A 45,046-nucleotide genomic window follows, 5' to 3' on the forward strand; every position below is an offset into this window, starting at 1 on the left:
GGGCGCCCCGTTAACCACGCTGGCCGAACGCAGGCTTGAAGCCGTGGGTAACCCGGCAGGACGCCGGGTTAGCCGCCCCGCGCCATGGATGGCGCGTGGCGGCGGCCCACGGATTCAAGCCGGAGTGAGGGCACACCGAGCCCAGGCGAGGTGCCGAGTGGTGGGGAAAGAGCGTTTTGCTTACTTTTGCGCTGTTCAAAAGTGAGCCGCCGTCAGGCGGAACCATAAGCCGCCCCGACCCCACCAACGGATATGCCCACAGGTTTACCGCTTCCAGAGCTGCTCAATCACACCAGACGAGCAAGCATCTCCTTGGCTTCACCCTTCTGCCCGTCGTTGCCCTCGCTGAGGACCTCACCGAGAATATCCCGCGCGCCGTCCTTGTCGCCCATGTCGATGTAGGCCTGGGCCAGGTCCAGCTTGGTAGCGACTTCATCGGTGCCCGACAGGAAGTCAAACTCCGGTTCGTCGTTGTCCATCGCCAGCGCCGCGTCTTCGGCGGTGAAGCTCGGCTCGCCGATAGGCGGATGTTCGAGATCCTCGGCAAAACGGTCCAGCTCAGCGTGAACATCATCCAGGTCGGTGATGAAATCATCCGATGTGGCGGGTGCATCCATCTCATCAGCCAGGGACAGGTCGAAATCCGCCGGCAACTCCAGGTCGTCAGGCGTCACTTCGGCTACCGCCGGCTCCTCGCTTACGGCCAGGTCCTGGGGCTCATCGTCCAGGCCCAGGACCGCGGCGTCCTCAGCCAGGACCGACTCCGGTACATCGCCAGCCAGGTCCAGGTCGAAATCCGCCAGGTCGGCCGGGCTTTGCGGCGCCTCAGCCGGCGACTCGAAACTCAGATCGTCGTCCAGCGGGAAGTCTTCCAGCTCGGCAACCGGTTCGGTCGCGACCACGGCCGGCGACACCGCCTCCAGTTCATCCAGACTGAGATCGAAGGCAGCATCGAGGTCGTCATCCAGCGCAACTTCTGCTGGCGCAACCGGTGCCGCAACCGGCTCCTCGGGCTGATCCAGGTCGAGATCAAAGGCGCTGTCGAAGTCATCTTCCAGCGCCGTCACTGCTGCAGCCGGCTCTACTTGCGGGGCGGCCTGTGGTGCGTCCAGATCGAGGTCGAAGGCACTGTCGAAATCATCGTCCAGCGCCGGTTCTTCAGCGCTCGGCGCAGGTTCTTGCGGCTCGTCCAGCAGCAGGTCCTTGACGTACTGCGCATCCAGCTCGGCCGCTACCGCCGCGGCAGCGATACCACCGACTGCAGCGACCGCCGCCATGGCCGGGAAGCGGCTCTTGAGCTCTTCGACTTGTGCAAAGTTCTTGCCATTGGCAACCAGCTGGCGCTCCTGCACCACGAACGCATCGCGATCGCCCTGCATGCCGTGGACTTCCATCAGCTTGAGGCGCAGCTCGCTGCGTTGTGGCTCTTGCTTGATGCCTTCCTCGAGCAGGCTGGCGGCCTGGTTCAGGCGCCCCTCATCGATATGGGCCTGGGCATGGCCCAGCACGTCGTCCGCCCGCTCGCCGGCCGGCGCCACCAATGGCGCGGCAATCGGCGTGGTCATTACCACCGGGGTAACAACTGCCGCAACGACCGGCGCTGGCGTCGGCGCGGTGGCCAACTTGGCAGTCGGGGCTGGTTCTTCGAGGCCTTCGAAACTGCTCTCCGGCAGATCCAGGTCTTCGTTGAAATCCGATTCCTCGGCCAACGCACGCGCCATGCGCACATGCTTCTCGGCTTCCTGCTGCGCCTTGCGCCGGCGGGCCAGCAGCAACAGCAGCAACGCCAGGACAATCGCGCCACCCCCGATCAGCCCCATCAACAGCGGGCTGGTCAGCAGCTCGTTGTAGGTTTGCTCAGGTGTCGTCTTGACAGGTGTTTCGCCAGGGGCGGCAGTCGGTACAGCGTCAGTCGCTGCAGGCGCAGTGGCCGGTACGGACTCAGCAGGCAGCGCCTCGGACGCAGCCGCTTCAGGCGTCGCGCCGCCTTCAGCCTGCAACTTGGCCAGTTGATTGTTCTTCAGTTCGATCAAGCGTTGCAGCTTGTCCATCTGGCTTTGCAGGTCGGCCACGCGGCTTTTCAGCTCGGCATTGTCGCGCCGGGTGGTGTCCAGGCTTTCCTGGGTCACCGCCAGTTTGTTACTGATGCCCTTGCTGTCGCCGACCGCGCCTTTACCGGTGTTTTTGCCCGACTCGGCCGAGACCAGGCTCAAGCTGTCGCGGGCCGCACCCTGCGCCGCGGCAGCGTCAGGTGCACGACCGGTGGCATCCAGTTGCTGGGCCTGGGTCCGTGGCACATACCGACGGCCCTGGCGCCAGGCCTTGTTCTGCGCAGCCACTTCGGCAATGGCCTGGGTCTGCGGCAGTTGGGTGATTTGCGTGGCATCCGGCAGGCGCAGGACCTGGCCGGCCTTCAAGCGGTTGATGTTGCCATCGATGAACGCATCGGGGTTCAACGCCTGGATTGCCAGCATGGTCTGCTGGATCGAACCGCCGTTGCGTGCCTTGGCGGCGATTTCCCAGAGGGTGTCGCGGGCCACGGTGGTGTGTTGTGCTGTCGCCCCGGTGACTGGCGCATTGATCGCCGGCGCGGCTTGCCCGGCAGCCTCGGCCGTTTGCGGCGAGAACTTGGACGGGTCGAGCAGCACGCTGTAGTCGCGCAGCAGGCGGCCGTTGGGCCACATCACCTGGACCAGGAACTTGACCATGGGTTCGGACAATGGCTGGCTGGAGGTCACCCGCAGAATGCTCTTGCCATTGGCATTGAGCACCGGGGTAAAGGTCAGGTCATTGAGGAACGCCTGGCGATCCACGCCGGCCTTGGCGAAGTCGTCGGCTGAGGCCAGGCTCGGCACCACTTCGGCCACCGTCAGGTCCTTGACATCGAGCAACTCGATCTCGGCCACCAACGGTTGGTTCAGGGTCGACTTCAGGGTCAGTTCCCCGAGCCCAAGGGCATGCGCCATACCGGAGGACAGCGCCGAGGCGGCCGCTATTGCTAACACCAGTTTGCGAACTTGAACCATAGCCTCATCCTTTGTTTGAACATTCCTCGGCCAGCGAGAAGGTGTTGTTTGTCGCTGCCACAAGGCATTGCGCACAGGCCTCGGATGAGGCTGTACGCGATTATTTCACTGACACGCCAGGGAGCCCCCGCAGGCGCTCCGCTTGCAAGCATAGCGCTCAGCTAGAATCATTCTGAAAATTGTTGCCAAGTATCTTTTACACAAGGGCTTTTATCAACAACTCGGCCACTTGCACCGCGTTGAGCGCTGCGCCTTTGCGCACGTTATCTGACGTCAGCCACAAATTAAGTTCCGTCGGGTCGTCGACCCCGCTGCGAACCCGACCGACGTAGACCACGTCCTGGCCAACCGCATCGCCGACTGGAGTCGGGTAATCGCCCGCCTCCACCAGCTCGACACCCTCGGCAACCTCCAGCGCAGCGTTCACCGCCGCCAGGTCAACCGGCTTGGCCGACGCCAGGGTCACGCTAAAGCTATCGCCAAAAAACACCGGGGCTTGAACGCAGGTTACGGAAATTTTCAATGCAGGCTGTCCGAGGACTGCACGCAGTTCGTGGACCAGGCGTTTTTCCAGCAGGGTGTGGCCTTGAGCATCCGGCGTGCCGACCTGTGCCAGCAGGTTGAATGCCATCTGCCGATCAAAAAAGCGCGGCTCCAATGGACGCACATTCAACAGCTCGGCGGTCTGCCGGGCCAACTCGGTCACCGCCTCGCGGCCCTGGGTGGACACAGCCAGACTGGCGGTCAGGGTCACGTGCTGCACATCCAGCAGTTCGCGCAACGGCGCGAGCACCACTGCCAGGGTGGTGGCCGAGGCGCTCGGGCTGCTGACCTGGAACGGTTTTTTCAGGCTGGCCAGCACCTGGGCATTGGCCTCCGGCACCACCTGGGGCGCCTGCTCGGCCGGCAAGGCTCCTGACAGATCGATCAGCGAGCAGCCGGCGGCCGTCGCACGCGGGGCAAAGCTCAAGGTGACCGCTGGGCCTGCGGCGAAGAACACCAGCTGGACTTTGCTGAAATCAAACTCATCGACCTCCCGCACCCGCACGTTCTTGCCACGAAACGGTACCGAATGCCCGGCCGATTCGCTGCTGGCGAGCAGGTGCAGGTTAGCGATCGGGAAGTCGCGTTCTTCGAGAATCTGGACGAGGGTTTCGCCGACAGTACCGGTGGCGCCGACAACGGCGATATCAAAGGACTGGCTCATGGTTCTACCTCAGGCGAAACGGGGGGAGCGGCACTTTACCGGGTGGGTGGCGCACAGGCAATTATGCAGTGTCTGTATCGACTCCATCGCGGGCAAGCCCGCTCCCACAGGGTTCAACGCATGCCCGCGATGACGGACTTTCGATCGGCAAAAAAAAACCCGCGCCTCTCGCAAGGCACGGGTTCTTTCACAACTTCAACCGATCAACGTTCCAGCAGGATCCGCAGCATGCGCCGCAGTGGTTCGGCCGCGCCCCACAGCAACTGGTCACCGACGGTGAACGCGCCCAGGTACTGGGTGCCCATGTTGAGCTTGCGCAGACGGCCAACCGGTACATTCAGGGTGCCGGTGACCTTGGTCGGGCTCAGCTCCTGCATGCTGCTGTCGCGGTTGTTCGGTACCAGCTTGACCCATGGGTTGTGCTGGCTGATCAAGCCTTCGATATCGGCGATCGGCACGTCTTTGTTCAGCTTGATGGTCAGCGCCTGGCTGTGGCAGCGCATGGCGCCGATCCGCACGCAGATACCGTCCACCGGGATCGGGCTCTTGAAGCGACCGAGGATCTTGTTGGTCTCGGCCTGGGCCTTCCACTCTTCACGGCTCTGGCCGTTCGGCAGTTCCTTGTCGATCCACGGGATCAGGCTGCCGGCCAGTGGTACACCGAAGTTCTCGGTCGGATAGGCGTCGCTGCGCATGGCTTCGGCCACACGGCGGTCGATGTCGAGGATGGCGCTGGCCGGGTTGGCCAGTTCATCGGCAACCGCGGCGTGGGTCGCGCCCATCTGCTTGATCAGCTCACGCATGTTCTGCGCGCCGGCACCGGAGGCCGCCTGGTAGGTCATGGCGCTCATCCACTCCACCAGACCGGCTTCGAACAGGCCACCCAGGCCCATCAGCATCAGGCTGACGGTGCAGTTGCCGCCGATGTAGTTCTTGGTGCCCGCATCCAGCTGCTGGTCGATGACCTTGCGGTTGACCGGGTCCAGCACGATGACCGCGTCATCCTGCATGCGCAGGCTGGAAGCGGCATCGATCCAGTAGCCCTGCCAACCGGCTTCACGCAGCTTGGGGAAGACTTCGCTGGTGTAGTCGCCACCCTGGCAGGTCAGAATCACGTCGAGGGTCTTGAGCTCTTCAATGCTGTAAGCGTCTTTGAGCGGAGCAATATCCTTGCCCACGGACGGGCCTTGGCCACCGACATTGGAAGTGGTGAAAAACACCGGCTCAATGAGATCGAAATCCTGCTCTTCCAGCATCCGCTGCATGAGCACGGAACCGACCATACCGCGCCAACCGATCAGACCTACACGTTTCATCGCAACTACACCTTTTACAAAAAGTGGGCTCGCTTGCCGGCATCAGCAACAAGCGGGGCCCGAGAGATTACAGATTCCGCAGCGCCGCGACTACTGCGTCGCCCATTTCCTGCGTTCCGACTTTGGTGCAACCGGTCGACCAGATGTCGCCAGTGCGCAAGCCCTGGTCCAGGACCAGGCTGACCGCCTGCTCGATGGCAGCGGCCGCCGCTTGCTGGTTGAAGCTGTAGCGCAGCATCATCGACACCGACAAAATGGTCGCCAGCGGGTTGGCAATGCCAAGGCCTGCGATGTCCGGCGCCGAGCCGTGGCAAGGCTCGTACATGCCCTTGTTGTGGGTGTCCAGGGACGCCGACGGCAGCATGCCGATGGAGCCGGTGAGCATCGAGGCCTGGTCGGACAGGATGTCGCCGAACATGTTGTCGGTAACGATCACGTCGAACTGCTTGGGTGCACGCACCAGTTGCATGGCGGCGTTGTCGACGTACATGTGGCTCAGTTCGACCTCAGGGTAATCCTTGGCCACCTGTTCGACCACTTCACGCCACAGTTGGCTGGACGCCAGCACGTTGGCCTTGTCCACCGAGCACAGCTTCTTGCCACGGACCATGGCCATGTCAAAACCGACACGGGCAATCCGGCGGATTTCGCTTTCGCTGTACGGCAGGGTGTCGTAGGACTGGCGCTCGCCGTTTTCCAGGGTGCGGGTGCCGCGTGGCGCGCCGAAGTAGATGCCGCCGGTCAGTTCGCGAACGATCAGGATGTCCAGGCCGGCAACGATTTCCGGCTTCAGGCTGGAAGCCTCGGCCAGTTGCGGGTAAAGGATCGCCGGACGCAGGTTACCGAACAGGCCCAGTTGCGCACGAATTTTCAGCAGGCCGCGCTCAGGGCGGATGTCACGCTCGATGGTGTCCCATTTCGGGCCGCCCACGGCGCCCAGCAGTACCGCGTCGGCCGCGCGCGCGCGCTCCAGGGTTTCGTCCGCCAGCGGTACGCCGTGCTTGTCGATGGCCGCGCCGCCGATCACGTCGTGGCTCAGTTCCAGGCCCAGGGCGAACTTGTCGCTGGCCAGCTCCAGCACCTTGACCGCTTCGGCCATGATTTCCGGACCAATACCGTCGCCTGGGAGAATCAGAATCTGCTTGCTCATGGGTTCCTCATGTCATCAGTCGGCGCGCCATACGAGGCACGCCCGGAAAAATTCTAGCGTTCGGCCATCAACACCAGCACGTCGGTGCTGAACGAACCGTCGGCTTCGATCTGGAAATACTCGCGCACTTCGCTACCCATTGCCTGCTGCAGCTCGCGGATCGCCCCGCGCATCACTTCAGGGGTGCGCATGCGCTCGACCCAGGAGCTGTATTCCAGGCGCAGCCGTTGACGGCTGGTGCTTCGGGCAAACAACCCCGCCTCACTGACCTGGCGCAACCACTCGCCGGCGGAATAATCGCGCACATGGCTGGTGTCGCGCAGCACTTCGACGCTCTGCAGGTAAGTGTCGAACAACGGGCTACCCGGCGACAAGACATCAATGAACGCCGCCACCCCGCCCGGCTTCAAAACCCGCCGCACTTCGCGCAGGGCCAGGCCGAGGTCGCTCCAATGGTGCGCCGAATACCGGCTGAAGACGAAGTCGAATTCAGCATCGGCGAACGGCAACCGCTCGGCGGCGCCCAGGACTGTCGATACGTTGCTCAAGCCACGCTCAACCGCGGCGCCGGCGACTACATCGAGCATCTGCTGCGACAGGTCGTAGGCCACCACTTCCTTGACCAGCGCGGCCACATGAAAGCTCACATGCCCGGCGCCGCAGCCCAGGTCCAGTACCCGCGCATCACCGCGCCCTGCCACTTCGCCCTGGAGCAGCGCGAACTCAGTGCCCTGGGCGTGCACGGCACTGCTCAGGTAGGCCGCAGCCTGTTCACCGAATTGCTTTTGTACGACTTGGGTGTGCTGGGCGGTGCTGGTCATGGGGACTTCCTTTTAGGGGTGAGTCTTGGGGTGTTCATTCGGGCCTCTTCGCGAGCAGGCTCGCTCCTACAGGGGAACGCATTTCAAATGTAGGAGTGAGCCTGCTCGCGATGGCGTCTTTACGCCTTACGCAAAATCAAGCGTCGCGAAACAACCAAGGCTGGCTCGCCCGGTGCTTGGCCTCAAACGTGGCAATCGCCTCGTGGTCCTGCAAGGTCAGGCCGATGTCATCCAGGCCATTGAGCAGGCAGTGCTTGCGAAAGGCGTCGATCTCGAAGTTCAGCACCTTGCCGTCGGGACGGGTCACGGTCTGGGCCTGCAGGTCGACCTGTAACTGATAGCCCGGCGTGCTTTCCACCTGCTGGAACAGTTCGTCGACTTCAGCGTCGCTCAAGATGATCGGCAACAAGCCGTTCTTGAAGCTGTTGTTGAAGAAGATATCGGCGTAGCTCGGCGCGATGATGCTGCGAAAGCCGTACTCTTCCAGGGCCCACGGCGCATGCTCGCGGCTCGAGCCGCAACCGAAGTTCTCACGGGCCAGCAACACGCTGGCGCCCTGGTAACGTTCGGCGTTGAGCACGAAGTCCTTGTTCAGCGGACGCTTGGAGTTGTCCTGGTACGGCTGCCCTACATCGAGGTAGCGCCACTCGTCGAACAGGTTCGGACCAAAACCGGTGCGCTTGATCGACTTCAAGAATTGCTTGGGAATGATCTGGTCGGTGTCCACGTTGGCACGATCCAGAGGCGCGACAAGACCAGTGTGCTGGGTAAAAGCTTTCATGCTGCGCTCCTTCAGATCAATTCGCGGACGTCAATGAAACGGCCGTTGACAGCGGCCGCGGCGGCCATCGCCGGGCTTACCAGGTGAGTACGACCACCGGCGCCCTGACGGCCTTCGAAGTTGCGGTTGGAAGTGGACGCGCAATGCTCGCCACTTTCCAAACGGTCCGGGTTCATCGCCAGGCACATCGAGCAGCCTGGCTCACGCCATTCGAAACCGGCCTCGAGGAAAATCTTGTCCAGGCCTTCCGATTCCGCCTGGGCCTTCACCAGCCCCGAACCCGGGACCACGATGGCTTGCTTGATGGTCGAGGCCACCTTGCGGCCCTTGGCGATCACGGCTGCCGCGCGCAAGTCTTCGATCCGCGAATTGGTGCAGGAGCCAATGAACACGCGGTCCAGCTGAATGTCGGTGATCGCCTGGTTGGCGGTCAAACCCATGTACTTCAAGGCACGGACGATGGAATCGCGCTTGACCAGGTCCATTTCCTTGGCCGGATCCGGCACGTTCTGATCAACCGCCAGTACCATCTCAGGCGAGGTGCCCCAGCTGACTTGTGGCTTGATCTGGGTCGCGTCGAGTTCAACGACGGTGTCGAACTTGGCATCGGCGTCCGACACCAGGTCTTTCCACGCTTCGACCGCCAAGTCCCATTCCGCGCCTTTCGGGGCGAAAGGACGGCCCTTGACGTACGCCACGGTTTTTTCGTCCGCTGCCACCAGACCTACGCGAGCGCCAGCTTCGATGGACATGTTGCAGATGGTCATGCGGCCCTCAACGGACAGGTCACGAATCGCGCTACCGGCGAATTCGATCGCATGGCCATTACCGCCGGCGGTGCCGATCTTGCCGATCACGGCGAGCACGATGTCCTTGGCAGTCACGCCAAACGGCAAGGTGCCTTCGACGGACACCAGCATGTTCTTCATTTTCTTGGCGACCAGGCACTGGGTGGCGAGCACGTGCTCGACCTCGGAGGTGCCGATGCCGTGGGCCAGGGCCCCAAAGGCGCCGTGGGTCGAGGTATGGGAGTCGCCGCAGACCACGGTCATGCCCGGCAAGGTGGCGCCCTGCTCCGGGCCGATGACGTGGACGATGCCCTGGCGCACGTCGTTCATCTTGAATTCGACGATGCCGTATTCGTCACAGTTGTCGTCGAGGGTCTGAACCTGCAAACGCGAGACCTGGTCGACAATCGCCTCGATGCCGCCCTTGCGCTCCGGGGTGGTCGGTACGTTGTGGTCCGGGGTCGCGATGTTGGCATCGATGCGCCACGGCTTGCGCCCGGCCAGACGCAGGCCTTCAAAGGCTTGCGGCGAGGTCACTTCGTGAATGATGTGACGATCGATATAGATCAGCGCCGAACCATCGTCGCGCTGCTTGACCAAATGCGAATCCCAGAGCTTGTCGTAGAGCGTTTTGCCGGCCATCAGACGTTTCCTCATCAGCTTGTTTCTATGCCCTGGGCCTTGATCGACTCAATAACCCCTTGGCTTGTGAGGTCGATCCTATGGGGTTACATTAAATAACTCAAATTCATATTTTTTATGCTTTGGATAACCAACTGGAATACGAACATGGACCTGGCCAACCTCAATGCTTTTATTGCCATTGCCGAGACCGGCAGCTTCTCCGGGGCCGGTGAACGCCTGCACCTGACCCAGCCGGCCATCAGCAAACGCATCGCCGGCCTGGAGCAACAGCTCAAGGTGCGCCTGTTTGATCGCCTGGGTCGCGAAGTGGGCCTGACCGAAGCCGGGCGCGCCCTGCTGCCGCGGGCCTACCAGATCCTCAACGTGCTGGATGACACCCGCCGCGCCCTGACCAACCTGACCGGCGAGGTCACCGGTCGCCTGACCCTGGCCACCAGTCACCACATCGGCCTGCATCGCTTGCCACCCTTATTAAGGGCGTTCACCCGCCAATACCCCGAGGTGGCGCTGGACATCCAGTTCCTCGACTCGGAAGTGGCCTATGAGGAAATTCTTCACGGCCGCGCTGAACTGGCAGTGATTACCCTGGCCCCGGAACCCCACACCCTGGTCAAGGCCACCCCGGTCTGGGACGACCCGCTGGATTTCGTGGTGGCCCCCGAGCATTCGCTGATCAGCAATGGCGCGGTCAGCCTGGCCGACATCGCCCTGCACCCGGCGGTCTTCCCCGGCGGCAACACCTTCACCCATCACATCGTCCAGCGCCTGTTCGAGGCCCAGGGACTGACGCCGAACATCGCCATGAGCACCAATTACCTGGAAACCATCAAGATGATGGTGTCCATCGGCCTGGCCTGGAGCGTCCTGCCGCGCACCATGCTCGACGACCAGGTGGCGCGCATCCCATTGCCGGGCATACAACTCACTCGCCAGCTAGGCTATATCGTGCACACCGAAAGGACGTTGTCGAATGCCGCGCGGGCCTTCATGGCTTTGCTGGACGCACAGATCGATTTGCCAGGGACTGATGGCTAACTTGTGCTACTCCTATAGAGCCGCAAAACCCGTGCCTAACGCCCCATTCAGCCCAAGGCCTGCTGCCAATGCCGAAATCTGTTGACCGCCCTCGTCCCCATACGCCATTGATGCCGCGTATCCAGGCGCTTGACCCCCAAACTTCGGAGCAAAGCTGGGAAAGCGCTCCGCAGTTGCTGGCGGCGCTCAACGGCGCGCGCCTGGGTGCCTGGTATTGGGACATCGAGCGCGGGCTGATCAGTTGGTCGCGGGGCACCCAGGCATTGTTCGGCTTCGACCCCCGCAAACCCTTGCCGGCCGACCTTGAATACCTCGACCTGCTGCCCGCCGAGGACCGGCCCAAGACCTTGCGTGCGTTCAATGCGGTGATCGCCGGCGCGCCCCTGGAACAAGTGATGCACCACCGCATCCGCTGGCCGGATGGCAGCCTGCACTGGCTGGAAATCAGCGGTAGCCTGCTGCCGGACAAACAGGGCCGGCCACGGATGATCGGGGTGATCCGCGAGATCACCCATCAGCGCCAGCGCGAACAGGCCCTGAGCAGTTCGGAAAAACGCTTCGCCACGCTGTTTCACCTGTGCCCCAACATGGTCTTGCTGACCCGCCAGGAAGACGGCCTGATCACCGAGGCCAACCAGTATTTCGAGAGCCTGTTCGGCTGGCCGGTACAGGACGCCATTGGTCGTACCACTCTGGAACTGGGGTTGTGGGTGCACCCCGAGCAGCGGGCCAAGCTGGTCAAGGCGACCAAGGCCAAGGGCGAACTGGTAAGCATGGAAGTGCAGTTCCGCGCCAGCAATGGGCAGATCCATGACGGTATCCTCAGCGCGCAGAAGGTCGAACTCGAAGGCCAGCCCTACCTGCTGAGCACCTTTCTCGACACCACCGAACGCAAAATCGCCGAAGACGCGCTCAAGGACAGCCAGGAGCGCCTGGACCTGGCCCTGGATTCCGCCCAACTGGGCACCTGGGACTGGCACATCCCCAGCGGCATGCTCTATGGCTCGGCGCGGGCCGCCCAACTGCACGGGCTGGAACCCATCCCATTTCATGAATCCTTCGAGGAGTTTTTCGAAGGGGTTCCCGGCGAAGAGCGCGACAGCATGCGCGACGCCTACCGCAGCCTGCGTGAAGGTCCGGCCGGCAACTATCAACTGACTTACCGGGTGCAGTTGGCCGATGGCACCTCACGCTACCTGGAAAGCCGCGCGCGCCTGTACCGCGACGAAGACGGCCAGCCCTTGCGCATGGCCGGGACCTTGCTGGACATCACCGACCAGGTGGAGCGCGAGCAGCGCCTGGTGGCTTCCGAAGAGAAGTTCGCCACTCTGTTCCAGGTCAGCCCGGACCCGATCTGCGTGACCCGCCAGGACAGCGGCCAGTTCATCGAAATCAACAACAGCTTCACCCAGACCTTCGGTTGGACCGCCGCCGACGTGATCGGCCGCAGCGCCGACGACATCGGCCTGTGGGACGCCTCGGCGCAAAGCCTGCGGCGGATCGAACAGGTGATCCGCGAACAGGGCCTGAACAATGTGGCGATCATGGTCCAGCACAAGGACGGCCAGTCCCTGACCTGCGTGATTTCCAGCCGGCAGATCAGCGTCGGCGAACAACCGTGCATCGTCACCACCCTGCGCGACATAACCCAGCAACAGCGCTCGGAGGCCGCGCTCAAGGCCAGTGAGGAGAAATTCGCCAAGGCGTTTCACTCCAGCCCCGACGCCATCACCATCACTGAACGCGACACTGGGCGTTACCTGGAGGTCAACGACGGCTTCTGCCGTCTGACCGGCTACCGTGCCGAGGAAGTGGTCGGCAAAACCGTGTACCAGGTCGGAATCTGGGCCGAAGAAAAACAGCGCTCGATGCTGCTGGCGGAGCTGCAACTCAAGGGCCGGGTGCACCACCTGGAAATGCTCGGGCGCAACAAGAGCGGGCAGTTGCTCACCGTCGAGGTTTCGGTGGAACCGATCACCCTCAATGAAACCGATTGCCTGCTACTGACCGCGCGGGACGTCAGCCTGCTGAAGAATGCCGAAGCGCAGATCCGTCACCTGGCCTACCACGACTCCCTGACCAACCTACCCAACCGCGCCCTGCTGATGGACCGCCTGAGCCAGCAGATCGCCCTGCTCAAGCGCCACAACCTGCGCGGCGCGCTGCTGTTCCTCGACCTCGACCACTTCAAGCACATCAATGACTCCCTGGGCCACCCGGTGGGCGATACGGTGCTGAAGATCATCACCGCGCGCCTGGAAGCCAGCGTACGCATGGAAGACACCGTGGCCCGCCTGGGCGGTGACGAGTTCGTGGTCCTGCTCAGTGGCCTGGAAGGCTCGCGCAATGAAGTCAGCGATCAGGTGCGGGACCTGGCCGACACCCTGCGCGAACTGCTGTCGGAGCCGATGTTCCTCGACGGTCACCGCCTGCAGGTCACCCCCAGCATCGGCGTGGCCTTGATTCCCGACCACGGCTCCACCCCGACCGACCTGCTCAAGCGCGCGGATATTGCCCTGTATCGAGCCAAGGACTCGGGGCGCAACACCACGCAGATGTACCACAACACTATGCAGAAGGCCGCCAGCGAGCGCTTGCGCATGGAAACCGACCTGCGCCTGGCCCTGTCACGGGGAGAGTTCCGGGTGCACTACCAACCCCAGGTCGATGCCCGCGGCGAGCGCATCGTCGGCGCCGAAGCGCTGGTGCGCTGGAACCACCCGCAATTGGGCGCCCAGTCGCCCAACGAGTTCATCAAGGTGCTGGAAGACAGCGGTCTGATCCTCGAAGTCGGCACCTGGATCCTCGATGAAGCCTGCCAGGCCTTCAAGCAACTGATCGCCAGGGGCAAGGTCGATCCGCTGAACTTCAGCCTGTGCGTGAATATCAGCCCGCGACAGTTCCGCCAGGCCGATTTCGTCGAGCGCATCGAGCGCAGCCTCAGCAGCCACGGCCTGCCCTGCTCGCTGCTGAAACTGGAAATCACCGAAGGCATTGTGATCCAGAACCTGGAGGACACCATCAGCAAAATGCGCCGCCTGAAAAAACTCGGCGTCAGCTTTGCCATGGACGACTTCGGCACCGGCTACTCATCGCTGACCTACCTCAAGCGCCTGCCGGTGGACACCTTGAAAATCGACCAGTCGTTCATCCGCGACGCTACCAGCGACCCCAACGACGCCGAAATCATCCGCGCCATCGTCGCCATGGCCCGCAGCCTGGGACTGGAAGTCATCGCCGAGGGCGTGGAAACCCCGGAACAGCTTGAGTTTTTGCAGGGCCTGGGCTGTCACTTGTACCAGGGCTACCTGCATAGCCGGCCGTTGCCGGTGGAGGAGTTTCAGTTGCTGTTGCAATAACCGGTGGCGAGGTCGCACTCACCGGTTAGCTTGTCCCGCGCGGCCAGAAGCCAGAAGCCATCTACACTCACACCTCATATTTCCCGGCATTGCCTTGCCGCACGCTCCCTCGCCGAGACTCCTTGCCGTGCCCAGCATCTATCAGCTCAAACCTGCGTTTCAGAACTGCTTGCGACCGCTGGTCCGGCGCTTGTTCGCCAACGGCACCACGGCCAATCAGATCACCCTGCTGGCAGGCCTCGGTTCGGTGTTGGTGGGGGTCGCGATCAGCGCGTTTGCCCAGCACGCCTGGATGTTCGCCCTGATTCCCCTGTGGATGCTGCTGCGCATGGCCCTCAACGCCATCGACGGCATGCTCGCCCGCGAGTTCAACCAGCAATCACCGCTGGGGGCCTATCTCAATGAGCTGTGCGACGTGGTCGCCGACTGCGCACTGATCCTGCCCTTCGCCCTGATCGCCGACGTCAGCCTGCTGCTGGTAATGCTGGTCACCCTGCTTGCGGTGTTCAGCGAATACAGCGGCGTATTGGGCCCGATGATCGGTGCTTCGCGGCGTTATGACGGGCCGATGGGCAAGAGCGACCGGGCGTTGGTGCTGGGGATACTGGCCATGGCTATCGCCCTGGGTTGGGCCAGCGCCCCGTGGATCAACGGGGTGTTCGCGCTGATCGCAGTCCTGCTGGCCTACACCCTGTTCAACCGGGTCCGCCAGGGTATCAAGGAAGTCCAGGAAAACGCCCCCTCAGTCTAAGGAAGCTGTCATGCGCCAAGCCCAGCACCAGACATTCACCACCCACGACGGTGTGCAACTGTTCTATCGCTACTGGCCAGGCACCCCGGCACCCGGCGAACCGCGCAAAGCCGTGCTGCTGTTCCACCGCGGCCATGAACATTCCGCGCGCATCGCCCATCTGGCAGACGAACTGGACCTGCCTGAAGTGGATTTTTTTGCCTGGGACTCACGCGGCCATGGGCTGTCCCCGGGCGAACGCGGCGACAGCCCGAGCTTCGCCACCAGCGTGCGTGACGTGCAGACGTTCTGCGATCACCTGCAGGCGACCTACCAGATCGCCGAGTCGGACATGGCCGTGATTGCCCAGAGCGTTGGCGCGGTGATAGTCGCCACCTGGGTCCACGACTACGCCCCACGCATCCGCGCACTGGTGCTGGCGTCGCCGGCGTTCAAAGTAAAGCTCTACGTACCCTTCGCCCGCCAGGGGCTGGCCCTGATGCGGCGGTTTCGCGGTAACTTCTTCGTCAACAGCTACGTCAAGGCACGCTTTCTCAGCCATGACCCAGAACGGGTGGCCTCCTACGACAGCGACCCGCTGATCACCAAAGCCATTTCAGTGAATGTACTGCTCGGCCTGTATGACGCCGCCGAGCGCGTGGTGGCCGATGCCCAGGCGATTCAGGTGCCCACCCAGCTCCTGATCTCTGGTGCCGACTTCGTGGTGCATCGCCAACCACAGGAGCAGTTCTTCGAGCGCCTGGGCAGCCTGCACAAGGAAAAACACATCCTGCCGGGCTTCTTCCACGACACCCTCGGCGAAAAGCGTCGCGCTATCGCCGTCGCCAGTGCCCGGCGCTTCATAGTGCAGAACTTCCAGCAACCGCTCGCACGCCCTTCGCTGCTGGCCGCCGACCGCCTGGGCCTGACGTGCGCCGAATCGGAAGCCCTGGCCGCGCCCTTGCCGCACAACTCCCTGCGCGACCGCTACTGGCGCATGACCCGCGCCAGCATGCGTTTGGGCAGTCGACTGTCGAGCGGGGTCAAGCTGGGTTTCGACACCGGTTTCGACTCCGGCAGCACCCTGGACTACGTCTACCGCAACACCCCCACTGGCACCTCTGCGATCGGGCGGATGATCGACCGCAATTACCTGGAGTCGATCGGCTGGCGCGGCATTCGCCAGCGCAAACTGCATGTCGAGGAACTGCTGCGCCAGGCGATCGCCCAACTGCGCGAGCAAGGCAGCGCGGTGCGGATCGTCGACATCGCCGCCGGTCACGGACGCTACATTCTCGAAGCCTTGCAGGGGGTTACCCCGCTGCCCGAATCAATACTGTTGCGTGACTACAGCGACATCAACGTGCGCGACGGCAGTGCGTTGATCCGCGAGAAGGGCCTGGAAAACATCGCCCGTTTCATCAAGGCCGATGCCTTCGACCGCGCCGACCTGGCGGCCCTCGACCCGCAACCGACCCTCGCCGTGGTGTCCGGCCTGTATGAACTGTTCGCCGACAACCAGAGGGTCGGCAGCTCTCTCGCGGGTCTGGCGGACGCGGTGCCCGTCGGCGGTTACCTGGTCTACACCGGCCAACCCTGGCACCCGCAACTGGAACTGATTGCCCGCGCCCTGACCAGCCACCGCGAAGGCCAGGCCTGGGTCATGCGCCGCCGCAGCCAGGCAGAAATGGACCAGTTGGTGGAAGCCGCAGGTTTTCGCAAAATCACCCAGCGGGTCGATGAGTGGGGCATCTTCAGCGTCGCCCTGGCCCAGCGCGTGCAGGCATGAGCAACGCCATCACCGGGCAGCGTGAACCCGGCTTGTTGAAGCCCGCGGTGCTCTGGCTGCTGGTGTTGGCACCGTTGTTTTTTGCCACCTACGGCTTTGCCACCTGGGCCACTACCCAGCGCGCCGAAGTCGGCAGCCTGGTATTTGGTTGGGAAAACCACATGCCGTTCTGGGCGTGGACCATCGTGCCCTATTGGTCGATCGACCTACTGTATGGCCTGTCGTTGCTGCTACCCGACACTCGCCAGGAGCTCAAGCGCCATGCCTTTCGCCTGCTGACCGCGCAACTGATCGCGGTCAGTTGTTTTCTGCTGTGGCCATTACGCTTCACCTTCGAACGGCCCGAACTCGATGGGGTTTTCGGCTGGCTGTTCGAGGTCCTGGCCGGCTTCGACAAACCGTTCAATCAGGCTCCCTCCCTGCACATTGCCCTGCTGGTGGTGTTATGGACCTGCTACCAGCGACATCTATCGGGCCTCTGGCGCGGGTTGATGCATGTCTGGTTTGGCCTGATCGGGGTGTCGGTGCTGACCACCTACCAGCATCACTTCATCGATTTGCCCACGGGCGCCTTGCTCGGCTGGCTGTGTGTCTGGCTGTGGCCGCTGGATCGCCCGAGTCCGCTGTGCAGTGCCCGGCTGGCCCGCGACAGCCAACGCTGGAAACTCAGCCTGTGCTACCTGGCAGGTGCCGGGATCTTGGGTCTCTTGGCCTGGCGCATCGGTGGCGGCGGGTTGTGGTTGCTCTGGCCGGCGCTGGCCTTGCTGTTGGTCGCGCTGAATTACGCGGTGCTGGACGTCAATGGTTTTCAAAAGCGCGCCGACGGGCGCCTGAGCTGGGCCGCACGCTGGTTGTTGGCGCCCTACCTGGCCGCGGCCTGGCTCAACTCACGCGGGTGGACGCGCCACCATCCGCAGCCCGACCTTGTGCTCGATGGCGTGTGGCTGGGGCGGATGCCGACCCGCCGGGAACTGCAGGACAGCCCGTTCAAGGCGGTGCTCGACCTGTGTGCCGAGTTGTCGCTGGACCCGGGAAACCTGGCCTACCGCTCGCTGCCCGTGCTCGACCTGACCGCCCCCACCACCGCGCAATGCCTGGAAGCCGCGCAGGCCATCGAAGACCTGCGCCAGCACGGTCCGCTGCTGGTCTGTTGCGCCCTCGGTTATTCACGCAGTGCCACTGCGGTGGCCGCCTGGCTGTTGCGCAGCGGCAGGGCTGCCAACCTCGATCAAGCGCTCCTGCAACTGCAACGAGCCCGCCCGGGCATCGTCCTGCGCCAGGCCCACCGAGTCGCCCTGACACCCTTGTGCTTGAGCACGGAGCCTGCCCATGACCACTGACATGGAACTGCACACGACCGCCAGCCTGCTGCGCCGCGGGGCCTCCCTGGATCAACTGTCCACCGGCCTCGCGCTGGTCGGCGCCTTGCTGGGCTTGAGCCAGTATCTGTTGGCCAGCCCCGGTGTCTGGGCGGTGCTGTGCAGTGCCGCCCTGCTGGTACTGGGCGTGCTGCAAAAATACTGGGCCGTGCGGGTCGCGCTCGACGCGGAACTGTTCCAGCGCATAGCCGACGGCAATCAACCCCTGCCCCTGCGTACCGAGGCCCTGGATCACGCCCTCGCCGCCCTCGGCCTGCAACCTGCCGCGCGGGGTGGTCGCCTGTGGAGCGAACGTACCGGCGGCGCCCTCAACCTGCTTCGGCGCCAGGCCCTACTGGTGGCGGTGCAGGTGCTGCTGACACTGGGCTTCATCCTGGCCGGCCCCTGGCTGGCCTTCGCTGAATAAGGAACTTTCATGCTCGAACCCTTGGTCGCCACCCTCATCACCTCCGCGGCACGCACCATTACCGGCGCCCGTAGCCTGTGGCTCGGTTGCGCGCCGCAAGCGGTGCAGCGCATCTACTTCGCCAACCACAGCAGCCATGGCGACTTCGTGCTGCTCTGGGCCTCGCTGCCCCCGGCCCTGCGCAAAATGACCCGGCCGGTGGCGGGCGCCGATTACTGGCAAACCACCCCGCTGCGCCGCTACATCATCAATCGTGTGTTCAATGGCGTGCTGGTCGACCGTGAGCGCAAGGAACCGACTGACAACCCCTTGCTGCCGATGCTCGAGGCCTTGGCCAACGGCGACTCACTGATCATCTTCCCCGAAGGCACACGTAACCTCGCGGACGGCCTGCTGCCGTTCAAAAGCGGGATCTATCACTTGGCCAAAGCACACCCCGAGGTCGAGCTGGTGCCGGTGTGGATCGCCAACCTCAACCGCGTCATGCCCAAGGGCCGGTTCCTGCCGCTGCCCTTGCTATGCACCACCCGTTTTGGCGCGGCGCTGACCCTCGATATTGATGAAAGCAAAGAACAGTTTCTCCAGCGCAGCCGTGCAGCGCTGCTGGACCTGGCTGAGGAGCCGGCCTGACATGGACAGACAAACCCTGATGCTGTTTGGCGGGATTGGTGCTTTCCTGCTGCTCGCCTCGCTGATCGGCTGGATCCTCAAGCTACGCAAGCGCGGTACACCGGACCCGGTGATCGATAATCTCAACGCGCGGATCAACGCCTGGTGGGTGATGGTGGCGGTGATCGGCATCGCTTTCTGGCTCGGCACCAGCGCGGTCATCCTGCTGTTCTACGCCGTATCCTTCTACGCCCTGCGTGAGTTCATGACCCTCACCCCGACCCGGCGCAGCGACTACCCGGCCCTGGTGGCGGCCTTCTACCTGGCGCTGCCGCTGCAGTACCTGCTGATTTATTTCGACTGGTACGGGCTGTTCTCGATCTTCATTCCGGTCTACGTATTCCTGTTGCTGCCGATCCTCGCGTCATTGGGCGGGGACAGCACGCACTTTCTCGAGCGCGCCTCCAAGGTCCAATGGGGGCTGATGATTGCGGTGTTCTGCGTGTCCCACGTACCCGCCCTGCTGACCCTGGACATTGCTGGATACGAGGGCCGCAACCTGCTGCTGATCGCCTACCTGGTCATCGTGGTGCAGATGTCGGACGTGTTGCAGTACGTCTGCGGCAAACTGTTTGGCAAACACAAGATCGCGCCCAACCTGTCGCCGTCCAAGACTGTCGAAGGTTTTGTCGGCGGTATCCTCCTGGCTTCCGTGATCGGGGCCGCGTTGTGCTGGATTACCCCGTTCAATGCCTGGCAGTCGTTCCTGATCGCCCTGCTGATCAACCTGCTGGGGTTTGCCGGTGGCATCGTGATGTCGGCGATCAAGCGCGACCGTGGCGTCAAGGACTGGGGGCACATGATCGAAGGCCACGGCGGCATGCTCGACCGCCTGGACTCGGTGTGCTTCGCCGCGCCGATCTTCTTTCACCTGGTGCGGTATGGATGGACGTGAGTCCGGCGGCTCCTACAGACAGCCGATAAAAAAGGGCGCCATCGGCGCCCTTCTTCATTGCGGTGACTCAGTGCTGCAGTGCTGGTTTTTGCTCGCCGTTGATCGGGATGCGTTTGGCTTTCGCCTCTTCCGGCACGATGCGCAGCAGGTCGATACTCAACAGGCCATTGCGCAGGTCCGCGGCCTTGATTTCGATGTGATCGGCCAGGCGGAACGACAGTTTGAAAGCGCGCTGGGCGATGCCCTGGTGCAGGAAGGTCACGCTGTCGTTGCTGTCGCGTTTGCCGCCACTGATGGTCAACACGCCTTTTTCGACTTGCAGTTCCAGGTCTTCTTCCTGGAAGCCGGCTGCCGCCACGACGATGCGGTATTGGTCGTCACCGTGTTTTTCAACGTTGTAGGGTGGGTAGCTGCTGCCGGGCTCATTGCGCAGCGCAGACTCGAACAGATCGTTGAAACGATCGAAACCTACCGAAGAACGGAACAGTGGAGCCAGGGAAAATGCGGTACTCATGGTTCAAATCTCCTGAAAACAATCAGCAAGGTTTTTTGTCTCCGCGACCCGAATTCGGCATCGCGTAACCCTTAGATAGGGACCGCTGATTGCATTTCAAGAGGTTTTCTGCAGTTTTTTTCAGGCCGCCTCCGCAACCTGCAAACCCAGCAAACGCGAGACCTGGTCCAGTTCCGTCTCCCGGCGCATGAGGGTAAACAGCTCCACCGCCTCGGGATAATTGCGGGTCAACATCGCCAGCCATTGCTTCAAGCGACCCGGCGATTGGCGCGCGGTCATCTGCGCCTTGGCCTGCAGCCAGAATTCCTGGATCAACGGCAACAGCTCGGCCCAGGTCATCTCCACCACCTCTTCACCCGCCCGCGCGGCAGCGATCTGTCGCGCCAGGTCCGGGCGCGACACCAGGCCGCGACCCAGCATGATGTCTTCCACTCCACTGATCTCGCGGCAGCGGCGCCAGTCGTCGACGCTCCAGATATCGCCATTGGCGAACACCGGCACCTTGACCACCTCCTGCACCCGCGGGATCCACTCCCAATGCGCCGGCGGCTTGTAGCCATCCATCTTGGTCCGCGCGTGCACCACGATATGCTCGGCGCCGCCTTCGGCCAGTGCGGTGGCACACACCAGCGAACCGTCCGGGCTATCGAAACCCAGGCGCATCTTGGCGGTCACCGGAATGTGCGCCGGAACCGCACGCCGCACATGCTCGACGATCTGATTGAGCAGCTCAGGCTCCTTGAGCAATACCGCACCGCCACGGGACTTGTTGACGGTCTTGGCCGGGCAACCGAAGTTCAGGTCGATCACCTGCGAGCCCAGCTCACAGGCCAGCGCCGCGTTTTCCGCCAGGCACACCGGATCGGAACCGAGCAATTGCACACGCAGCGGCACGCCGGCTGCGGTCTTGGCACCGGTGAGCAATTCAGGTCCGAACTTGTGAAAATAGGCAGGCGTGAGCAGTTGATCGTTGATCCGGATGAACTCGGTCACGCACCAATCGATACCGCCAACCCGGGTCAGCACGTCCCGCAGGATGTTGTCGACCAACCCCTCCATGGGCGCCAAGGCAATTTGCATGGAAAACACTCAACAAAAATCGTGCGGCAGTTTAGCCGGTTTCGCCGACCAGGGCATGCCGTACCGGTAGACGGTTTCGCGTCGTTTCGACGAAAAAGCCGAGTTAAACCGTCGACACGCCGCAAAGAAAGTCGGGCTGGCAAAGTAAAAGCACTTTCATATGCATTTACTCCGACGCCCAGTTAGTGGATGAACATGCGTGACGGCAGTTACGGCTCGGTTCGCGAACTGGATAATTTTCTAGAAAAGAAAATGATGTACAGCATCAGAAGTCACCTGGAGGGGGAGTCTAAATCAAGCATTGTGGCGTGCTTACGCTGCAGGCCTAAAAAGCCGAATAGACCAAACACATTGTAGGACTCATCCCTCACAACAAGAGGAAAGTAGAGCGATAACACAGGATAAAGCCGACTCCACAAACTCTCGACAATCGTGAATAGTCAAACTTGCATTATGAACAAATCAAAACCTCAACGTATCCACCTTAAAAACACAGAACGAGACATCATAGAAAACCATCCAAGACTAATGACTCACGAAAGCGAAACAACTGAATTTCATCGACCACGCACCTTAAAACAGAAAACAACATCACCACATCAAGCCAACTTTAACCCACCAAAAACGCAAACTTACGGAGCCACCTCCAACACCTGAAACAACATAAATACACATAAAACTTCACATACAGGATAGACAACATGACAAAAACCAATAGAGACATTATTGTCATCGGAGGCGAATCACCTGAAGAACGAAAGTACATGACGCCTATTGATGAATACATACGATCACTATCAGAAAAGGCCAACCCTACGATTCTTTTTATTTCAACAGCCAATGGTGACGATCCGATCAAGGCCCGCGAGTTCTTTAACAAATATGAAAGTTCAGGCTGCATTGTCATTCAACTGACATTTTTCATACCGCCGTTCACGCACGCAGCACATATTTCATCATTGATAGACCAAGCTGACATTATCTACGTCGCTGGTGGCAACACGAGAGCAATGCTCGCCATTTGGCGGGAATTCGGTGTAACCGACTGTCTGAGAAAAGCGTGGGTAAACGGTAAAATTCTCTGTGGTGTCAGCGCCGGAGCAATTTGTTGGTTCGACTACGGACACTCGGACTCTGGAGGAGAATACGCACTGATCAACGGCCTAGGGTTACTCTCCGGAGCACTATGTCCGCACTTCAGCTCAGAGGCCGAACGACATGCATCCTTCGTCGAGTTAGTGCGTTCAAAAAACATTCACCCTGCCTATGCAGTAGATGATGGCATTGCGCTCCACTTCAAAAATGGCAAATACCATAAAACAATCCGCAACGAGATGTTACGCAACAGCTATTACATCAATACGGCATACCCACATGTCCGTTCACTGTGAACCCAAAATGCCCACGATATTGTCGCGCCGACACTCAGACTCAACATCACCCTCATCAATTACCTTGCAATGGCCAATAAAACTACCGTATGCGTAAACGCTTCTGGATTTACAGTGCGCCTCTTTACCCAGCGCGCAGGTGTTTTTCACTTCCGAGTGGAAGCGCTATCCTGGCGCACAAAAAAACGGCACCGTTGCGGCGCCGTTCGTTTATCAAGCCAAATTACTTACGCGCCGCCTCCCACGACTTCAGCAGCTCGGCATAACTCACGGTCTCGCCCTTGGGTTTCTCGTTGGCCAGTTTCGGTTTTGGTGCGCCCGGCTGGTCGAACCAGTATTGCGCGTCGCGTTCCGGGTTCATTTTCGGGCCGCAAACCGGTTGGACCTTGGAGCGTTCGAGGCGGGCCATGATGGCGTCCTGGTCCTTGGCCAGGCCGTCGAGGGCCTGTTGCGGGGTTTTCTCGCCACTGGCGGCTTCGGCAATGTGGCTCCACCACAGCTGGGCCAGGCGCGGGTAGTCCGGCACGTTGGTCCCGGTCGGGGTCCATTGCACGCGGGCCGGGCTGCGGTAGAACTCCACCAGGCCACCGAGCTTGGGTGCCAGGTCAGTCATGGCCTGGGAGTTGATGTCCGACTCACGAATCGGCGTCAGGCCGACGATGGTCTTTTTCAGCGACACGGTTTTTGAAGTGACGAACTGGGCATAGAGCCAGGCCGCCAGTTTCTGTTTCTCCGGCGTCGACTTCATGAACGTCCAGGACCCCACGTCCTGATAGCCCAGCTTCATGCCCTCTTCCCAATACGGTCCGCGCGGCGATGGCGCCATCCGCCATTTCGGCGTGCCGTCGGCGTTCATCACCGCCAACCCTGGCTTGGTCATGTCAGCCGTAAAGGCGGTGTACCAGAAGATCTGCTGGGCGATATTGCCCTGGGAGGGCACCGGCCCGGATTCGGAGAAGGTCATGCCGGCCGCTTCCGGTGGCGCGTAGGCCTTCATCCAGTCGACATATTTCTGTGTCGCGAACACCGCCGCCGGGCCGTTGGTATCGCCACCACGGGTCACGCTGGAGCCGACCGGGTGGCAATCCTCTACGCGAATGCCCCACTCATCCACCGGCAAGCCATTGGGCAGGCCCTTGTCGCCCCCACCGGCCATGGAGAACCAGGCATCGGTGAACCGCCAGCCCAGGGACGGGTCTTTCTTGCCGTAGTCCATGTGCCCATACACCCGCTTGCCGTCGATTTCCTTGACGTCTTCGGTGAAGAACTTGGCGATGTCTTCATAGGCCGACCAGTTCACCGGCACGCCCAGCTCGTAGCCGTACTTTTCCTTGAACTTGGCCTTCAGGTCCGCCCGCTCGAACCAGTCGGCGCGAAACCAGTAGAGGTTGGCGAACTGCTGGTCGGGCAGTTGGTAGATCTTGCCGTCTGGGGCGGTGGTGAAGGAAAGACCGATGAAATCCTTGAGATCGAGGGTCGGCGAGGTGTAGTCCTTGCCTTCATTGGCCATCAGGTCGGTGATTGATTCGGTTTTGCCATAGCGAAAGTGCGTACCGATCAGGTCCGAGTCGTTGACCCAACCGTCATAGATGTTTTTGTCCGACTGCATCTGGGTCTGCAGTTTTTCCACCACGTCGCCTTCTTGCAACAGGTCGTGGGTCAGCTTGATCCCGGTGATTTCGTTGAAGGCCTTGGCCAGCACCTTGGACTCGTATTCGTGGGTGGCGATGGTTTCCGAGACCACGTTGATCTTCATTCCACGAAACGGCTCGGCGGCCTTGATGAACCACTTCAGCTCTTCCAGCTGTTGCTCGGCCGTGAGAGTCGAGGGTTTGAATTCGCTGCCAATCCATTTTTTCGCGGCGTCTTCATAGGCATCGGCCCAGGCTGCAACGCTCAACCCGCTGAGTGCCAGCATGGCTGCCACTGAAATGCTATGTCGCAGCTTATTGTTTTTCTCGAACATAGAGACCTCCTGTATTAGGTTTCGGAGCACGATTGCCGGGTGTCGGCTAGCCCCAACGCATCACGACCAACAGCCACACCAGGGACAGGCCGGTGGCCACCCAGATGCTCCAGCCGGTAGCGCCAATCACCAGCAAATGCAGGTAGGCGCTGCCGAGAAGACCGATAAACAGCCGATCACCACGGGTGGTGCTGATCGGTAAAAAGCCGCGCCGGGCGATGCTCGGCGAACGCAGTTCCCAAGTGGTCATGCCCACCAGCAGCAAGGCGATGGCGCCGAAGAAGAGCGCGGTCGGCTGGGTCCAGTTCATCCACTCCATCATCAGCTCCTCACACTCGTCCCAGGGCAAAGCCCTTGGCCACATGGTTGCGTACGAACCAGATCACCAGCATGCCCGGCAGGATCGTCAGCACCCCGGCCGCCGCCAACACCCCCCAATCGATCCCCGAGGCCGACACGGTGCGGGTCATCACTGCGGCTATCGGCTTGGCATTGACCGAGGTCAGGGTGCGCGCCAGCAGCAGCTCGACCCAGGAAAACATGAAGCAGAAGAACGCCGTCACACCGATGCCCGAGCCGATCAGCGGGATGAAAATCTTGACGAAGAACTTGGGAAAACTGTAGCCGTCGATGTAGGCGGTTTCGTCGATTTCCTTCGGCACTCCGGACATGAACCCTTCGAGGATCCACACCGCCAGCGGCACGTTGAACAGGCAGTGGGCCAGGGCCACCGCGATGTGGGTGTCGAACAGGCCGATCGACGAATACAGCTGGAAGAACGGCAACAGGAACACCGCTGGCGGCGCCATGCGGTTGGTCAGCAGCCAGAAGAACAAGTGCTTGTCGCCGAGGAACCGATAACGGGAGAACGCGTAGGCCGCTGGCAGCGCCACGCTCAGGGAAATCACCGTGTTCAGGCTCACGTAGTACAACGAGTTGAGGTAGCCGGTGTACCAGCTCGGGTCGGTGAAGATCACTTTGTAGTTGGCCAGGGTGAAGTCCTGGGGAAACAGGGTCAGGCCACCGAGGATTTCCGTGTTGCTCTTGAACGACATGTTCAGCAACCAGTAGATCGGCACCAGCAGGAACAGGATGTAGAGCAACAGAGGCAGCAGCTTGGTCTTGCTCATGTCGGGCCTCAGCGGTTGGCGTCGGAGTGGGTCATGGCGGTGTAGAACAGCCAGGACACCAGCAGGATGATCAGGAAGTACACCAGCGAGAAGGCCGCCGCCGGCCCCAGGTCGAACTGGCCGATCGCCATCTGAGTCAGGGTCTGGCTGAGGAAGGTGGTGGCGTTGCCAGGCCCACCACCGGTGAGCACGAACGGCTCGGTGTAGATCATGAAGCTGTCCATGAAACGCAGCATCACCGCGATCAGCAGCACACTCTTGAGCTTGGGCAACTGGATGTGGCGAAACACCGCCCAACTCGATGCCCGGTCGATCCGGGCGGCCTGGTAGTAGACATCCGGGATCGCCCGCAGACCGGAGAAACACAACAGGGCCACCAGCGAGGTCCAGTGCCAGACATCCATCACCAACACCGTGACCCAGGCATCCATGGTGTTGGCCGCGTAGTTGTAGCTGATGCCCATGGCGTTGAGGGTCGAGCCCAGCAGGCCGATGTCGGCGCGGCCGAAAATCTGCCAGATGGTGCCGACCACGTTCCATGGAATCAGCAGCGGGATTGCCAGGATGATCAGCACCAGCGACGACCAGCGGCCCTTGGTCGGCATGGTCAGGGCGATGCCGATGCCCAGCGGGATCTCGATCAGCAGCACGCAGGTGGAATAGATGAACTGGCGCAGCAGCGAGTCGTGCAGCCGTGGGTCCAGCAGCACCTGTTTGTACCAGTCGGCTCCGACGAAGTAGCGGCTGGACTGGTCGAAGATGTCCTGCACCGAATAGTTGACCACGGTCATCATCGGGATCACCGCACTGAACGCCACCAGCAGGAACACCGGCAGCACCAGCCACCACGCCTTGTTGTTCTGCACCTTGTTCATGGCTGCCCCTCGTTGCTGGCGTGCATGGGCAGCAGATATTCATCGGCGTAGACCATCAGCCACTGCGCCGGAAAGCTGATATAGGCGGTGCCCTGGGGCACCGGCTTGTCTTCGGCCAGGCGCACTTTGAGCGGCACGCCGCCCAGGTTCAGGGTCATGATCTTGTAGGTGCCCAGGTCCTCGACATGCACCACCGTCGCTTGCATTGCCTCATCGAAGGGCTCGTCCCAGACATGCACGAACTCCGGGCGGATGCCAACCTTCAGCGATTTGCCGGCGGCCTCGGCGATGCGCTGCTGCAGGCCTTCGGACAACGGCAAGTCGATGTCAGCGAAACCCACGCCCCCGGGACGTGGGCTGACCTCGATCAGGTTCATCCCCGGGCTGCCGATGAAATAACCGACGAAGGTATGGCTCGGTCGCTCGAACAGCTCGCGCGGGGTACCGAACTGGACGATCTGCCCGCCGTACATCACCGCGATCTTGTCGGCGAAAGTCGAGGCCTCGAGTTGATCGTGGGTGACGTAGACCATGGTGATGTTGAATTGCTCGTGGATCTGCTTGAGCTTGCGCCGCAGCTTCCACTTAAGGTGCGGATCGATCACCGTCAGCGGCTCGTCGAACAGGATCGCCGACACGTCGTCACGCACCAGCCCGCGGCCCATGGAGACTTTCTGTTTTTCGTCGGCGCTGAGGTTGCGCGCCTTTTTCCCCAGCAGCGCCTGCAGGTCGAGGACCTCGGCGATTTCCTGGACCTTGCTGTGTACCCGGGCCTCGGCCATGCCTTGATTGCGCAGGGGAAAAGCCAGGTTATCGAACACCGTCATGGTGTCGTAGACCACCGGAAACTGGAAAACCTGAGCGATGTTGCGCTTCTCCGGGGTCAGTTGGTTGACCACCTTGTTGTCGAACAGCACCTGCCCTTCGGAGGGGCTGAGCAGGCCGGAAATGATGTTGAGCAAGGTCGACTTGCCGCATCCGGAAGGCCCGAGCAAGGCGTAGGCCCCGCCCTGCTCCCAGACATGGTTCATCTCACGGATCGCGTAGTCTTCAGGCCCCGCCGGGGTGCGGGTGTAGCTGTGGGCGAGGTTGTGCAAGTGAATTTCGGCCATCAGGCAACCCTCGCGACACGCCGGCCGGGCGCCTGCAGCAGGCGTCCCTGGCCGTCGAAGACAAACAGTTTGTGGGTCGGGATGTAGATGCGGATCGGCGCATCGACGTCGTACTCGTGCACCCCGGGCAAGTGCAGCACCAGCAGGAAGTGTTCGTTGCGCACATGCAGGAAGGTTTCCGAACCGCTGATTTCCGCCACTTCGACGGTCACCGCCAGTTCCAGGTCGTCGTCGTTGCTCGGCACCAGGGAAATATGGCTGGGGCGCACGCCAAAGCGGAACTCGCCCTCACCCACCGGGCGCAAGTCGACGTTCAGCGGGAAGTGCACAAAATTGGCGAAGCTGACTTCGTTGCCGGCGATGCGCCCCGGCATCAGGTTGATCGGTGGCTCGGAGAACAGTTCGGCGGCCAGCACGGTCTGCGGTTGATGATAGACCTCGGCGGTCTTGCCGCTCTGGATCACCCGGCCCTCGTGCAGGATGGTGGTGGTGCCGCCCAGGGCCAGCGCCTCGTTGGGTTCGGTGGTGGCGTAGATGGCGATGGTATGGCGCGCCTGGAACAACTCGCGCATTTCCTGGCGCAGCTCTTCGCGCAGCTTGTAGTCGAGGTTGACCAAGGGTTCGTCGAACAGGATCAGTTCAGCATCCTTGACCAGCGCCCGGGCCATGGCGGTGCGCTGCTGCTGGCCGCCCGACAACTCCAGCGGATAACGCTTGAGGAACTTGTCGATGCGCAGCATCTGCGCGGTCTCGTGCACCTTGCTCTGGATCAGCTCGGCCGAGACCCCGGCTTGGCGCAAGGGCGAGGCGATGTTCTCGAACACGGTCATGGTCGGGTAGTTGATGAACTGTTGATAGACCATCGACACGTTGCGCAGACGCACCGGGCGCTGGGTGACATCGACCCCGTTCATCAGGAGACGCCCGCTGTCCGGCTTGTCGAGACCGGCCATCAAGCGCATCAGGCTGGTCTTGCCCGACAGCGTGCGGCCCAGGAGGACGTTGAACGACCCGGGCTCGAAGTGCAGGTTGGCATCATCGATCCAGACTTGGCCCTCGACGGTGCGGCTGACGTGCTCCAGCGTTAATGACATGGCTCGGCCTTTTTCTTATTGGAGTCAAGCGACCGAGGTGACAGAGCGACATTCGTGCCAGAAATTCCAAAGGCTTGATCTGCCTGGGCTTTGACGAAAAAGAACAGGATGATGGGTTCGCGCCTGAACAGAAATGAACAACTTCACCTGCGCAATTGAACAGTTGCCGAGTTGACTTTGAACAATTGTGAACAACACTCAATCGATTACGTCGTTGCGTTCGTCCATAACAAAAACAATAAATGTTTGCCCAGGGACTGCCTGCCATGCCCGCGCCTGCCTCGCCCTTGCCCCACGACGCCATCATCCAGGACTCCTGGCGCCGCTGCCGCGCCTTCGGCCTGCAACATCAAAGCCCCCCGGCCTTCGACCAGCTCCCCGCCGCCGGTATCGCGCGCCTGCTGGAAAGCCAGCACGCACTGGTGCAGACCACCCACCAAGAGGTGCTGCCTTATTACGAGAACATCCTCAGCAACTCCAACTGCCTGATCATGCTGGCCGACAACCAGGGCCAAGTGCTGACCTCATGGGGTACCCAACGCTTTATCGAGCCGAGCCTGAGCCGTGGCTTCAACGCCGGTGCCAGTTGGCGTGAGCAATCCAGCGGCACCAACGCCATCGGTACCGCCCTGGCCTGCGAACAGGCCGTGCATATCGCCCACGATGAGCACTTTCTCAAGGCCAACCGCTTCATGACCGGCTCCGCCGCACCGATTTTCGATGCCGAGCGGCGGCTGATCGCCGTGCTCGATGTATCCAGCGACAGCTACCTGCCCCCGGACCACACCCTGGGCATGGTCAAGATGATGAGCCAGACCGTGGAAAACCGGCTGATCCTCAATCTGTTCAAGGGTGAACACTTCCAGTTGGTGTTCAACACCGGGCTGAACAACCTCGACAGCCAATGGGCCGGCCTGCTGATTTTTGATGAAAGCGGTCAGGTGCTCTCGGCCAATCGGCGCGCGGACAATCTGCTGGGCATCAGCTTGTCGCGGGTCAGCATCGACAGTCTGTTCAAGGTCTCGTTGCTGGAGTTGCTCAACCAGCCCGACGGCCTGCCCTTCGCCCTGCAGGCGGCAGGGCGCAATCGTTTCCATTGCCTGCTCAAGCGGCCGTTGCAGCGCCCGGTGCAGGCCCGGGTGTTTGCCCAAGCCCCCCTCCCCGCGCCACAGCCCATCAGCCTCGGCACCCTGCACTTTGGCGACAGTCGCGTGGAAAAGGCCGTGCGCCAGGCCGAGCGCCTGTTGGAAAAAGACATTCCCCTGTTGATTCACGGCGAAACCGGGGTGGGCAAGGAAGTCTTCGTCAAGGCCCTGCACCAGGCGAGCTCACGCAGCAAACAGGCGTTTATCGCCGTCAACTGCGCAGCGATCCCCGCCGAACTGGTGGAATCCGAGCTGTTTGGCTATGAAAAAGGTGCCTTCACCGGTGCCAATCAGAAAGGCAGCATCGGCCTGATCCGCAAGGCCGACAAAGGCACCCTGTTTCTCGACGAAATCGGCGACATGCCACTGCCGACCCAGGCCCGGCTGCTACGCGTGCTGCAGGAGCGTTGTGTGCAGCCGGTGGGCAGCAGTGAACTGTTCGCAGTGGACATCCGCATCATCTCGGCCACCAACCGTTCATTGCGCGAGCAGGTGCAACTGGGGCGCTTTCGCGAGGACCTGTATTACCGCATCGGCGGCCTGACCCTGGAACTGCCGCCGCTGCGCGAGCGCAGCGACAAGCAGGCGCTGTTCAAGTGCCTCTGGGAACAGCACCGCGAGGCGCTCCAGTGGGCCGGCTTGAGCCCGGAGGTACTGGCCCTGTTCGAACGCCATCCATGGCCTGGCAATCTGCGCCAGGTCAGCAGCGTGATCCAGGTGGCCCTGGCCATGGCCGAAGACCAACCGGTGCGGCCGGAGCATTTACCGGATGATTTTTTTGTCGACCTGGAGATGGAGCCGCTTGAGACGCCCGAGATTTTAACGGTGGATTTGAATGATGCCGAGGATTTGAATCGGCAGTTGCAGGCAGTTGGGGGGAATATTTCGCATTTGGCACGGCGGTTGGGGGTTAGTCGCAATACCCTCTATAAAAGGTTGCGCCAGTGCGAGAGCTGACCGCTGCGCGGTCAATCGCGAGCAAGCTCGCACAGTGGTTCTGGGGTGCTCGCGGATTTTGCATGCGCCGAAGCCAACTTGTGGAAGCTGGCTTCGGCGCGATTTAGCAATGAAGCAACCAGGTGATTCTCAACTGTATGCGTTGATAAACCAGGTGATCATCGGGATAGCCACAATGTCGATCAGCACGGCACCGCACAGCGGCACGATGATGAAGGCTTTGTACGAGAACACTTTGTAATGGTCACAAATGGCGCCCATGTTGGCCACTGCATTGGGCGTCGCGCCCAGCCCGTGCCCCATGAAGCCTGCGCACAAGACTGCCGCGTCGTAGTTGCGGCCAAACAGGCGGAACAGGACGAACACGCACAGCAGAATCATGATCACCACCTGCACCACCAGAATCACCAGCAGCGGCAAGCCGAGCTTCTCCAGCTCCCAAAACTTCAGACTCATCATTGCCATGGTCAGGAACATGCCCAGGCACACATCGCCGATAGTGCTGACGGCATGGTCGGGCATCTCGATAACCTGAGCACGGTCATTGAGGTTGCGCAGGATGATCGCGACGAACATGGCACCCACATAGCTCGGCAACACGATACCCAGATGCTGTTGCAAGCTGGAGCCCAGCCAGAACCCAAGCACCATGATCACCACAATGCAGGTCAACAAGCGCAACAAGGTGGCAGCATCCAGCGCGGGCTGCGGGGTGTGGACCACTTCTTCGAACGCCTTGAGGCTGCCAACGGCTTCGGCCTTGACTACGAGTTTGTTGCGCTCGATCAACCAGCGCGCCAGCGGGCTACCCAACAAGCCGCCTGCCACCATGCCAAAGGTTGCAGCTGCCAGCGCTGCAGTGGTCGCACCGACCGCACCGAGGTTTTCAGCAATCGGCCCGAAAGCTGCCGCCGCACCAAAACCGCCTTCCAGTGACACCGCGCCGGCCATGATCCCCAGCAACGGGTCGATGCCCAGCAGCTTGGCGACACTGACACCCACCACGTTTTGCACCAGCGCCAGGCCCCAGCACGCACCCAGGTAGATAAACAGTAATTTGCCGCCCTTGCGCAGCAAACCCAGGCTACCACCCAAACCGACAGTGGTGAAAAACGCCACCATCAGCGGGGTTTGCAGGCTGGTGTCGAGGGTCAGGTTGAGCAGTTGCTGATCACGTAACAGCCAGATCACCAAGGCAAAACCAAAACCACCAATCACCGGTGCAGGAACACACAGGTGACGCAGCCAGTAGCTACGTTTTTTCAGTTGGGCACCCAGGCCCAGCAGGAGCAAAGCGAGAGCGAGGGTGCTCAGCGCATCCAGTTCGAATGTCAGCATGGCGAATTTCTCTTTTTCTTATGATTCAACAAGCGGTTTCAGGGATTTACGGAAAAACTTAATCGATCAGGCTGGCGAGCAGACGCGCGCCAATGCGGGCGGTTCGATTGTCGATATCCAGGCCGGGGTTGAGTTCGGCGATGTCGGCCATGCGCAATTTGCCGCTGGCCTTGGCATGACGTATCAGGTGCTCGACGATCTGCATGTCCACGCCATGGGCAGACGGCGCACTGACACCGGGCGCCTGGCTGGCGGGCAGGACATCAAGGCAGATGGTCATGTAGAGGTGATCGACGTCTTGCAAGAACTCATCGATCAGCGCTTCGCAGGCGGGTATGTCCCAGCTGTTCATTTGCCGGTCGAGGCGGTAACGCACATTCAGTCGCTGCGCCTGCTCAAACAGCGCCTGGGTGTTGTTCATCTGGCTGACACCCAGGCAGCAATAGGTGAACGGCATCTGCGCACGCTGGCAGTACTCGGCTATCTGGCGAAAAGGGGTACCCGAACTGCTTTGTTCACCATGGCGCAGATCAAAGTGGGCATCAAAGTTGAGAACGCCGATCCGCGCATGCGGGGTGGCCTGGCGCAGGTGATCGGCCAGGCCGCTAAAGCTGGCAAAGGCGATTTCATGGCCGCCACCCAACCCCAACGGCAAATGCCCCTGGTTGAGCATATAGCTGACGTGGTGAGCGTAAATCTGCTGCGCGCCTTCGAGGTTGCTGTCGGTGCAGCTCACATCGCCCGCGTCATACAGCGGCGCACGGCCGTGCCACGCCAGGTTGGCCAGCGCCTTGCGCAGTGCTGACGGGCCAAGACGGGCGCCGGTGCGTCCTTGATTACGTTTGACGCCTTCATCACAGGCCAGTCCAATCAGTGCTGCACCCGCAGACTGACCCTCGCAGAAGGGCTTGACCCATTGATGCCAGCGCAGCGCAGCCTGCCCTTCGCCAGCGTCGATACGACCTGTCCACAGGGGTATGTCAGAAACAGCAGTCATGCTTGAAACTCCAGTCAAATTCAGTCGAGCCGGGCGCTCAGGCGCAGGGCCACGTCCTGGGTCCAGCGGATCAGGCGTTCACTGCGGGTGTGCGCACGGAAGGCAGGAGCCATGAGGCTGATGGCGCCGTGCAGGCGATTTCGGCTGTCGAGCAACGGCGCGCTGATACCCCAAATGCCGTCGTCGATTTCACTCACACTCACGGCATAACCGGCAGCGCGGATATCGGCAAAACTGCGTTGGTACGTGGCGACGTCCTCGCTTTCGACGCCTTGCGCCAAAAGAGCCGACAGGCTTTGCGCCTCATCCATATAGGCCAACAGCACTCTCGCCGACGCACCGACCAACAGCGGCTGGGCCAGCCCTTTTTGGTAGCAGCAACGCAGCGGTTGCGGGCTGTCGACCAGTTCGATGCAAATCGCCTGGCCATTGCTGGGCACCATTAACGCCACGCTTTCCTGGCTTTGCTCGGCCAGGCGCTTGAGTTCCGGCTTGGCGAGGGTCACCAGCACGGCTTCGCGGTCGAATTTCTTGGCCAGTTGCAAACAAGTTGGCCCCGGCAAATAGCGACCCTGACCGTTCTCTTCGGCAAGCCCCCAGCGCAGCAGGGTCTTGAGATGGCGATAAGTGCTGCTGAGCGGCTGTGCCAGTTGCTCGGACAGTTCTTTGGCGGAGATCGCCTCGCGGGATTGCCCCAGGGTGACGAGGATTTGCAGCAAGCGATCAGTGGGCGTGTTGTAGTTCATATCGGCCTCATGCTCTTGCGGGCATGGTGCACCGAGTTTTCCATTAACTGAAACCGGATTCCCACTGAGTGGGAAAAAACCCGCAGATAACGATCAGCGGTCAGCCCTTAGCCTCACGGATGATCTGCCGAATCAATGCCTTGCGATGCCGGTCAAAACAAAACCCGCACTAGGCGGGTTTGGTTTTGCAGCGATGACACCACTCAGTCAGCCAGACGCCAGGTCGTGCCGCCCTTGCCGTCTTCCAGCACCACGCCCATGGCGGTGAGCTGGTCGCGGATGCGGTCGGATTCGGCCCAGTCTTTAGCGGCACGCGCCGCCAGGCGCGCGGCAATCAAGCCATCGACTTCAGCCGCGTCCACCCGCCCTTCCGCGCCAGCCTGCAGGAAGTCGTCGGCTTCGAGCTGCAACACACCCAGCACGCTGGCCAGTTCTTTCAAGCGCGCTGCCAGACCGGCCGCCGCATCGAGATCGCTCTCACGCAGGCGGTTGATCTCGCGCACCATCTCGAACAGCACCGCGCAGGCTTCCGGCGTGCCGAAGTCGTCGTTCATCACCTGGGTGAACCGCTCGACAAAGGCTTCGCCACCGGCCGGCGCCACCTTCGGCAGGCCTTTCAACGCGTGGTAGAAACGCTCCAGGGCGCTCTTGGCGTCCTTGAGGTTGTCTTCCGAGTAGTTGATGGCGCTGCGGTAGTGGCTCGACACCAGCAGGTAACGCACGACTTCCGGGTGGTACTTTTCCAGCACATCGCGGATGGTGAAGAAGTTGTTCAAGGACTTGGACATCTTCTCGCCATTGATGCGAATCATCCCGCAATGCATCCACGCGTTGGCGTAGGTCTTGCCGGTGGCCGCTTCGCTCTGGGCGATTTCGTTCTCGTGGTGCGGGAACTCCAGGTCGCTGCCGCCGCCATGGATGTCGAAGGTCTCGCCCAGGCAGCAGGTGGACATCACCGAGCACTCGATGTGCCAGCCCGGACGCCCGGCGCCCCACGGCGACTCCCAGCTCGGCTCGCCCGGCTTGACGCCCTTCCACAGCACGAAATCCAGGGGATCGTCCTTGGCTTCGTCGACCTCGATCCGCGCACCGATGCGCAGGTCTTCGATCTTCTTGCGCGACAGCTTGCCGTAGCCCATGAACTTGCCGACGCGGTAGTACACGTCGCCATTGCCCGGGGCGTAGGCGTAACCCTTGTCGATCAGGGTCTGGATCATCGCGTGCATGCCCGGAATGTGATCCGTGGCGCGCGGCTCCATGTCCGGCTTCTGGATGTTCAGGCGCGCTTCGTCTTCGTGCATCGCCGCGATCATGCGCTCGGTCAAGGCTTCGAACGACTCACCGTTCTCATTGGCCCGATTGATGATCTTGTCGTCGATGTCGGTGATGTTGCGCACGTAGGTCAGGTCGTACCCGCTGAACCGCAACCAGCGGGTCACCAGGTCGAACGCGACCATGCTGCGGCCGTGGCCGAGGTGGCAGTAGTCGTACACGGTCATGCCGCACACGTACATGCGCACCTTGTTGCCATCCAGCGGCTTGAAGACTTCTTTGCTCTTGGTGAGCGTGTTGTAGATCGTTAGCACGTTAGTTCCTTGACTGAATCACTGACCCCAGGAGTCGCGCAGGGTCACGGTACGGTTGAATACCGGAGCGCCCGGTTTCGAGTCCTTGATATCCGCGCAGAAGTAACCTTCGCGCTCGAACTGGAAACGGTCTTCCGGCTGTGCATCGCCCAGCGAAGGCTCGGCACGACAACCGGTGAGGACTTGCAGTGAGTCAGGGTTGATGTTGTCCAGGAAACTGGCGCTGTCTTCGGCCTTCTCAGGGTTGGCCGAGCGGAACAGGCGATCGTACAGGCGCACTTCGCACTCGATGCTGGCAGCGGCCGGCACCCAATGCACCACACCCTTGACCTTGCGGCCTTCAGGGTTCTTGCCCAGGGTGTCTGGATCGTAGGAGCAGCGCAGCTCGACGATATTGCCGTCGGCATCCTTGATCGCTTCGTCGGCGCGGATCACGTAGCTGCCGCGCAGGCGCACTTCGCCGTTCGGTTCCAGGCGCTTGTAGCCTTTTGGCGGCTCTTCCATGAAGTCGTCGCGGTCGATGTAGATTTCACGGGCGAACGGCAGCTTGCGCACGCCCAGCTCTTCTTTCTGCGGATGACGCGGCAGTTCGAGGTTTTCGACCTGGTCTTGCGGATAGTTGGTGATCACCACCTTCAACGGACGCAACACGCACATGGCGCGCGGGGCGTTCGCGTCGAGATCCTGACGGATGCTGAATTCCAGCATGCCGAAGTCGACCACGCCATCGGAACGGTTGGTGCCAACCATGTCGCAGAAGTTGCGGATCGACGCCGGGGTGTAGCCGCGACGACGGAAGCCCGACAGCGTCGACATACGCGGGTCATCCCAGCCATGTACGTGCTTTTCATCGACCAGTTGCTTGAGCTTGCGCTTGCTGGTGATGGTGTAGTTCAGGTTCAGGCGGCTGAATTCGTACTGGCGCGGCTTGGCCGGCACCGGCAGCGCGTCCAGGAACCACTCGTACAGCGGACGATGGCTTTCGAACTCCAGGGTGCAGATCGAGTGGGTGATGCCTTCGATGGCATCCGACTGACCGTGGGTGAAGTCATAGTTGGGGTAGATGCACCACTTGTCACCGGTCTGGTGGTGGTGGGCGTGACGGATGCGGTACATGATCGGGTCGCGCAGGTTCATGTTCGGCGAGGCCATGTCGATCTTGGCCCGCAGCACCCGTGCACCGTCCTGGAACTCACCGGCTTTCATGCGGGCGAACAGGTCGAGGTTTTCTTCCACGCTGCGCTCACGGAACGGGCTGTTCTTGCCCGGTTCGGTCAGGCTGCCGCGGTATTCCTTGGCCTGCTCAGGGGTCAGGTCGTCGACATAGGCCTTGCCCGCCTTGATCAGCTCGACCGCCCAGTCGTGCAACTGGTCGAAATACTGCGAGGCATAGCGCACTTCACCGGACCACTGGAAACCCAGCCACTTGACGTCGCTTTCGATGGCATCGATGTATTCCTGGTCTTCCTTGGCCGGGTTGGTGTCGTCGAAACGCAGGTGCGTGACGCCACCGAACTCCTGGGCCAGGCCGAAGTTCACACAGATCGACTTGGCGTGACCGATGTGCAGGTAACCATTGGGCTCTGGCGGAAAACGGGTGACGATCTGCGTGTGCTTACCCGAGTCCAGGTCCGCCTGGATGATCGGGCGCAGGAAGTTGACCGGCACGGCTGGGCCGTTCTTGGAATTCGAGGCAGGGTCGACAGTGGGCTTGCTCATAGGATCCTTGGGCGTACAAGTGCGTGGCCTACATGCAGGCCGAACAAAACAAAGCCGCTATCATAGCCGATGCGGTCAAGTGCCTGACAGAGCAGGCCGGAAAACTGCTGCTTTTAATCGAACCCAGATGAAAAAACAGCCTCGAAATTCGCGCCCGGCACGCTAAACTGCGCACCTTGGCCGACGCTGGCCAAACCGGTTGGGGGCCGTGCTGCCCCGAAACCCACGAATTCCTTAAAGAGTAGCGATCATGACTCAAGTCAAACTGACCACCAACCACGGCGACATCGTCCTGGACCTGAACGCCGAGAAAGCCCCGATCACCGTGGCCAACTTCATCGAGTACGTTAAGGCCGGTCACTACACCAACACCGTGTTCCACCGTGTAATCGGCAACTTCATGATCCAGGGCGGTGGTTTCGAGCCAGGCATGAAGGAAAAGAAAGACAAGCGTCCAAGCATCCAGAACGAAGCGGACAACGGTCTTTCCAACGACAAGTACACCGTGGCCATGGCTCGCACCATGGAGCCGCATTCGGCTTCCGCGCAGTTCTTCATCAACGTGGCGGACAACAGCTTCCTCAACCACAGCGGCAAGAACGTGCAGGGCTGGGGCTACGCGGTGTTCGCCAAAGTGACTGCCGGCACTGACGTTGTCGACAAGATCAAGGGTGTTTCCACCACCATGAAGTCCGGCCACCAGGACGTTCCAGCAGAAGACGTGATCATCGAGAAAGCCGAGATCATTGAGTGATACTGCTGATTTCAGACTTACATCTGGAAGAGGAGCGCCCGGACATCACCCGGGCGTTTCTGGATTTGCTCGCCACCCGTGCCCGCACGGCCAGTGCGCTGTACATACTGGGCGACTTTTTCGAGGCCTGGATCGGCGACGACGCCATGAGCCCCTTCCAACGCTCCATCTGCCAAGCCCTGCGCAACTTGAGCGACAGCGGCACGGCTATCTTTCTGATGCACGGCAATCGCGACTTCCTGTTGGGCAAGGCCTTCTGCAAAGCAGCCGGCTGTACCCTGCTAAAAGACCCGAGTGTGGTGCAACTCGCCGGTGAACCGGTGCTGCTGATGCACGGCGATAGCCTGTGTACCCGCGACATCGGCTACATGAAACTACGACGCTACCTGCGCAACCCGCTGACGCTGTTCATCCTGCGCCACCTGCCCCTGCGCACCCGCCACGCGCTGGCGCGCAAGTTGCGAAGCGAAAGCCGCGCGCAGACCCGCATGAAGGCCAACGACATCGTCGACGTGACCCCCGAGGAAATCCCGCGGATCATGCAGCAATACGGGGTAAAAACCCTGATCCACGGCCACACCCACCGCCCCGCCATCCACAAGCTGCAAATTGGCGACCTGGCAGCCAAGCGCATTGTGCTGGGTGACTGGGACCGTCAAGGCTGGGCATTGCAGGTGGACGACCAGGGATTCCAGCTGGCCGCGTTCGACTTCCCGGTGGCTGCCTTGCCACAGCTGTAGGAGCGAGCTTGCTCGTGATAGCAGTGGCTCAGGCCCCATCGCTGTTGAATGTGCCGGCCCCATCGCAAGCAAGCTCGCTGCCACATCTATGGATAACCCCCTACAAGCAGGTCGCCAAAGCCGCCAACCGACGCGTGGCAACCCAGCTATCTTGCACCACGTAATACTTCAACACCCCGCCCTGCACATCGATAAACGACTCAGCCGACCGGGTATAAACAGTAAACCCACCACCGTCCCCCGGCTCCAGGTAACCGCTGGCATCCACCCCAAACACCGCCTCATCCTGCCAGGCAAACTGCACACACTGGGCAACCACCAGATCAGCCTTGTTCGAAGCGAGCGTCTTGTAGGGGCTCTGGGTGCGGGCCTGGTTCATCGTCGATCCCGCACACCCGGCCAGTAACAGCCCCGCCAGTGCCACCAGACAAATACGCATCGTGCTTCCTTAAATAGGTAAAACGGCGACTCTATCACTCCACACCGCCGTCTCGAAGTGCAAAGGCTCTGCTTTACTTCGAGATAAGGCGCGACAGGCCACGGTTATTCACGCACCCTGTCGCGCCATTATGGGCGCCCTGCGCCACGTACTCTTTCTGGAAAGCCAATGACCCCCAACGCCGAGCTGTACAAACCGTCCACCGACTACGCCGACAAACTGATCAGCCAGATCGGCCAGACCCCCTCCTGGATTGCCAAGCGCATTGGCGTGACCGACAAACGCATCCGCTACATTCTCGACGGCGAACGCACGGTAAAGGGCGAGACCACGCCGATCCAGATGACCTACACCGAACAATTTGCCCTCGAGTGCCTGGCAGCCGAGGCCAAGGCCAACCGCAAGAAGACTTCCTGACCCGGATCAAGGCCCGGCCCGGTACCGCGCGCATACTTTCATTTTGACCAGGATGATTCATGGCCCCGATCGAATCGCAACACGAACTGGCGCTGCAACGTTTTCTCAATGCCCATCCGGCACTGCGCGAAGAACTGGACCACCTCAATCCGCTGGCTGCCCAGGCCAAAGGCGAGAGCATGGAGCAGTTTCGCAGCGAACACCTGCACCAAGCCTACGAAGCCGAGGCCGAGCGCCTGGGCCTGTTTGCCTGGGAACTGACCTTGCAGTTGACCGCCGCTACCCCCGAGGACTTCGCCGCCCAACGGCTGGAAGTGCACAAGGAGGTGGCGCAGATGGCCGGCATGGACTGGCAGGAGTACTGCGAACTGCACGGCCTCGAGCGTTAGCCGATGCTGCCTTCCCCACCCCATCGCGCACCCACCAGCGGGCTGTTGCACGTGCAGAAATGGCGCGGCCGGGTCGGCCTGTGCCTGGTGGCGAGCCTGTCGGTCCTGGCGGGCATGACCGACGCCATCGGCTTCATGGCCACCGGCGACTTTGTTTCCTTCATGAGCGGCAACACCACCCGGCTGGCGGTGGCGATCAGCGCCAGTGACTGGCTACTGACCCTGCACCTGTCAGTGCTGGTGCTGATGTTTATCGTCGGCAACGCCTTGGGCGTGATCGTCAGTCGCATCGGTCGGCGCCGCGCCCTGCCCTTGATGCTGAGTATCGCCGCCCTGCTGTGCGCCGCTGCGGCCTGGCCATTCGAAACGCAATTCCCGGCATTGCTGGCGGCCATTCTGGCCATGGGCATGCTCAATGCCGCCGTGGAGCAGGTCAACGGCCTGCCGATTGGCCTGACTTACGTTACCGGCGCCCTGTCACGCTTCGGCCGTGGCCTGGGGCGCTGGATGCTGGGCGAGCGGCGCACGGGCTGGCGCGTGCAGTTGATCCCCTGGGCCGGGATGTTTGCCGGTGCCGTGCTGGGGGCGATCCTGGAGCAACGGTTCGGCCTGCAAGCGCTGTACGCCAGCGGCTTGTTGGCGGCCGTGCTGGGCATTGTCTCGCTGAAGATTCCGCGCCGCTGGCAACTGGGCTACATGCCACGCTGAATCGCCCTTCGCCGCACCGCCGATAAAGCATTATCATGGCCGCAGATTTATCGTCAGAGTTCGCCATGAAGTTCGCCATCGCGCTGTTTTCTGCCCCTCACGCGCCCTCCTCGCGCCGCGCCCTGCTGTTCGCCCAGGCTGCGCTGGCTGGCGGGCACCAGATCGTGCGGCTGTTTTTCTATCAGGACGGCGTCTACAACGCTTCGAGCAGCGTCGTCACCCCGCAGGATGAGCAGGACGTCGCCCTGCAGTGGCGCACATTCGTCAGTGCGCACCAGCTCGACGGCGTAGTGTGCATTGCCGCCGCCCTGAGACGCGGCGTGCTGGACGAGACCGAGGCCAAGCGCTATCAGCGCAGCGCGATCGATGTCGACGCGCCGTGGCAGTTGTCCGGCCTCGGTCAACTGCACGACGCGGTGCAAGACGCCGATCGCCTGATTTGCTTTGGAGGGCCATGAGCCATGCCTAAATCCCTGTTGATTATCAGCCGCCAGGCCCCCTGGTCCGGCCCCGGTGCCCGTGAAGCACTGGACATCGTGCTGGCCGGCGGCGCCTTCGACCTGCCCATCGGCCTGCTGTTTCTGGATGATGGCGTGTTCCAGCTGGCCAGCCAGCAGAATGCCAAGGCCATCCAGCAGAAAGACCTCAGCGCCAACCTGCAAGCCCTTGGCCTGTTCGGTGTCGAAGACCTCTACGTCTGCGCCGACAGTGCCCACGCACGTGGCTTGCAGGCGCAGGACTTGAGCCTCGATGAACTTCAGCTATTGGCCGCCGGGCAGATCTCGGCCGTTATTGACCGCTATGACCAGGTTATTACCCTCTGATGTCGACTTTGCATGTGTTGTCTCATTCGCCTTTCTCCGACAACCGGCTGGACAGTTGCCTGCGCTTGCTCGGCGGCAACGATGGCCTGCTGCTCACAGGGGACGCGGTCTATGCCCTACAACCCGGCACCACACCGTGCAATCAGTTACAGCAACGGGCTGACAGCCTGCAGCTGTTTGTCCTGGAAGAAGACGTCCAGGCTCGCGGCTTGCCGGTGCCGCAGTGGATCAAGTCCATTGACTACCCGGCCTTCGTCGAACTGTCGATAACCTACGACAAGGTCAACAGCTGGTTATGAACACGCTGACCGTGGGTACACGCCAGATCGAACTGGACAAAGACGGCTATCTGCTCGACCTGGCGGACTGGTCGGCGCAAGTCGCCGACGCGCTGGCGGCCACCGAAGAGCTGCAACTGAGTGCCGAACACTGGGAAATCCTCGAGCTGCTGCGCGGCTTCTATCAGGAGTTCCAGCTGTCGCCGGCAACCCGCCCGCTGATCAAGTACACCTCGCTCAAGCTGGGGCCGGACAAGGGCAACAGCCTGCACCTGAACCGCCTGTTCAAAGGCACTCCCGCCAAACTCGCCGCCAAGCTGGCGGGCCTGCCCAAACCGACGAATTGTCTATGACCGATTTCGCCCCACTGCTTACCGAAACGCCCGCCGAACACCCATTTGCCCCCTTCGTGCGCATCCTCGGCAAAGGCAAGCGCGGCGCGCGCAGCCTGACCCGCGAGGAAGCCCGCGAAGCCATGGGCATGCTGCTCGACGACAAGGTCGAGGACACCCAGCTCGGCGCCTTCCTCATGCTGTTGCGGCACAAGGAAGAGAGCCCGCAAGAACTGGCGGGCTTCACCGAAGCCCTGCGCGAGCGCCTGCACGCCCCGCCCTTGGCGGTCGATCTCGACTGGCCGACCTACGCCGGCAAGAAGCGGCATCTGCCGTGGTACCTGCTGGCAGCCAAGTGCCTGGCCCAGAACGGCGTGCGCATCTTCATGCATGGCGGTGGCGCACACACTGCCGGGCGCCTGTACAGCGAGCAACTGCTCGGCGAATTGAACATTGCGTTGTGCCGCAACTGGCAGCAAGTCGGTACGGCACTGGACAACGCTGGCCTGGCGTTCATGCCGCTGATGGACTGGGCGCCGCAACTGCAGAAGATGATCGACCTGCGCAACACGCTCGGCCTGCGCTCACCGATTCATTCGCTGGCGCGGATCCTTAACCCTCTGGGTGCGCGCTGCGGCCTGCAAAGCATTTTCCATCCGGGCTATCAGGCTGTGCATCGCGATGCCAGCGGCTTGCTCGGTGACACGGCGATTGTGGTCAAGGGCGATGGCGGTGAAATCGAGATCAACCCGGACGCCGACAGCCATCTGTACGGCACTGCCGGCGGCGAAAGCTGGGACGAAGAATGGCCACAGCTATCGGCGCAACGTCACGTCAAGCCGGCCTCGCTGGATATCGAGCACCTGAAAGCGGTGTGGCGCGGCGATGTAGTCGACAGCTATCCGCAGATGGCCCTGATTTCGACCATGGCACTGGCCCTGCGCGGTCTTGGCCAGCCCCGTGAGCAAGCATTTGAAACCGCCGAAAAATACTGGGCTGCTCGCGACAAATCGATTTAACCGATCATTGGCGCCCGATCTTTGCGCTTTTTGTTCGAACTCATCGGAATAGACTCGGCTCCAACGATTATTGGTTTGCGGAGTCTTGATCATGGGTTTACTCGTTGATGGCCACTGGCAGGACCAGTGGTACGAAAGCAGCAAAGACGGGGCGTTCCAGCGCGAACAGGCGAAACGCCGCAACTGGGTCACGGCTGACGGCCAGCCCGGCCCCAGCGGCGAAGGCGGCTTTAGCGCTGAAGCCGGGCGTTATCACCTTTACGTTTCACTCGCCTGTCCGTGGGCACATCGCACGCTGATCTTGCGCAAACTCAAAGGCCTGGAAGGCCTGATCGACGTTTCGGTGGTCAGTTGGCTGATGCTGGAAAACGGCTGGACCTTCGACACTGCGCTCGGATCAACCGGCGACAAACTCGATCACTTCGACTTCCTGTACCAGCGCTACACAGCTGACACGCCCGACTACACCGGCCGCGTCACCGTGCCGCTACTGTGGGACAAAAAGCTCAAACGCATCGTCAGCAATGAATCGGCCGAGATCATCCGCATGTTCAACAGCGCGTTCGATGACTTGACCGGCAATGACCTGGACTTCTACCCGGCACCGCTGCACGGCGAGATCGATGCGCTGAATGAGCGGATCTATCCGGCCGTGAACAATGGCGTGTATCGCGCAGGGTTTGCCACCTCACAACAGGCATATGCAGAGGCGTTTGATGAGGTGTTTGCCGAGCTCGATCACCTGGAGCGTGTCTTGGGCGCAAACCGCTATCTGGCGGGGGAGTACCTGACTGAAGCGGATGTGCGCTTGTTCACTACGATGATCCGGTTCGATGCGGTGTACCACGGCCACTTCAAGTGCAACCTGCGGCGGATAGCCGATTACCCGAACCTGTCGAACTGGCTACACGAACTGTATCAATGGCCGGGGATTGCCGAGACTGTGGACTTTACCCACATCAAGAATCACTACTACGCCAGCCACAAGACCATCAATCCGACGGGGGTGGTACCAAAAGGACCGCAACAGGATTTCAACGCGGCCCATGATCGGCAGCGCTTGAGTGGCCAGGGGGTTTGGCGTAAGGCCTGATGTTGCGGGGCTTTTGAAGGCCCTATCTCGGCATAGGTATCTACACAACGTTGTAGCGGCCTCTGGGGGGGTTGGATTAGGCGGAGTACATATCCAGTTCTTCGGTAACGGCCTCCTATGGTTCCGCCTGACGGCGGCTCACTTTTGAACAGCGCAAAAGTAAGCAAAACGCTCTTTCCCCACCACTCGGTACCTCGCTTAGGCTCGGCATGCCCGTAATCCGACATTGATTTGGGGGGCCGCCGCAATGGGCCCTCCCTGGCCCAGTGCGGCTAAACCGGCGTCCTGCCGGTTTACCCCCCAAATCAATATCGGACTCCGGCCAGCGTGGTTAACGGGGCGCCCAGGATCAAAAACAAAGCGAGGCGGCCTAAAAGCCGACCTGATCGCTAGGGCATGCGCGGTGT

Annotated in this window: 42 protein-coding genes; 21 read left to right on the plus strand and 21 right to left on the minus strand. The window is 61.4% G+C overall.

The annotated features are described in order from the left end of the window. Positions 1 to 287 precede the first annotated feature (287 nt). The 7 genes from CKW24_RS25310 to leuC all read right to left on the minus strand — a co-directional run bounded on the left by CKW24_RS25310 (position 288) and on the right by leuC (position 9,731). Entirely contained in the window at positions 288 to 3,026 is a 2,739-nt protein-coding gene (locus CKW24_RS25310) for a FimV/HubP family polar landmark protein (RefSeq protein WP_095171319.1), read from the minus strand. Between the two features lie 196 nt (positions 3,027 to 3,222). After that, a complete protein-coding gene (locus tag CKW24_RS25315) occupies positions 3,223 to 4,233 on the minus strand; it encodes an aspartate-semialdehyde dehydrogenase (RefSeq protein WP_095171321.1) in 1,011 nt (336 codons plus the stop codon). 203 nt (positions 4,234 to 4,436) lie between these two features. Next, on the minus strand, positions 4,437 to 5,549 hold the full coding sequence (gene asd / locus CKW24_RS25320; protein WP_095171322.1) for an aspartate-semialdehyde dehydrogenase: 1,113 nt from the start codon (positions 5,547 to 5,549) through the stop codon (positions 4,437 to 4,439). A 67-nt stretch (positions 5,550 to 5,616) separates the two neighbouring features. Further along, on the minus strand, positions 5,617 to 6,699 hold the full coding sequence (gene leuB, locus CKW24_RS25325) for a 3-isopropylmalate dehydrogenase (RefSeq protein WP_095171324.1): 1,083 nt from the start codon (positions 6,697 to 6,699) through the stop codon (positions 5,617 to 5,619). 53 nt (positions 6,700 to 6,752) lie between these two features. Continuing rightward, positions 6,753 to 7,520, minus strand: a complete 768-nt coding sequence (locus tag CKW24_RS25330) for a class I SAM-dependent methyltransferase (protein WP_095171326.1) — start codon at positions 7,518 to 7,520, stop codon at positions 6,753 to 6,755. A 136-nt stretch (positions 7,521 to 7,656) separates the two neighbouring features. Beyond that, complete coding sequence (gene leuD, locus CKW24_RS25335) at positions 7,657 to 8,301, minus strand: 3-isopropylmalate dehydratase small subunit (protein WP_095171328.1); 645 nt, start codon at positions 8,299 to 8,301, stop codon at positions 7,657 to 7,659. A gap of 11 nt (positions 8,302 to 8,312) precedes the next feature. After that, positions 8,313 to 9,731 carry a 3-isopropylmalate dehydratase large subunit gene (gene leuC, locus CKW24_RS25340; protein ID WP_095171330.1) on the minus strand — a complete coding sequence of 473 codons (1,419 nt, stop codon included), beginning with the start codon at positions 9,729 to 9,731 and terminating at the stop codon, positions 8,313 to 8,315. 147 nt (positions 9,732 to 9,878) lie between these two features. Between leuC and CKW24_RS25345 the strand changes: the two genes are divergently transcribed. The 8 genes from CKW24_RS25345 to CKW24_RS25380 all read left to right on the plus strand — a co-directional run bounded on the left by CKW24_RS25345 (position 9,879) and on the right by CKW24_RS25380 (position 19,996). Continuing rightward, entirely contained in the window at positions 9,879 to 10,769 is an 891-nt protein-coding gene (locus tag CKW24_RS25345) for a LysR family transcriptional regulator (protein ID WP_095171332.1), read from the plus strand. Positions 10,770 to 10,837: 68 nt separating this feature from the next. Then, the gene (locus CKW24_RS25350) at positions 10,838 to 14,128 is read left to right on the plus strand and encodes an EAL domain-containing protein (RefSeq protein WP_095171334.1); all 3,291 of its coding nucleotides are present in this window, start codon (positions 10,838 to 10,840) and stop codon (positions 14,126 to 14,128) included. A 127-nt stretch (positions 14,129 to 14,255) separates the two neighbouring features. Further along, a complete protein-coding gene (locus CKW24_RS25355; protein WP_095171336.1) occupies positions 14,256 to 14,879 on the plus strand; it encodes a CDP-alcohol phosphatidyltransferase family protein in 624 nt (207 codons plus the stop codon). Between the two features lie 10 nt (positions 14,880 to 14,889). After that, on the plus strand, positions 14,890 to 16,647 hold the full coding sequence (locus CKW24_RS25360) for a bifunctional alpha/beta hydrolase/class I SAM-dependent methyltransferase (RefSeq protein ID WP_095171338.1): 1,758 nt from the start codon (positions 14,890 to 14,892) through the stop codon (positions 16,645 to 16,647). Then, positions 16,644 to 17,987 carry a phosphatase PAP2/dual specificity phosphatase family protein gene (locus CKW24_RS25365; protein ID WP_095171339.1) on the plus strand — a complete coding sequence of 448 codons (1,344 nt, stop codon included), beginning with the start codon at positions 16,644 to 16,646 and terminating at the stop codon, positions 17,985 to 17,987. The genes CKW24_RS25360 and CKW24_RS25365 overlap by 4 nt, the downstream gene beginning before the upstream one ends. Next, positions 17,977 to 18,432 carry a hypothetical protein gene (locus tag CKW24_RS25370; protein WP_095171341.1) on the plus strand — a complete coding sequence of 152 codons (456 nt, stop codon included), beginning with the start codon at positions 17,977 to 17,979 and terminating at the stop codon, positions 18,430 to 18,432. The genes CKW24_RS25365 and CKW24_RS25370 overlap by 11 nt, the downstream gene beginning before the upstream one ends. Before the next feature lie 9 nt (positions 18,433 to 18,441). Next, the gene (locus tag CKW24_RS25375) at positions 18,442 to 19,062 is read left to right on the plus strand and encodes a 1-acyl-sn-glycerol-3-phosphate acyltransferase (RefSeq protein WP_095171343.1); all 621 of its coding nucleotides are present in this window, start codon (positions 18,442 to 18,444) and stop codon (positions 19,060 to 19,062) included. Position 19,063: 1 nt separating this feature from the next. Next, on the plus strand, positions 19,064 to 19,996 hold the full coding sequence (locus CKW24_RS25380) for a phosphatidate cytidylyltransferase (RefSeq protein ID WP_095171345.1): 933 nt from the start codon (positions 19,064 to 19,066) through the stop codon (positions 19,994 to 19,996). 67 nt (positions 19,997 to 20,063) lie between these two features. Here the strand turns inward: CKW24_RS25380 and CKW24_RS25385 are convergent, their stop codons facing one another. Further along, entirely contained in the window at positions 20,064 to 20,510 is a 447-nt protein-coding gene (locus CKW24_RS25385) for an Hsp20 family protein (RefSeq protein ID WP_095171347.1), read from the minus strand. A 120-nt stretch (positions 20,511 to 20,630) separates the two neighbouring features. Then, positions 20,631 to 21,590 carry a tRNA-dihydrouridine synthase gene (locus CKW24_RS25390; RefSeq protein WP_095171348.1) on the minus strand — a complete coding sequence of 320 codons (960 nt, stop codon included), beginning with the start codon at positions 21,588 to 21,590 and terminating at the stop codon, positions 20,631 to 20,633. A 701-nt stretch (positions 21,591 to 22,291) separates the two neighbouring features. On the opposite strand from CKW24_RS25390, the gene CKW24_RS25395 reads away from it, so the two are divergent. Next, positions 22,292 to 22,981 (plus strand): peptidase E, encoded by a 690-nt coding sequence (locus CKW24_RS25395; RefSeq protein ID WP_095171350.1) that lies wholly within the window; start codon positions 22,292 to 22,294, stop codon positions 22,979 to 22,981. Between the two features lie 223 nt (positions 22,982 to 23,204). Here CKW24_RS25395 and CKW24_RS25400 read toward each other — a convergent pair whose 3' ends face one another. Genes CKW24_RS25400 through CKW24_RS25425 form a run of 6 tightly spaced genes read right to left on the minus strand, consistent with a single transcriptional unit; the run spans position 23,205 to position 29,158 of the window. Next, complete coding sequence (locus CKW24_RS25400; protein ID WP_095171352.1) at positions 23,205 to 24,947, minus strand: ABC transporter substrate-binding protein; 1,743 nt, start codon at positions 24,945 to 24,947, stop codon at positions 23,205 to 23,207. Between the two features lie 46 nt (positions 24,948 to 24,993). Continuing rightward, positions 24,994 to 25,266, minus strand: coding sequence for a DUF2160 domain-containing protein (locus CKW24_RS25405; RefSeq protein ID WP_095171353.1), 273 nt, complete (start codon positions 25,264 to 25,266; stop codon positions 24,994 to 24,996). 10 nt (positions 25,267 to 25,276) lie between these two features. Then, positions 25,277 to 26,077 (minus strand): carbohydrate ABC transporter permease, encoded by an 801-nt coding sequence (locus CKW24_RS25410; protein ID WP_095171355.1) that lies wholly within the window; start codon positions 26,075 to 26,077, stop codon positions 25,277 to 25,279. 8 nt (positions 26,078 to 26,085) lie between these two features. After that, positions 26,086 to 26,952, minus strand: a complete 867-nt coding sequence (locus tag CKW24_RS25415) for a carbohydrate ABC transporter permease (protein ID WP_095171356.1) — start codon at positions 26,950 to 26,952, stop codon at positions 26,086 to 26,088. Further along, positions 26,949 to 28,064 carry an ABC transporter ATP-binding protein gene (locus tag CKW24_RS25420; protein WP_095171359.1) on the minus strand — a complete coding sequence of 372 codons (1,116 nt, stop codon included), beginning with the start codon at positions 28,062 to 28,064 and terminating at the stop codon, positions 26,949 to 26,951. The genes CKW24_RS25415 and CKW24_RS25420 overlap by 4 nt, the downstream gene beginning before the upstream one ends. Next, on the minus strand, positions 28,064 to 29,158 hold the full coding sequence (locus tag CKW24_RS25425) for an ABC transporter ATP-binding protein (protein ID WP_095171361.1): 1,095 nt from the start codon (positions 29,156 to 29,158) through the stop codon (positions 28,064 to 28,066). The genes CKW24_RS25420 and CKW24_RS25425 overlap by 1 nt, the downstream gene beginning before the upstream one ends. A gap of 266 nt (positions 29,159 to 29,424) precedes the next feature. Here CKW24_RS25425 and CKW24_RS25430 point away from each other — a divergent pair, with 266 nt between their 5' ends. Further along, positions 29,425 to 31,260: a sigma-54-dependent Fis family transcriptional regulator gene (locus tag CKW24_RS25430; RefSeq protein WP_095171393.1), complete on the plus strand. Its 1,836-nt coding sequence runs from the start codon at positions 29,425 to 29,427 to the stop codon at positions 31,258 to 31,260. A 129-nt stretch (positions 31,261 to 31,389) separates the two neighbouring features. Here the strand turns inward: CKW24_RS25430 and gltS are convergent, their stop codons facing one another. The 5 genes from gltS to CKW24_RS25455 form a co-directional block, all read right to left on the minus strand. Beyond that, entirely contained in the window at positions 31,390 to 32,598 is a 1,209-nt protein-coding gene (gltS, locus tag CKW24_RS25435) for a sodium/glutamate symporter (RefSeq protein WP_095171363.1), read from the minus strand. Between the two features lie 58 nt (positions 32,599 to 32,656). Next, entirely contained in the window at positions 32,657 to 33,595 is a 939-nt protein-coding gene (hutG, locus tag CKW24_RS25440) for a formimidoylglutamase (RefSeq protein WP_095171365.1), read from the minus strand. A 20-nt stretch (positions 33,596 to 33,615) separates the two neighbouring features. Beyond that, complete coding sequence (locus CKW24_RS25445) at positions 33,616 to 34,341, minus strand: IclR family transcriptional regulator (RefSeq protein WP_095171366.1); 726 nt, start codon at positions 34,339 to 34,341, stop codon at positions 33,616 to 33,618. A gap of 203 nt (positions 34,342 to 34,544) precedes the next feature. Continuing rightward, positions 34,545 to 35,927 (minus strand): cysteine--tRNA ligase, encoded by a 1,383-nt coding sequence (gene cysS, locus CKW24_RS25450; RefSeq protein ID WP_095171368.1) that lies wholly within the window; start codon positions 35,925 to 35,927, stop codon positions 34,545 to 34,547. 18 nt (positions 35,928 to 35,945) lie between these two features. Further along, positions 35,946 to 37,646: a glutamine--tRNA ligase/YqeY domain fusion protein gene (locus CKW24_RS25455; protein ID WP_095171370.1), complete on the minus strand. Its 1,701-nt coding sequence runs from the start codon at positions 37,644 to 37,646 to the stop codon at positions 35,946 to 35,948. Positions 37,647 to 37,896: 250 nt separating this feature from the next. On the opposite strand from CKW24_RS25455, the gene CKW24_RS25460 reads away from it, so the two are divergent. After that, a complete protein-coding gene (locus CKW24_RS25460) occupies positions 37,897 to 38,400 on the plus strand; it encodes a peptidylprolyl isomerase (RefSeq protein WP_095171372.1) in 504 nt (167 codons plus the stop codon). Beyond that, a complete protein-coding gene (gene lpxH / locus CKW24_RS25465) occupies positions 38,397 to 39,140 on the plus strand; it encodes a UDP-2,3-diacylglucosamine diphosphatase (RefSeq protein WP_095171374.1) in 744 nt (247 codons plus the stop codon). Before CKW24_RS25460 ends, lpxH begins: the two co-directional genes overlap by 4 nt. 100 nt (positions 39,141 to 39,240) lie before the next feature. On the opposite strand, the gene CKW24_RS25470 is transcribed toward lpxH, so the two are convergent. Further along, complete coding sequence (locus tag CKW24_RS25470; protein ID WP_095171376.1) at positions 39,241 to 39,579, minus strand: hypothetical protein; 339 nt, start codon at positions 39,577 to 39,579, stop codon at positions 39,241 to 39,243. 168 nt (positions 39,580 to 39,747) lie between these two features. Between CKW24_RS25470 and CKW24_RS25475 the strand changes: the two genes are divergently transcribed. The 9 genes from CKW24_RS25475 (at position 39,748) to CKW24_RS25515 (ending at position 44,639) form a co-directional block, all read left to right on the plus strand. Next, a complete protein-coding gene (locus CKW24_RS25475; protein ID WP_095171377.1) occupies positions 39,748 to 39,996 on the plus strand; it encodes a hypothetical protein in 249 nt (82 codons plus the stop codon). 59 nt (positions 39,997 to 40,055) lie between these two features. Further along, positions 40,056 to 40,385 (plus strand): DUF6388 family protein, encoded by a 330-nt coding sequence (locus tag CKW24_RS25480; RefSeq protein ID WP_095171379.1) that lies wholly within the window; start codon positions 40,056 to 40,058, stop codon positions 40,383 to 40,385. A 3-nt stretch (positions 40,386 to 40,388) separates the two neighbouring features. Then, the gene (locus CKW24_RS25485) at positions 40,389 to 41,093 is read left to right on the plus strand and encodes a YoaK family protein (protein WP_095171381.1); all 705 of its coding nucleotides are present in this window, start codon (positions 40,389 to 40,391) and stop codon (positions 41,091 to 41,093) included. A gap of 65 nt (positions 41,094 to 41,158) precedes the next feature. Next, positions 41,159 to 41,551, plus strand: a complete 393-nt coding sequence (gene tusD, locus CKW24_RS25490) for a sulfurtransferase complex subunit TusD (RefSeq protein WP_095171383.1) — start codon at positions 41,159 to 41,161, stop codon at positions 41,549 to 41,551. A 3-nt stretch (positions 41,552 to 41,554) separates the two neighbouring features. Then, positions 41,555 to 41,917: a sulfurtransferase complex subunit TusC gene (tusC, locus tag CKW24_RS25495; protein ID WP_095171385.1), complete on the plus strand. Its 363-nt coding sequence runs from the start codon at positions 41,555 to 41,557 to the stop codon at positions 41,915 to 41,917. Continuing rightward, positions 41,917 to 42,216, plus strand: a complete 300-nt coding sequence (gene tusB / locus CKW24_RS25500) for a sulfurtransferase complex subunit TusB (protein ID WP_095171387.1) — start codon at positions 41,917 to 41,919, stop codon at positions 42,214 to 42,216. The genes tusC and tusB overlap by 1 nt, the downstream gene beginning before the upstream one ends. Beyond that, entirely contained in the window at positions 42,213 to 42,548 is a 336-nt protein-coding gene (locus CKW24_RS25505; protein ID WP_095171388.1) for a TusE/DsrC/DsvC family sulfur relay protein, read from the plus strand. The genes tusB and CKW24_RS25505 overlap by 4 nt, the downstream gene beginning before the upstream one ends. Beyond that, complete coding sequence (locus tag CKW24_RS25510; protein WP_095171390.1) at positions 42,545 to 43,546, plus strand: glycosyl transferase family protein; 1,002 nt, start codon at positions 42,545 to 42,547, stop codon at positions 43,544 to 43,546. Before CKW24_RS25505 ends, CKW24_RS25510 begins: the two co-directional genes overlap by 4 nt. Before the next feature lie 91 nt (positions 43,547 to 43,637). Continuing rightward, positions 43,638 to 44,639, plus strand: coding sequence for a glutathione S-transferase family protein (locus CKW24_RS25515; RefSeq protein ID WP_095171391.1), 1,002 nt, complete (start codon positions 43,638 to 43,640; stop codon positions 44,637 to 44,639). The last annotated feature ends 407 nt before the right edge of the window (positions 44,640 to 45,046 follow it).

The organism is Pseudomonas sp. Irchel 3H3 (assembly GCF_900187635.1).
GTDB lineage: Bacteria > Pseudomonadota > Gammaproteobacteria > Pseudomonadales > Pseudomonadaceae > Aquipseudomonas.

Excerpts from the sequence above, each read along its gene's own strand:
- CKW24_RS25310 (WP_095171319.1), bottom strand. The coding sequence starts at position 3,026 with ATGGTTCAAGTTCGCAAACTGGTGTTAGCAATAGCGGCCGCCTCGGCG.
- CKW24_RS25315 (WP_095171321.1), bottom strand. The coding sequence starts at position 4,233 with ATGAGCCAGTCCTTTGATATCGCCGTTGTCGGCGCCACCGGTACTGTC.
- asd (WP_095171322.1), bottom strand. The coding sequence starts at position 5,549 with ATGAAACGTGTAGGTCTGATCGGTTGGCGCGGTATGGTCGGTTCCGTG.
- leuB (WP_095171324.1), bottom strand. The coding sequence starts at position 6,699 with ATGAGCAAGCAGATTCTGATTCTCCCAGGCGACGGTATTGGTCCGGAA.
- CKW24_RS25330 (WP_095171326.1), bottom strand. The coding sequence starts at position 7,520 with ATGACCAGCACCGCCCAGCACACCCAAGTCGTACAAAAGCAATTCGGT.
- leuD (WP_095171328.1), bottom strand. The coding sequence starts at position 8,301 with ATGAAAGCTTTTACCCAGCACACTGGTCTTGTCGCGCCTCTGGATCGT.
- leuC (WP_095171330.1), bottom strand. The coding sequence starts at position 9,731 with ATGGCCGGCAAAACGCTCTACGACAAGCTCTGGGATTCGCATTTGGTC.
- CKW24_RS25345 (WP_095171332.1), top strand. The coding sequence starts at position 9,879 with ATGGACCTGGCCAACCTCAATGCTTTTATTGCCATTGCCGAGACCGGC.
- CKW24_RS25350 (WP_095171334.1), top strand. The coding sequence starts at position 10,838 with ATGCCGAAATCTGTTGACCGCCCTCGTCCCCATACGCCATTGATGCCG.
- CKW24_RS25360 (WP_095171338.1), top strand. The coding sequence starts at position 14,890 with ATGCGCCAAGCCCAGCACCAGACATTCACCACCCACGACGGTGTGCAA.
- CKW24_RS25365 (WP_095171339.1), top strand. The coding sequence starts at position 16,644 with ATGAGCAACGCCATCACCGGGCAGCGTGAACCCGGCTTGTTGAAGCCC.
- CKW24_RS25370 (WP_095171341.1), top strand. The coding sequence starts at position 17,977 with ATGACCACTGACATGGAACTGCACACGACCGCCAGCCTGCTGCGCCGC.
- CKW24_RS25375 (WP_095171343.1), top strand. The coding sequence starts at position 18,442 with ATGCTCGAACCCTTGGTCGCCACCCTCATCACCTCCGCGGCACGCACC.
- CKW24_RS25380 (WP_095171345.1), top strand. The coding sequence starts at position 19,064 with ATGGACAGACAAACCCTGATGCTGTTTGGCGGGATTGGTGCTTTCCTG.
- CKW24_RS25385 (WP_095171347.1), bottom strand. The coding sequence starts at position 20,510 with ATGAGTACCGCATTTTCCCTGGCTCCACTGTTCCGTTCTTCGGTAGGT.
- CKW24_RS25390 (WP_095171348.1), bottom strand. The coding sequence starts at position 21,590 with ATGCAAATTGCCTTGGCGCCCATGGAGGGGTTGGTCGACAACATCCTG.
- CKW24_RS25395 (WP_095171350.1), top strand. The coding sequence starts at position 22,292 with ATGACAAAAACCAATAGAGACATTATTGTCATCGGAGGCGAATCACCT.
- CKW24_RS25400 (WP_095171352.1), bottom strand. The coding sequence starts at position 24,947 with ATGTTCGAGAAAAACAATAAGCTGCGACATAGCATTTCAGTGGCAGCC.
- CKW24_RS25405 (WP_095171353.1), bottom strand. The coding sequence starts at position 25,266 with ATGGAGTGGATGAACTGGACCCAGCCGACCGCGCTCTTCTTCGGCGCC.
- CKW24_RS25410 (WP_095171355.1), bottom strand. The coding sequence starts at position 26,077 with ATGAGCAAGACCAAGCTGCTGCCTCTGTTGCTCTACATCCTGTTCCTG.
- CKW24_RS25415 (WP_095171356.1), bottom strand. The coding sequence starts at position 26,952 with ATGAACAAGGTGCAGAACAACAAGGCGTGGTGGCTGGTGCTGCCGGTG.
- CKW24_RS25420 (WP_095171359.1), bottom strand. The coding sequence starts at position 28,064 with ATGGCCGAAATTCACTTGCACAACCTCGCCCACAGCTACACCCGCACC.
- CKW24_RS25425 (WP_095171361.1), bottom strand. The coding sequence starts at position 29,158 with ATGTCATTAACGCTGGAGCACGTCAGCCGCACCGTCGAGGGCCAAGTC.
- CKW24_RS25430 (WP_095171393.1), top strand. The coding sequence starts at position 29,425 with ATGCCCGCGCCTGCCTCGCCCTTGCCCCACGACGCCATCATCCAGGAC.
- gltS (WP_095171363.1), bottom strand. The coding sequence starts at position 32,598 with ATGCTGACATTCGAACTGGATGCGCTGAGCACCCTCGCTCTCGCTTTG.
- hutG (WP_095171365.1), bottom strand. The coding sequence starts at position 33,595 with ATGACTGCTGTTTCTGACATACCCCTGTGGACAGGTCGTATCGACGCT.
- CKW24_RS25445 (WP_095171366.1), bottom strand. The coding sequence starts at position 34,341 with ATGAACTACAACACGCCCACTGATCGCTTGCTGCAAATCCTCGTCACC.
- CKW24_RS25455 (WP_095171370.1), bottom strand. The coding sequence starts at position 37,646 with ATGAGCAAGCCCACTGTCGACCCTGCCTCGAATTCCAAGAACGGCCCA.
- CKW24_RS25460 (WP_095171372.1), top strand. The coding sequence starts at position 37,897 with ATGACTCAAGTCAAACTGACCACCAACCACGGCGACATCGTCCTGGAC.
- CKW24_RS25470 (WP_095171376.1), bottom strand. The coding sequence starts at position 39,579 with ATGCGTATTTGTCTGGTGGCACTGGCGGGGCTGTTACTGGCCGGGTGT.
- CKW24_RS25475 (WP_095171377.1), top strand. The coding sequence starts at position 39,748 with ATGACCCCCAACGCCGAGCTGTACAAACCGTCCACCGACTACGCCGAC.
- CKW24_RS25480 (WP_095171379.1), top strand. The coding sequence starts at position 40,056 with ATGGCCCCGATCGAATCGCAACACGAACTGGCGCTGCAACGTTTTCTC.
- CKW24_RS25485 (WP_095171381.1), top strand. The coding sequence starts at position 40,389 with ATGCTGCCTTCCCCACCCCATCGCGCACCCACCAGCGGGCTGTTGCAC.
- tusD (WP_095171383.1), top strand. The coding sequence starts at position 41,159 with ATGAAGTTCGCCATCGCGCTGTTTTCTGCCCCTCACGCGCCCTCCTCG.
- tusC (WP_095171385.1), top strand. The coding sequence starts at position 41,555 with ATGCCTAAATCCCTGTTGATTATCAGCCGCCAGGCCCCCTGGTCCGGC.
- tusB (WP_095171387.1), top strand. The coding sequence starts at position 41,917 with ATGTCGACTTTGCATGTGTTGTCTCATTCGCCTTTCTCCGACAACCGG.
- CKW24_RS25505 (WP_095171388.1), top strand. The coding sequence starts at position 42,213 with ATGAACACGCTGACCGTGGGTACACGCCAGATCGAACTGGACAAAGAC.
- CKW24_RS25510 (WP_095171390.1), top strand. The coding sequence starts at position 42,545 with ATGACCGATTTCGCCCCACTGCTTACCGAAACGCCCGCCGAACACCCA.
- CKW24_RS25515 (WP_095171391.1), top strand. The coding sequence starts at position 43,638 with ATGGGTTTACTCGTTGATGGCCACTGGCAGGACCAGTGGTACGAAAGC.